The organism is Fimbriimonadaceae bacterium (genome assembly GCA_023957775.1).
In the GTDB taxonomy this organism is placed as follows: domain Bacteria; phylum Armatimonadota; class Fimbriimonadia; order Fimbriimonadales; family Fimbriimonadaceae; genus JAMLGR01.
The window spans coordinates 1-53,798 of sequence record JAMLGR010000017.1 but is presented as its reverse complement, the minus strand read 5'-3'; the positions used below and the strand labels follow the sequence as shown (position 1 = coordinate 53,798).

The window sequence follows — 53,798 nt, the reverse complement described above, 5'->3', positions numbered from 1 at the left end:
CATCGTGGTCTACATGAACAAGGTGGACCTCGTGGACGACCCCGAGCTCCTCGAGCTCGTCGAGATGGAGATCCGCGAGCTTCTGACGAAGTACGGGTTCCCCGGCGACGACACCCCCATCATCCAGGGTTCGGCCGTGAAGGTCATCGAGCAGCTGGAGAAGGGCGAGGTGGACTTCGAGGAGAAGAACGTCAAGTCGATTCTCGACCTGATGGCCGCCATCGACAGCTACATCCCGCAGCCCCAGCGCGAGACCGACAAGCCGTTCCTGATGGCCGTCGAAGACGTGTTCACGATCACGGGCCGCGGCACGGTGGCCACGGGCCGCGTCGAGCGCGGGCAGCTCAAGGCGATGGAGGAAGTCGAGCTCATCGGCCTCCACCCGCAGAGCCGCAAGACGGTCTGCACCGCCATCGAGATGTTCCGCAAGACCCTCGACTACTGCGAGGCGGGCGACAACGTCGGCCTGCTGCTTCGCGGCGTGGAGCGCGACAGCATCGAGCGCGGCATGGTTTGCGCCAAGCCTGGTTCGATCAAGCCGCACACGAAGTTCGAGTCCGAGGTCTACGTCCTGTCCAAGGACGAGGGCGGCCGCCACACGCCGTTCGTCTCGGGTTACCGGCCCCAGTTCTACTTCCGCACCACGGACGTGACGGGGACGCTGAACCTGCCGTCGGGCGTCGAGATGGTCATGCCCGGCGACAACGTGACCATGACGATCGAGCTGATCCAGCCCATCGCCATGGAGCAGGGGTCGAAGTTCGCTATCCGCGAGGGTGGCCGAACCGTCGGCGCCGGCACCATCACGAAGGTGTTCGACTAGGAACGCAACAGACCCCCGAGGACCCGGTCCCCGGGGGTTTTGCTTTGAAGAGAACGAAATATGCGAACGAGCAAAGTTAGAATTCGGCTGCGGGCCTACGACCACCGCGTCATCGACCAGTCGGCCGAGAAGATCTCGGATACCGCGAAGCGCACGGGTGCGCGGATCAGCGGGCCCATCCCGCTGCCCACCAACATCCGGAAGTTCTGCGTGATCCGCGGTCCGCACATCGACAAGGAGTCGATGGAGCACTTCGAGCTTCGCACGCACAACCGTCTCATCGACATCCTCGAGCCGACGAACAAGACGATCGACGCCCTCATGCGCCTCGACCTGCCCAGCGGCGTCGACATCGAAATCAAGCTGTAGGCCTTGGGCCTTGGGCCTTCGTCCTTGGATTTGGTGGCCCTCCGAATGGAGGGCTTTTTCATTTGGGAGCGTGCGATTCCAGGGAGGGTGCAGGGAGGGTGCCACGCCCGCTTGTCGGGCGTGAGTCCCGCGTTCGAGCAGGGAGTCCAAGCACGCCCGTCTGGCGGGCGTGGCACGTAGAGGTGAAGCTAGGCCATGCGGACCATTGACGACCTGCCGCGAACCCGGGTATAACTTCCAAGTTCGCAAGGGGTTCGCCCCTTGTTCAGGGCAACGGCTTCGAGAGTCGGTCCGCCGCCGACCCCCGCGGGGGCAACGGCGCCAACAGGCGGGCATGGACGGTGAAGCTGAGGCGCGGAACACATTATCACGAGGCGCGCTCGCGCGTGCCCCAGGAGCGTTGGATGCTGCCAGGAATTTTAGGCAAGAAGATAGGCATGACCCACCTCTTTACGGAGGAGGGCAAGATGGTGCCCGTGACGGTCATTCAGGCCGGCCCGGTCGTCGTCACGCAGATCAAGACCCAGGACACGGACGGCTATGCCGCGGTGCAAGTCGGGTTCGACCCGATCAGCGACAAGCACCTCACCTTCCCCAAACACGGCCACCTGAAGAAGGCGGGCGTCACGCAGAACGTGCGCACCCTGCGCGAGTTCCGCACGGACGCCACGGACGGCCTCGAGCTGGGGCAGGAGATCGGCGTCGGCATCTTTGAAGAGGGCCAGCCGGTCACCGTGACGAGCACGAGCAAGGGCAAGGGGTTCGCCGGAGGCGTCAAGCGGTACCACTTCAAGGGCCAGCAGATGACCCACGGCTACATGACCCACCGCCGGCCGCTCTCCAACGGAGCCACGGGGCCGCAGCGCGTGTTCAAGGGCTCGCGCCGACCAGGGCGCATGGGTGGCGAGACCGTCACCCAGAAGAGCCTCAAGATCGTGAAGGTGGACACCGAGCGCAACCTCCTCCTCATCGACGGCAGCGTGCCCGGCGCGAACGGCACCCTGGTGACCATCAAGAAGGTTGAGGGCAGGTAAGCAATCATGGCCAAAATCGATGTCAAAGGAAAGGACGGGAAGAAGGTCGGCACGCACGATCTCAGTCCCGCGATTGCCGAAGCCGAAGCGATCTCCGCGGTGATCCACCGCGCGTTCGTCGCCGAAGAGTCCAACAAGCGCCAAGGCACCCAGTCTGCGAAGACGCGATCGGAAGTCCGAGGCGGCGGCCGCAAGCCGTACAAGCAGAAGAAGACCGGCAACGCCCGCCAGGGAACGATCCGCGCCCCGCACTACGCCCATGGCGGAATGGCGCTGGCCGTCAAGCCGCGCGACTACGACAAGAAGGTCAACCGCAAGGAGCGCCGGGCAGCGCTGCTGGGCGCGCTGGCCGCCAAGCTCAACGAAGGCACCGTGACGATCGCGGACAAGATTCTGTTCACCGAGCCGCGGACCAAGCACGGGACCGACATGCTCAAGGCGTTCGACTTGGCGAGCACGCGCCGCGTACTGATCGTGCTTCCCGAGTACGACGAGGTCACCCACAAGTGTTTCCGCAACCTGCCGAACGTGGTGGTGCGGACCGCGCCGTCGGGCAAGGGCGACGAGACGAAGTCGGCCGTGTTCTCCACGCGGGACGTGATGGTGGCGCACCACGTGGTGATCGCCAAAGACGCGCTCGCCAAGATCGAGGAGGTTTGGGCAAAGTGAAGAGCCCTTACGAAATCATTCTGCAGCCGTACATCACCGAGCGGTCGGCCGCCCAGTCCTACGGAGATCCGAGGATTCGGGACGAGGCGGACCTCGTGCGCAAGTACACGTTCCTCGTGAACAAGCACGCGAACAAACTCGAGATCAAGGCGGCCATCGAGGCGATCTACAACGCCGGCAAGAAGAAGAAGGACGAGCTGATCGAGGTCACGAGCGTCCGCACGATCACGATGCACGGCAAGACCAAGCGCGTGCGCTCCCGCGTGAGCGCCACGGGGCGCCGGTCCGACCGCAAGAAGGCGATCGTGACGCTCGCCAAGGGCCAGATGCTCGAGGATTACGGAGTCTAAGATGCCGATCAAACAGCACAAACCGACATCGCCCGGGCGACGCTTCATGGCGTCCTCTACCTACTCGGAGCTGACCAAAGGCAAGCCCGAGAAGAAGCTGGTCGCGCCCAAGCCCAAATCCGGCGGCCGCAACTCCACGGGCCGGACGACCTCGTTCAACCGGGGCGGCGGCAACAAGACGCGCTACCGGATCGTGGATTTCAAGCGGGACAAGGACAACTTCGCGGCGAAGGTCGCCGCGATCGAGTACGACCCGAACCGCACGTGCCGCATCGCGCTGCTCCACTACTTGGACGGCGAGAAGCGGTACATCCTCGCGCCCAAGGGGCTCGAGGTGGGCACGATGGTGCAGAGCGGACCGACGGCGGACATTCTGCCGGGCAACGCTCTTCCGCTCAAGAACATCCCGCTCGGCATGCTGGTCCACAACATCGAGCTGCAGCCCAACAAGGGCGGGCAGCTGGTGCGGGCCGCAGGCGGCTCGGCGCAGGTGATGGCCAAGGAGGGCACGTACGTGACCCTTCGCCTTCCCAGCGGCGAGATGCGCATGGTGCACCACACGTGCCGCGCGACCGTCGGCGAAGTCGGCAACGCCGAGCACGAGAACGAATCGATCGGCAAGGCGGGCAAAAACCGCGGCCTCGGCCGCAAGCCGCACGTTCGCGGCGTCGTGAAGAGCCCGCGCGACCACCCGCACGGTGGCGGCGAAGCGAAGTCCCCCGTGGGACGCAAGAAGGGCCCGGTCGATCGCTGGGGCAACAAGGCGCTCGGCGCCAAGACCCGCAGCAACAAGCGCACGGACAAGTTCATCGTGCGCCGGAGGACGAAGTAACCGCGTAGGGCGGCGAACCGAAACAAGCGTATGGCGAGAAGTCTCAAAAAAGGATTCTTCGTGGACGATCACCTGATGAAGAAGGTGAACGCGCTCAACGAAAAGAACGAGAAGCGGCTGATCAAGACCTGGTCGCGCCGATCGACGGTGGTGCCGGACATGATCGGCCACACGTTCGCGGTGCACGATGGGCGCAAGCACGTTCCGGTGTTCGTCACCGAGAACATGATCGGCCACAAGCTGGGCGAATTCGCCCCGACCCGCACGTACCGCGGGCATGGCGGCTCGATTCCGGACAGGGGGACGCGTATCCGCTGATCCGGGGTGCCGGCAGGTACAATAGAGCGCTTTTCCCCAGGGTTTGGCGCGGCGAAGGGAATGGCTGTGTGCAATGGAAGTTAAAGCAGTAGCGAAATATGTGAGGGTCCAGCCCCGAAAGGTGCGGATCATCGCCGACAAGGTGCGCGGAAAGGACGCGGGCTACACCGCCGCGTTGCTTCGGTACCACCCCAGCAAGGGTGCGAAGGCCCTGCGCAAGGTGCTGATCAGCGCGATGGCCAACGCCCAGGAGAACCACGGGCTCTCGCTCGAAGCGCTCAAGATTTCGACGATCATGGTGGACGAGGGCCCGCGGCTCAAGCGCCTGCAGGCGCGCGCCATGGGTCGCGGCAACCGCATCGTGAAGAAGACCAGCCACATCACCGTGGTGGTTGAAGAAGCGGAACCGCAGGCGAGGGTCAAAGCGCACGGCACGCAAGCCAAGCCGCGGCCGAAGCTCGCCGACGGCAAGCGCCCCAAGAAGCCCGCCTCCGCCTCCGCTAAAGCTACGGCGGATGAATCCCCTCAAGTGGAGGAGATGCCTGTTGAGGCCGTGGCCGAGGCCCCTGTGGAAGCTCCGGTTGAGAAGACTCCCGCTGAGGCGCCGGTGGAAGCCGAGCCTGGCGAAGAGGCGAAGACACACAACGAGGCGGACCCGTCCGCCGAAGCCGAAGCCGAAGCCGAAGCCGAGGCGCAAGCAGAGACCAAGGCGGACCCGTCCGCCGAAGCCGAAGCCGAAGGCGAGGCGAAGGCGGAAGACGACAAGAAGGGAGCAGAGTAGATTTGGGCCAAAAGATTCATCCGGTAGGTTTTCGGGTCGGCGTGATCCGAGGCTGGGACAGCCACTGGTTCTTCGGCAAGAAGGGCTACGGTCCCGCCCTCGTGCTCGACGAGCGCATCCGCAATTTCATCAAGGACCGCGTGGGACTCGGCAACGTGTCCCGCGTCGAGATCGAGCGTGCGGCGAACCGCGTGAAGGTCACGATCTTCACCGCGCGTCCCGGCGCAATCATCGGCCGTGGCGGCAAGGGCATCGACGAACTCACGGAGGTTCTCAACCGCCTCGTGCGCCGCGACGACCCCACGTCGGTGGTCCAGGTGAACGTCACCGAAGTCCGACAGCCCGAACTGGACGCCCAACTCGTTGCGGAGAACATCTGCATCCAGTTGGAGCGCCGCATCTCGCACCGGCGCGCGATGCGCCAGGCCATGACCCGCATGCTCCGCATGAACGGGCGCGGCATGAAGGTGCAGGTTTCGGGTCGCCTCAACGGCTCCGAAATCGCCCGTCGTGAGAGCGACAAGACCGGGAAGATCCCGCTGCACACCCTTCGCGCGGACATCGACTACGGCTTTGCCACCGCCCGGACCATGTACGGCTCGATCGGTGTGAAGGTTTGGATCTACAAGGGCGAAGTGCTCCCCGAGCGGAAGCTCGTGCAGGAGATCGCGATGCCGCGCCGCCGCCAGCCCGTCGGCGTGGAAGTCGAGGACGGCGTGCCCGCGCCCGCCGAGCTCGAGGCGGAACTCGAAACCATGCCCGAAGTCGAGGTCGAAGTCGAAACCAAGGAGGCCGAACCCCATGTTGATGCCTAAGCGAGTCAAGTTTCGGAAGCAGCACCGCGGACGGCGAGCCGGTCGCGCGATGCGCGGCAACGAGATTTCGTTCGGCGATTTCGCGCTGGTCGGCCTCGAGTGCGGCTGGATCAGCAGCCGGCAGATCGAATCCGCCCGTATAGCCATGACGCGCCACATCAAGCGCGGCGGCAAAGTGTGGATTCGGGTCTTCCCGGACAAACCCATCACCAAGAAGCCTTTGGAGACCCGCATGGGCAAAGGAAAGGGCCCCGTCGAGGGGTGGGTGGCCGTGGTCAAGCCGGGCCGCGTGATGTTCGAGATGAACGGAGTCGCCGAGGACGTCGCCAAAGAGGCGATGCGGCTGGCCATGCACAAGATGCCCATCAAGTGCAAGTTCATGACCCGCAGTGATTTTGAGCTCGTCGGGAGCGCCTCGGATTCGGCGCACGGCGGGGAGTAAGGAAAGAGAACCCGAGAATGAAGGACCTAAAACAAGCCGAATTGCGTGAGAAGAGCGTTCCCGAAATGGAGGAGATGCTCAAGGCCGAGCGCGCCGCCCTGTACAAGGCGCGACGCGACCTCGTGTTCCGCCAGATCACGGACACCACGAGCCTGAAAGTGCGGCGCCACAACATCGCGCGCATTCTCACCGCGATCACCGAGAAGAAGAGCGGAGGCAGCCAGTGAGTCCCAAGAAGGCAACCCCGCCTGTCGAGACGCCGGATTCGCGCGGAACGCGCAAGGTCCGACAGGGTCTCGTCGTCAGCAACAAGATGGAGAAGACCGTGGTCGTCGAGATCGAGCGGCGTGTCCAGCACGCGCTCTACGGCAAGACCGTGCGTCGCTCCAACCGATTCAAAGCCCACGACCTTTTGTCGTGCGATGTCGGCGACCGCGTCGAGATCATGGAAACGCGCCCCATCAGCAAGGAAAAGCGCTGGCGGGTCACGCGGATCCTCGAGAAGGTGAAGTAGCCGTTTTCAGGAAGAAGAGATGATTCAACAGTTCAGCAGGCTCAAGGTCGCGGATAACTCCGGCGCGCGCGTGGTGATGTGCATCCGCGTGCTCAAGGGTTCCCAACCGCGCTACGGAGGGGTGGGCGACATCTTCGTCGGCTCCGTCAAGGTCGCGACGCCCAACATGCCCGTCAAGAAAGGCGACGTGATCAAGGCCGTCATCGTCCGCACCCGCGACGCGGTGCGGCGACGCGACGGATCGACCCTCCGCTTCGACGAAAACGCGTGCGTGGTGATCAACCCGCAAACGCTCGAGCCCCGCGGCACCCGCATCTTCGGGCCCGTGGCGCGCGAACTGCGCGACCACAACTTCATGAAGATCGTGTCGCTCGCACCGGAGGTGCTCTAACCATGCCGACCAAAGCCGAACTCAAGAAGGCTGGCCACAAGCGCAAGCTCAAACTGCGCACGGGCGACCGCGTCATGATCATCTCGGGCAAGGACAAGGGTCAGATCGGATTCGTCGCCGCCGTGGCGCCGCGCGAGGACAAAGTCATTGTCCTGCAGGACAACCCGGACAACGCGGATCAGCCGCTGCCGCTCAACGCCGCGATCAAGCATCGCAAGGCGCGCATGCAGGGCGAAAAGTCCGCAAGGCTCAAGATTCCCGTCCCCATCCACGTCAGCAATGTGATGATGCTCGACCCCAAGGACGACAAGCCCACGCGGGTCGGCCGACGCAAAGAGGACGGCAAGATCGTCCGCTACGCGAAGAAGAGCGGCGAGACCGTGAAGGACACGGAGATCAGCACGAAGGATTAGGGCTCGTCGAGCCCGCCACGCCTGGTCGGAAATCAGGCAAAGGAACGCCATGGCAAGAAAAGAGAAAGAGATGCAAGTCGGCTCGCTTCCCGAGCCGCGCCTGGTCAAGACGTACCAGGAGAAGGTCGCGCCCCAACTGCGCGAGCAGTTCGGCTACACCTCCACGATGCAGATCCCGCGTCTGGAGAAGATCGTCATCAACATGGGCACGGGCAGCGCGGAGAAAGACCCCAAGCACCTCGAGAACAGCCTGCGCGACATGACGCTGATCTCCGGCCAGAAGCCGGTCACGACGGTCGCCCGCAAAGCGATCTCGAACTTCAAACTCCGCGAAGGCATGAAGATCGGCTGCAAGGTGACCCTCCGCGGCAAGCGGATGCAGCACTTCTTCGACAAGCTCTCCACGGTCGTGTTGCCCCGTATTCGCGACTTCCAGGGCCTCTCGCCCAAGTCGTTCGACGGCCGAGGCAACTACGCCTTGGGCCTGAAGGAGCAGTTGGTGTTCCCCGAGATCCCGTACGACACGTTCGATCGGATCCGCGGGATGGACATCATCATCTGCACCACGGCAAAGACGGACGAGGAAGCGCGCGTGTTCCTCAAGGCCATGGGCCTGCCCCTCCGCGAGAAGTAGACCGAGCATCTTCATCGGTTGCTGGTGCTGGTGTCTTTCTACTTCGGCACAGAGACTACGAGGGTGATCTCCGTGGCCTCGTCCTTTCGTTGGAGCGTCACGGCGAGCAGGGTGCCGTCCAACCGGGAGCCCGTGAGGATGCGCTGGTCCTCGAGGTGGCTGGTCTCTCGAACACCGAGCCGCTGCGTGTAGAAGGCTGCAACTTCGTCCAGCGAAGCCGGCGTCGTGCGCGTCCACGTGTCGATCACCGCTTTGCTGCCGTTCGTGCGCTGGTACGCGTACGTTCCGACGGGCTCGGAGCCCGGGTAGTGCTCGGGTGCCGTGTCCGCGGCGGGCGAGGAGGGGGCGAGCACCTTCTCGAGCGTCGCGTTCGCCTCCCGGGCTTCCGGGGTGAGGCTCGCTGGGTCCGGGACGGGCTCGGAGGACAGGGATTGCCCGACCGCAGGCTGCGCGGGTTCGGGAGCTGGGACGACCTCCTTCGGTTTGGCGCAGCCGACGAGAAGTAAGAGAGTGGCCAGGAGAACGAGGGGTCCGCGCATCAGGACCCATTATGCGGCAGTCGAACGCGGCGCCAGCTACAATGCACCTATGCGTATCGAAGCCGATCAGGAAGAGAGGCTCGACCAGTTCCTCGCCCGTATCATGCCAGAGCACAGCCGATCGCGGCTCGTGAAGGAGATCCAAGGCGGCAAGGTGAAGGTGGGCGGGAAAAAGCAGAAGCCCGCCTTCCGGCTCGAGCCCGGCATGCAGGTGGACGTGGAGGACTTCAAGGCCTCGCGCCCCGCCCACGATCTTGAGCCGGCCGACATCGACGTCCCGATCGTTTTCGAGGACGCTTCCATGATCGTCGTGGACAAGCCTCGTGGGCTCGCCACGCACCCCGCAGCCTCGCTCAAGGAGCCGACCCTGGTCAATGCGTTGCTTGGACGGAACAAGCAGCTTAGCTCCGGCGGCGAGCAGTATCGCCCGGGCATCGTGCATCGACTCGACAAGGCCACGACCGGGCTCTTGGTGGTGGCGAAAACGGACGCCGCCCACCGCCGATTGGCGCGCCAGATCGAAGCGAAGACCGCCGAACGGCGTTACTTCGCGGTCGTGGCCGGCTTCGTGGAGCAGGAGCGGTTCACCGTGGAGGCGCCCCTTGCCCGAAGCGTGAAGGACCGCAAGAAGATGACGGTGGACTTCATGGGCAAACCCGCGATTACCCACGCCAAGCGTTTGGAACGCTTGGATCACGGGACCCTGTTGGCCATTCGTCTGGAAACGGGCCGCACGCACCAGATTCGCGTCCACCTGCAAGCGGTGGGTTACGCCGTGTTGGGGGACGAGGTGTACGCGCCCGCCGAAATCGCCGCGGGCCCCCTGCAGCTCCATGCCGCCTACCTGGAGTTCGACCATCCCGAGACGGGCGAGCGGGTGTCGTTCTACACGGATCCCCCGGAGGACTTCCTCGGATACGGGCATGTGGAGCGGACCCAGATCGACCCGTTCTAACCCGCAATCGGATGCCACGCCCGCTCGACGGGCGTGCAGCAAGCCACTGCGAATCTCTTACCCGTTGCCGCGAAGCGTAAGGATTGCGACCTCGGGCGGGCAGAAGAGTCGAATCGGTCCCAAGGTGGCGGTGCCCCGGTTCACATAAACGGGGCTGGGCGCATCGGCATAGAAGCCACTGCGATAGGTGCGCGCGCCGCGCGGGGTGTAAAGCGGACGACCCGTGGGCAGACAGACCTCGCCGCCATGGCTGTGGCCGCTGAGAACCAGACCAGCCGTTCCGCCCAGTTCCGCCGCGTAGTCGGGTTCGTGAAGGAGCACAAGCGTGGAGCGGCCCTCGTGCTTGGAGACGAGCCCGAAATCCGGCGAACCTGCCAGGGCGTCGTCCAACCCGATGACCCGCACCCCGTCGACCGTCGATTCCTCGTTGACCAGCAGGCGGAACTTGGTGCTGGCCAAAGCCTCGGCGACCCGTCCCGGCGCGGCGCTTCCATAGTCGTGGTTCCCAAACACGGCCAGACAGGGACACGCGAGGTCGTGGAGGCGTTCAAAGGCCTTGCCGATCCGAAGGTAGCAATCGTCCTGGTCGAAGTTGAGAAAGTCGCCGGTGAAGACCACGAGGTCCGGCTTGGCACGAACCACGAGGTCCACGGCGCGACGAGCCACCGCGAGGAGCCCGTCGTTGTTGAGGTGGACGTCCGAGAGATGGGCGACGCGAAAACCGTCGGCGTCCCAGTTGGGCAGGGTGAGTGTGCGGTCGGTCACGGCGAGGGAACTGGCATAGGCGCCGACCCCAGCGGTGGTCAACGCACCCGCGGCGCCCCACATGAGAAGCGTTCGCCGGGACAGTTTCTTCGGAAGGGCGCGCACGGTACGGTCAACCGCACAAGGGGCCGCGAAGTTCCATGCTGGGCTATTCTCTAGGCATGGGCGGCGAGATGATCTCTTTCACTGGCAACGGGACGACGTACGAGGGGTATCTGGCTCGGGCGGCGGGCGGCGGTCCGGGCGTGATTGTGCTTCAGGAGTGGTGGGGGCTGGTGGGCCACATCAAGTCCGTGGTGGATCGGTTTGCCGAAGAGGGGATCACCGCGCTGGCGCCCGACCTCTACCAGGGCGAGAGCACAAGCGATCCCGACGAGGCTGGCTCGCTGATGATGGCCCTGAACATCGCGGAAACGGAGAAGGCGCTTCGAGGCGCAGTGGACGCGCTCCTCGAGGAGCCCAAGTGCACGAGCCGAAAGGTAGGCGTGGTCGGGTTCTGCATGGGCGGACAGCTCTCGCTCTACGCCGCGGCCACAAACCCGAAGATCGGGGCGTGCGTGGACTTCTACGGCATCCATCCAAACGTGCACCCCCCGCTCGAAAAGCTGGATGCACCGGTGCTGGGCTTCTTCGCCGAGCACGACGCGTACGCGTCTCCCGAGTCGATGGCGGCGCTGTCAAAACAGTTGGACGAGCTGGGCAAGCCGCACGAGTTCCATCTGTACACCGGGGCCCATCACGCGTTCTTCAACGACGACCGGCAGGAGGTCTACAACGAAGAAGCAGCCAAGGACGCCTGGGAGCGCACGCTCCTCTTCTTCGACGAAAACCTCTAGAGTCGTTTGTCGTTGGTCGTTCGATAAACGCTCCCATAATGCGTTATGGTCGCGTTCCTTGCCGCTCTGTTTCTGGCTGCTCCGGGACTCCAGGGAGAGTCTCTTCTGCACCAGGTGGTGCCGCGCCCAACGGGCAAGAACGGGTACGAGGAGTACGTCAAGGCCGCCGAGATTCTCGACGTGGGCGACGCTGGGTTCTACCTGTCCTGGCAGCCCGGCACGAGCAAGCGCCTCGAACAGGAGGCGAAGGCAAGCGTGGAAGACGGGATTCCCGTTCCCGCCGATCCCGAGGCCGCGCGCCTGCTTCCCTTGGCGCGGCGGCTCGAGGCGATGAGCACCCTCGAGATCCGGACGGAGATCGTGCGGAAGTTCGGCGTGGCCCTGGATTGGGTGAAACAAGGCAACCAGAAGCCGGTGTTCAACCCAAGACCCACGATCTCGGCCACGACCTTGTTTCCCGAACTTGCGAAGTTTCGAATGCTCGCCAAGCTGGCCGTCGCCGCCGCCTATGTGCACGATGCCGAGGGCCGCTCGGCCGAAGGGACGGACGCGCTGCTGCAGATCCTCGATATGGGCGACCGCATCGGCGGGTTCACCCTCATCTCCATGCTGGTCGGCGTGTCGGAGCAGTCGATCGCCCTGTCCGCCATGCAGTCACGCCTCGATCGGCTGAGCCAGCCCGAGGCGAGCACCGTCTCCGCTTTGGTTGCCCGCCTGCTGGCCCGCCCGCCCGTCGTTCTCGAGGCGATGCGGGGCGAGGTGCGATTCATCAGCGCTTCGCTGGAAGAGCTTTTGGCCAAGCCGGAGGAGTTCACCGGCGACGAGGATGCGGTCCTCGGCAAGCTGAACACGTTGAGTGCCCAGGACCGCGCGCGCCTTGCCGCCCTCGTCCGCAAACGGCTTGACCAGACGTACGCGCCAATCCTTGATCGACTTGCCGGACCGGAGTCGGGTTGGGTGTTCATGGAGCCGGATCCGCCGGACCCTCCAACGGGCGCCCAGTCCGTCGAAGATCTCGCCGACGTGCTGCTGACGTGGCTTGTTCCCGTGACCGGTCAGATTGGCACCAGCGCGGCGCGGATGCGGACCCAGCTCCGGCTGCTCGGCCTGGGGGCGCGGGTGATCGCGTTCAAGTGGGAGCACGAGCGGCTGCCCACGCGTCTGGAGGACGCCGCGCCCGCCGCAGAGCTCGACGACCCGCTGAGCGGAGACAAGTTCCAGTACACGCCGATGGGCGATCGGTTCCGCGTGTTCAGCAAGGGCGTGCCCGCCACGGGAGAGATCGACATCAAGTACGTGAGGGGGCAGGGGACGGGCGGTCCGCCGCCTCCCGGCCCGACCGCGGCTAAGCAAGTGGCCCGATGATCGGCATTCTTGCCGCGCTCTGTCTTGCCGGGTCACCGGGCATCCAAGAGAAGTCCCTCTTGCACCAGATCGTGCCGCACCCGACCGGGCGGAATGCCTACGAGGAGTACTTGAAGGCGGCGGATCTCGTCCTTGAAGGAGACGCGGCTCTCTACCTGGATTGGCAAGAGGGCGACCTTGAACGGCTCGAGTCCGAAGCCCGAGGCGGGAACGTCGAGGCCTTGCGTCGTTTGCCGCAGGCAAGAAGGCTCGGAACCATGAGCGTGCTCGAGGTCCGGCGCGAGGCCGTTGCCCGATTCGGCGCGGCTCTCGACTGGGTTCGACAGGGGAATGGGAAGCCGGTCCTGGTTCCCGTAGGAGACCGTCAGAAGTTTCCAGAGATGAAACACTTTCGGGAACTGGCGGAGCTGGCCGTCGTCACCGCCTACGTTCGGGACTCGGAGGGGAAGACCGGCCCCGGAACCGATGCTCTTCTGGACGCAATCGACATGGGCGATCGGATCGGCGGATCGGTGGGCGTGGCGTTCCTAAGCGGTGTCCTGATGCAAACCTTCGGCGCCGCCGCGATGGGACAGAGGCTGCATCAACTGAGCCTTGGAGACGCCCTTGCAACGATCGAGTTTGTCGATCGGATTCTTCAAAGGCCACCGTCCGTGCAGCGCTGTCTGGAGGCCCATATTCACGATCAAGACAGACGTTGGCGCGACCTGCTCACCAAGCCGATTTCCTTGCCCGGAGAGGAGCGCGGCGACGCCTTGCTTCGGCTCGTCTCGCAGCTTGGGCCTGAGGAGAGGGCGCGCCTTTCGGCCTACTTGTCGCGACACCACTCGGAGAGCTTTTCCGCAATCGCTAACCGCTTCTCGGGCCCCGAGTCAGGTTGGGTGGCCGCGGATCCCGAAGTCATGGTCTCAGCGCAACCGCGGACAGTCGAGGAGATCGGGGACGCGATTATCGCGACAGTTGAGGTGAGGCCAAGCTTGATGGGCACCAGCGCGGCTCGGATGCGGACCCAGCTCCGGCTGCTCGGCCTGGCGGCGCGGGTGATCGCGTTCAAGTGGGAGCACGAGCGGCTGCCCACGCGTCTGGAGGACGCCGCGCCCGCCGCAGAGCTCGACGACCCGCTGAGCGGAGACAAGTTCCAGTACACGCCGATGGGCGATCGGTTCCGCGTGTTCAGCAAGGGCGTGCCCGCCACCGGTGAGATCGACATCAAGTACGTGCGGGGGCAGGGGACGGGCGGTCCGCCGCCTCCCCAGCAAACCACAAACCGCAGGAATGAGGGGTCCCGCTTGCGAACCCTTATCCCATGGCTTCGGACCGCATGACGGCTAGCCAGTGGCGGGCGTTTGTGGCCGCTTGGTTGGGCTGGTGCTTCGATGGACTCGATGGCTACCTCTACGCCCTGGTGGCCATCTCCTTCGTCACCACCCTCATGCCGGGGGCGGCGGCGGGAGACGTCCAGCAGCACGCGGCGTGGATCCAAGGAGCGTTCCTGGTGGGGTGGGCCCTCGGAGGGGCGTTCTTTGGGCGGATGGGGGACAAGATCGGGCGGACGCGAACCCTCACGCTCACGATTCTCACCTACGCGGTGTTCACCGGGCTTTCGTTCTTCGCGCAGACGTGGTGGCACCTGCTGATCTTCCGATTTGTCGCGGCCCTGGGCATCGGGGGCGAGTGGGCGGCGGGCTCGGCTCTGGTGAGCGAGACGCTGGGCGTCAAGCACCGCTCGTGGGCGAGCGCCACGCTTCAGAGCGGCTACATGGTCGGCATCATCCTCGCCGCCATCACCGTCGGAGCCCTGGGCTCGCTGCCGCCCAAATTCGTCTTCCTCGTGGGTATCGTGCCAGCCCTCATGACCGTTTGGATCCGCAAGGCCGTCCCGGAACCAGAGGAGTGGGAGAGGGAGCGGCACACGCGGACGATGCCCCGGATCGGAGAGCTGTTCGGACCCGAAGTGCGGGCCACAACCCTGAAGACCCTGGCGCTCACCAGCATCGCCCTCACCACGGTGTGGGGATTCATCTTCTTCAGCGTCCAGCTCCTGATCGGGCTTCCCGAAGTGGCGGCCCTCGCCCCGCCCGACAAGGCCGCGCTGGTGCGCAACGTGGTGGTGGTCTACTCCCTGTGGAACATCGTGGGGAACTTCCTCGCTACGTACCTGGCCCGGGCCGTGGGCAACCGAAGAGCCTTCGCAGCCCTGATGCTTGCCTCGGGGGCGATGTTCCTCCTCGGATTCAGGGAAGCGCACGACCTGGAGACCACGAAGTGGATCTTCAATGCCGCCATGTTCTTCAGCGCCGGGTTGTTCGCGATCTTCCCCCTCTACATTCCACCCCTCTTTCCAACGTTGCTTCGCACCACCGGATCAGGCTTCTCGTACAACTTCGGCAGGCTCGCCGCCGCCGCCGGCACGCTCCTGGGCGGCTGGATCACAGCCAAGGCGGGCGGCCCCGGAATGGCCATCTGGTGGCTGGGATTCCTCTACGTGCCGGGCCTCGCCGTCTCGCTGGCGATGCCAGAAGGGCCGCATGAGGTTGTGCCCTCCTGAGCAACTCCGCGCGAAGAAAGAGCGTCTGATTGGATGTGGATTGGAGGCCGACGGGAGTCGGGGTGAGGACGCGCGGGGCCGTCAGATTCTGGTGGATACCAGTCGGCGTCCTTGCACTCTTCATCTTGTTTGAAGACCATCCTCAAGCGGCCATTGAACGAACGCATGAAGGGCCGCCACCCTTGGCGGAGCGCGATGAGAGTCAGGAGATTGCAGCGTTGATAGCCGATCTCGGCGTCCCTGTGGGCGGACTCCATGCCCCTTACTGCATGCCATTTCCGAAATCCTCGGCCGACGACGCGTATCCCCAACTTCGGGCATATGGTCGAAGAGCCGTTCCCCATTTGATCGCTGGCCTCAAGGATGAGAACATCTACCGCCGAGCCCACTGTGCCGACTTGTTGGGTGAGATCGGCGACAAACGAGCCATCGAGCCGTTGTGCGAGGCCGTTCGAACGGAAGTGGGTGCGAAAGGCTGGTTTGTTTCGGCCCTGGGTGAGTTCGACGACCCGCGATCAATCACTGCGCTGGCGAACCTTCTCTCGAAGGGATCGGGAGAGGAGTTTTCCGTGCCTGCGATCATCGAGTCGGTCGGCCAACAGGCGGCTAAGTCCCTCGTCAAGATCGGCGACTCTGCTCTGCCGACGCTGCAGGCTTCGCTGAAATCTAAGGACGCCCGCGTCAGAGCAAATGCTCGATACGCGCTTGATCTCATGCGGGCGCAGTCGGGGACCTCAACCAACCGGACGTGAGTCAGGCACCTTACCTCGCAAACCCAGTTGCCTGAACGAACTCCGCGCATACATTTCAGCGCAAGGGTCAACATCGCCAGGATCTCCCTACCAATGTGTTGGTCCCGGGCAACCGTTCGCAAGAATTCTAAGCCGTCCATGGGCAAAATGGCAATATTTGCAACTAAGCATTCAACAATTCGGTAGTATTGGGCAGTATGAGCAAAGAAAAACACCATGCGATTCCCGCGTGCGATCCCGTTTCGGGCGGACCGCTGGTCATCAGCGAGCTCACCGCGCCGGAAAGCGGCGTGACGATCCGGGGCACGTTCGACATTCCGCGCTATGCGAGGCTCGATGCCGAGCAGGCGCACTTTCTCGAGACGTTCCTGCGGTGCCGAGGCGTGCTGAGCACCATGGAGGGGGAGCTTGGGATGAGCTATCCCACGCTGCGAAGCCGGCTCGACGCCTTGCTTGAAGCGCTCGACCTGGCTCCGGTGAAAGAGACCGCCGCCCGGAAGACCAAAAGCAGCGATCGTCAGAAGATTCTCGACCAGTTGGAACGCGGCGAAATCAGCGCCGCGGAGGCCAAGAGCAAGCTCAAGGGAGGCAACGCGAAGTGAAGGAAGAAGTCCGCAGGATCATGAAGTTGGTCCAAGAAGGGAAGTTGAGCGCAGAAGATGGCGCCGAGTTGATCGACGCTTTCCTAAGCGCCGAGAGCTCGGAGGGTGCCGAGGCCGAGGAGGCCGCGGGCGCCACGCCCCCACCGCCGCCGCCCGAGGCGACGGCAGGCATGAAGGATCCGTTCAAGAACCTCGTCGACGCGATCGACAAGCTCGGCCGCGAAGCCACCGACTCCGTGAACTGGAACGAGGTGTCCAAGCAGGTTCGCAGTTCGGCCAAGAAGGGCCTCGAAGGGCTCCGGATCGGCGTCGAACAGATCAAGAAGGGCCAGTTCGGCTGGCCATGGTTCAGTGCCGTCGAGACCAAGGAGCTCACGATGCCCCTTCAGGTATCGGAGGGCAAGTCGTTGCGCATCGAGAACGCGCGCGGCGACATCAAGGTCGTCGGGGGATTCGACGCGGGCTCGGTCACGGCCAAGGCGCACGTCCGGGGCAACGATCCCGACGAGGCGCGCGTCAAGGCCGAGGAGTACACCCTCATCCTCGAGGAGAGCGACAGCCAGATCCTCATTCGCCAGCCCGACGTGTCCGGCCTGAGCGTGGACCTGGAGGTCCAACTTCCCAACGGAGTGGCACTCTCGGTACACGCCGAAGCCGGTGATGTGAGCATTCTGGACACGAGTGCGGGCTGCCGCGTGATCAACCGGTCGGGCGACATCCATCTGCGAGGGCTGAATGGGACCATCGAGGTGACCTCTCAGAGCGGCGACCTGCTCATCGAGGAGTCCACCACCAGCGGCCTCGTGGTCGAGAACAAGTCGGGCGATCTGAAACTGCGCGGACTGAAAGGCAACCTGAATGCCCGCACCGCGAGCGGCGACGTCCTGCTCGAGAACTGCTCGGGCAAGACGATCTCCGTCGAGACGGTCTCGGGAGACGTGCGCGCCGATATGCCGGAGGCCATCACAGGCAGCCTCAACGTGCGGACGGTGAACGGGTCGGTCGACCTGAGCGTGATGGACGGCTCGGACTGCCGCGTCGCCCTGTCCACCCTGCGCGGAGCGGTGACCTGCGAGCTGGAGCTTGAGGACGAGGCCCGGTCCGAAGGTCGGATCACCGGCCATCTCGGCGAGGGGGGCGGCACGCTCGACGCAAGCGCGGTCAGCGGCGACATTTCGCTGAAGCTGCGCGACTCCGGCCCGAACGGCGTGTAGCTTGGGCACGCCCGTCCAGCGGGCGTGGCACCCGTGTCTGCGTGTAGTTTGGGCACGCCCGTCCAGCGGGCGTGGCACCCGGGTCTGCGTGTAGCTTGGGCACGCTCGTCCAGCGGGCGTGGCACCCGGGTCTGCGTGTAGCTTGGGCACGCCCGTCCAGCGGGCGTGGCACCAGGCTTTGGTGAACGGCGGGGTGGCTTCGGCCACCCGCCGACTCTCCGACGGTATCCTTCCCCCATGGGCTATTGGCTGATGAAGTCCGAGCCGGAGACGTACGGCATCGACGACCTCGAGAAGGAGGGCGTGAACATGTGGGAGGGTTGCCGCAACTACACCGTTCGCAACTACTTCAGGGACGCCATGAAGATCGGAGACAAGGCGTTCTTCTACCACTCGAACTCGAATCCAAGCGGCGTGGTTGGCACCATGGAGATAGTGAGCGAGGCGTACCCCGATCCCACACAGTTCGATGAGTCCAGCCACTACTTCGACCCCAAGAGCCCGAAAGACAACCCCCGTTGGTTGGTGCGGGACGTGAAATTCCTCTCCAAACTCAACCGCGTGGTTTCGCTTGCGGAGCTCCGTGAGACGCCCGGACTCGAGGAGATGCTGGTGATCCGCAAGGGCCAGCGTCTGAGCGTTCTGCCGGTGACCGAGAAGGAGTGGCAGATCGTCCTGAAGCTGGGGGAGAAGTAGGAGCTACCCGTCGAGGTGGCGCGCCTTGCGGAGATCCTCCGCAAATCGTTCGGGCTCGGCGGGCGAAAGCACGAGCGTCCGATCCTCGAACCGCAGGATCACGGTCTTGTGCATGTCGGTGACCCAAGCTCGGAAGGATCCCTGGGACCGACTCCAGAAGTAGCCCGAGATCGAGAAGAGCCCTCCGTTGCCGAACGAGCGGATGCTTCCGCGCATGGCGTTGGGATCGGCGACCACCTCCTTCAGGCCCTGAAGGCCGATTTCCGTCCGCCACAGGAGCCGGTGGATGAACAGCCGACCCGACTCCAAGCTGTAGCCTCGAATGGTGAACAGAAGCGACCCGAAGAGCGTCGCCAGAAGGCATGCGGCAATCACGTACTGCCCGCCATGGAGCGGCGCGACCGAGACGAGCACCGTCCCGCCAAGGAACACCAGCGTGCTGAGCGCCGAGATGACGATCAGCGGCCAACCCCACGGCGCTGCGTAGGTTCTCATGACCCCATTATGAGGTCCTTCAGGCGTCTTGAAGGGCCGCGATGCCCGGAAGGACCTTGCCCTCGAGAAACTCCAGACTCGCGCCGCCTCCGGTGCTCACGTGGCTGACGCGGTCGGCGAATCCGAACTGCTCGATCGCAGCCGCCGAATCTCCGCCTCCCACGATCGTGGTGCCGGAGCACTCCGCCATCGCCTTGGCCACGCCGCGCGTCCCATGGGCAAAGGCCGCCATTTCGAACACTCCCATCGGACCGTTCCACACCACGGTCTGTGCCGAGCGGATGACCTCCGCGAACGCTTCGGTGCTCGCTGGTCCGATGTCGGCGCCCAGTTCGTCGGCCGGGATCGAGTCCGCCGCGACCACGTGGTGGGGCGCATCGGGAGCCAACTCCCCGGTGGCGACGACATCGGTGGGCAGCATCAGCTTGTCGCCATGGGCCTTGAGCGTCGCCGCGGCGTACTCCAGATGCGATTCGTCCAGCAGGGACTTGCCGATTTCGAAGCCCTGGGCTTTGAGGAAGGTGAAGGCCATCCCGCCCCCGATGATCAGTCGATCCACCTTGGGGAGAAGGGCATCGATGACCGCGATCTTGTCCTTGACCTTGGCTCCCCCCAGAACGGCGACGAACGGGTGCCCCGGCGACTCGAGGGCGGTGCCAAGGAAGTCGATCTCCTTCTGGACGAGAAAGCCCGCGGCGCCTGGCAGCAGGTGGGCGACGCCTTCGGTCGATGCATGGGCCCGATGGGCGGTTCCGAACGCGTCGTTCACATACGCCTGGGCCGGCTTGGCAAGTTGGGCCGCGAAGGCGGGGTCGTTCTGTTCCTCCTCGGGATGGAAGCGAAGATTCTCAAGAAGCACGATCTGGCGGGGATGCAGTTCGAGACAAGCCTCTTCCACATCGGGACCGACGCAGTCGGGAAGCAGCGGGACGGGCTGCCCTAACAGCTCGCCGAGGCGTTCGGCGACGGGGGCCAGCGAGAGGGCGGGTGTCACGCCCTTCGGGCGGCCCAGATGACTGCACAGGATCACGGACGCGTCACGCCCCAGCAGATAGCGGATGGTGGGGAGCGCTTCGACGATCCGACGATCGTCGGTAATCGCACCGTCTTGGAGCGGAACGTTGAAATCACACCGCACCAGCACTCGCTTGCCGGTGACATCCATGTCGGAGACGGAGAGTTTGTGGAATGCCATCGCGTGCTGAAGTTACCCGCTTGGACGGCGGGTGCGAAAGCAACAAAAAAGGCGGCGCCCGAAGAGGCGCCGCCTTCCCTCGAAAGCCTATCCCCCGGGGGGAATGGCGTCCGGTGGAGCTCCGCTGAGGATATCCCCGGCGTCGGGATTTGTCGTCTGGGCCTGCTTCGCAGGCTCCTTCGGCAAATCGGTGGGTCCGCGGGTCGCGCCTCTCGGCGCACCCTCCTTTTGGATGTCCAGCGTGCCAATGCTCTCCTCAGCCGGAGGGGCAAACGATCGGTAGATCGAGAACCCCGCGACGAGAACGGCGATCGCGGCGATGATGGTCCAGGTGAGCTTCTTGCTGTCGTCGTTCAATTGAACCTGCCTAGCTCTTCTGGAACCGGTCGCTGAAGTGGATGAGGTTCTTCGCGCCCGCAGCGATGGCGGCGGCATCCCACGGCCACTGCATGATGCTCGTGCGCTTGAGGGACTTCACGTGGCCGTCCGCAAAACCAAAGTTCATCTGGCTTTGGTGGATCCCCATCGTGATCTTCTCGTTGCTCTGTCCACACCAGTTGATGGTGATGTACTGCGGATAGTCGGGCCATGCCGGGTTGGCGATGTCTCGGTTGTTCCAGCGCCAATAGGATTGGTACCGACCGTAGGAGATCGAAGTCCACAGCTCGTACATGATGATCGTCCCCGCAGGGGCGCCCATCTGCGAACCGTTGACCGAATCCTCGGTCTCGTAGTACGCGCACGTGCCGAACGTATCGGTGTCCTCGTAGGTTCCACCCTGGTGGTGCGTAAACGAGTAGCTGATATCGAACCACGTGCCGCCAGGACCCGTGCAGTCGTCGCGGACGACCGGATCGCTCGGGCACTTCCAAATGCCCTGGTTCTTTATGTACGGCATCAGCATGTCTTCGGCGCCGATCACCTGGTCGCACGTGATGTCGTTCGAACAGGCCGAATTAAACGCGCCGTTGCGAATTCGATGGAACTTGTCATCGAAGTCGGTCAGGTACATCTGCGTCGCCAGCAAGATTTGCTTGTGGTTCGAAACGCACGTGATCTTCTTCGCGGCGGCTTTCGCCTGCGCGAACACAGGGAACAGGATCGCAGCGAGGATCGCGATGATCGCGATCACCACCAACAACTCAATGAGCGTGAATGCAACTCTTTTTTTCATCAAAACCCCCTCAAAACAGGATGATTGCGGTTTGACCCGTCGAGGATCCCTTACAGGATAACACGAATCCGGCGCCAACGAACACCTGGCGGAGGTTCGATGGCGCAGCCCAGGCATTTCGACCTGGTGGTAACCTTCGCGCATGCAGCGCTCGACCGTCTCCACCCCCAACGCCCCGGCGGCGATTGGGCCTTACAGCCAGGCGGTCGCCGCCGAAGGCAGGTTCCTGTTTCTCAGCGGCCAGATCCCGTTGCGCGCGGACGGGTCGCTGGTCGAGGGCGAGGTGCGCGACCAGGCGCATCAGGTCGTACAGAACCTCAAGGCCGTGCTCCAGCAGGCCGGCTTGGGACCCCAGAACTTGGTGAAGACGACGATCTATCTCAGCTCCATGGACCACTTCGGCGTCGTGAACGAGGTTTATGGGGCGATGTTCGATGCCGAACCGCCGGCGCGGGCCACCGTTGCCGTTGCCGGCCTTCCCAAGGGTGTGGACGTTGAAATCGACGGCATCGCCGTCTTCTGAGGTGAAGCCGTGAAGCACGTCGTCTCTGTGAGTCTCGGTTCGAGCAAGCGCGACAAAGTCCACGAGGTCGAGGTGTTGGGCCACGCTTTCCGCATCGAACGCCGCGGCACCGACGGCGATCTCGACAAGTTCGCCGCGTTGTTCACCGAACTGGACGGCAAGGTCGACGCGTTGGGAATCGGCGGAGCCGATCTTTACGTCGTCGTGGGAGAGAAGCGCTACACGTTTCGCCAGATCGCGAAGCTGGTGGCGGGGGCCAAGACCACCCCCGTCGTCGATGGATCGGGCCTGAAGCACACGCTGGAGCGCGAAACGATCCGGACGCTCCGACGCGAAGGGACGGTCGCGTTTCAAGGCCTGAAGGTCCTGCTCGTGTCGGCGGTCGACCGATTCGGCATGGCTCAGGCCTTGGTGGAGGCCGGTGCGGACACGGTCTTCGGCGATCTGATGTTCGCGATCGGCGTGCCGATCCGGGTGCGCAGCTACCGCACGGTGAAGTGGATCGGCGCCTTGTCGCTGCCTCTGATCACCCGGTTGCCCTTCAAGTGGTTCTATCCGACGGGCGAGAAGCAGGACTCCCGCACGCCCAAGTTCGAGTGGGCCTTCCGGGAAGCAGAGCTGATTTGCGGGGACTGGCACTTCATCAAGCGGTACGCGCCCGACGACTTGACGGGAAAGACCATCTTGACTCAGACGCTGCGGAAGGCGGACCTCGAGTGGCTGGCCGGGGCGGGAGTGAGCCGGGTGATCACGACGACGCCCGTGATGGGGGGCGAGACGTTCGCCACCAACGTCATGGAAGGGGTGCTCGTCGCCGCGCTTGGAAAGCGCCCGGAAGCGTTGTCGGAGTCGGACTACCTCGAGGCCCTGGAGCTTCTCGGATGGAAGCCGAACGTGCTGGAGTTGGCAAAGCCTGAGGTACAGTCGGGAACCTTTTAGGTTCACCGGAGAGCCCGCGATTTGACCAAATTCGCCTTCATCGTGCACCCGCTGACCCCGCGGTCCGCCGCGCGGAAATACCCGATCTTCCGCTACCTGCCGGAGCGCCTGATCGAGGCGATCCTCAAACGCAAGCATCCCATCGTGGTCAGCGAGATACGGGGCGTTCGGTCCATCACCGGTGCGGAGACGGTCGGCTGGTTCATCGGGTGTCCGCTGACCCCCAAGCAGATGACGACGCTGCCTCTCGAGTTCGTCTACAAGCGCATCGGAGAGTGCTGCAAGTTGGCGGAAGGGCTGGGCGCGCAGATCATCGGCCTCGGCGCCTTCACCAGCGTCGTGGGCGACGGAGGCATCACGATCGCGCAGCGCACGCCCCTCGCCGTCACGACCGGCAACAGCTACACGACGGCCACCGCGATCGAGGGCACGCTCCACGCGTGCGAACTGCTCGGAATCGACCCTGGCGCGAGCGTTCTGGCGGTCGTCGGCGCCACGGGATCGATCGGCAAGACGTGCGCGATCGTCCTCGGGCGGCGGTTTGCCCGCACGATTCTCATCGGCCGCGACTTGGATCGTACCCGCGCCGCCGCCGAGCAGGTGGAGGGTGCCGAGGCGACCACGGACATCGCCCGCATCCGTGAGGCGGACGCCATCATCACCGTGACTTCGAGCGACGCGGCGGTCATTCTTCCGGAGCATCTGAAGCCGGGGTGCATCGTCTGCGACGTGGCCCGCCCCCGAGACGTCTCGGTGCGCGTCGGCAGGGAGCGTCCGGACGTGCTGGTCATCGAAGGCGGCGTGGTAAGCGTGCCGGGGGACGTGGAGTTCGGTTTCGACTTCGGCTTCCCGCCCAAGACGGCTTACGCGTGCATGAGCGAAACGATGATGCTCGCGCTGGACGATCGGCCCGAGAGCTTCACGCTCGGGAAGGACGTATCGGTCGAGCAGGTGGAAGAGACGCTGCGGCTCGCGGCCAAGCACGGATTCGCGCTGGCGGGATTTCGGTCGTTCGAGCGCGCGGTGGACGAAGAGGCGATCCAGCGCGCGCGGAACGCGCGCAAGCAAGCCGCCAACGCCTGTTGACGCCCAGGGTCCCCCTGGGAGTGCGCGCGCTCGCGCGCCGCCCTTCCCAGCCGAGCTTGCTCGGCCGACGGAACTCGCGGCAAGCCGCTCGTGGACAGGGCGACGAGCAAGCTCGCGCACTCCCAGGGGCAGCCCCCGGCGCAAAGCGTGTGGGAGTGCGCGCGCTCGCGCGCCGCCCTTCCCAGCCGAGCTTGCTCGGCAGACGGAACTCGCGGCAAGCCGCTCGTGGACAGGGCGACGAGCAAGCTCGCGCACTCCCAGGGGCAGCCTGACGTCAGGCGGCTTTGCGGCCGGTCTGCTCGGCGGGGAACAGCTCGTACACCTCGGCGCTGGGCGCCGCGGGATGGGTCGCTTCGTCCCAACCCGTTTCGGCTTCGCCGGCCGTGGCCGTCAGCCACTTGTAGAAGACCACGGCGCACAAGGTGTAGAGCACGATCAACAAGGCCATGTCGGAGTTATTCCCGATCGACGGCCGAATCTAGAACTTCACCTGTACCGGTTCTCGCTGCGTCGCGTCCTCGATCTCGAACAGCTCCTTCGGCTTGAATCCTCCCGCGGCGGCGAAGATGCTCGACGGAAACTGCTCGGTCTTGGTGTTGTACGCCGTGACGATGTCGTTGTAGTACTGCCGTGCGAACGAGATCTTATTTTCGGTGCTGCGAAGCTCTTCCTGCAGGGTGAGCATGTTCTGGTTGGCCTTCAGATCGGGGTAGGCCTCCGCCAACGCGAAGACGCCGCCGAGCGCCATGGCCACCTGGTTCTCCGCGGCCGCCTTCTCCTTGACACCGGTCGCGCTGAGCGCCGTGTTGCGGGCCTGGATGACCTTCTCCAGGGTGTCCTGCTCGTGCTTCATGTAGCCTTTCACCGTCTCGACCAGGTTTGGAATCAGGTCGTAGCGGCGTTTGAGCTGCACGTCGATCTGGCCCCAGGCGTTCGAGGTCTGCTGGCGGAGGGAGACGAGGCCGTTGTAGATGCCGATGCTCGCGAAGAGCACGACGGCGAGGATCGCGATCAAGACCCAAATCATAGTGTGCGGTTACTCCTGCCCTGCAAGGGCTGGAATGGGTTACGACTTCGTGTCGGGAGGGGTTGCAGAGAGCCTCTCGAGGCGGATCGGTTCGCGGTCGAAACCGCGCGGATCCGAGTAGAGGAGCGCCCCGTCTTCGAGGGGCGTCAATCGAAGTTCCTCGTTCATCGCCTCTGCCGCGGACCCCTGGTCGGCGATCGGTCGATCGAGGAAGCGGTCGACCTTGAGCAGGGCGATGCCTTCGTGGACGTGGAACGATCCGGACTTGGGGAGTCCCGCCTCGAAGAGGTCGAAGGTGCCGTTGGGGTGAAGCGTCACCTCGACGCGCCCCAAGGTGGCGGCGACCGTCGGGTTGTCCCCCGCGTTGGGAATCGGGCGCTGGCCGCGCCACGTTCCCTCCCACTGGAACGTCGGGCCCGAGCGCGAGCAGGCGAGCAAGACCAGCGCCAACACGCCCCCGAGGAACACGACCCTGCCGGCGGATATAATCGGTCCGATGCCCGCCATCACTCCCGAAGTGTACACGTCGATGGGACTCACGACCGGCGAGTACTCGCTGATCCTCGAACTGCTGGGCCGCGAGCCCTCCTACACCGAATTGGGCATGTTCGCCGTGATGTGGAGCGAACACTGCGGCTACAAGTATTCGCGCCCCGTGCTCGCGGCGTTCGCCAAGTACAAGGAAGCGCTCGAGGGCCAGGGCTTTGAGAACGCCGGGGTCGTGGACATCGGCGACGGCCTGGCCGTCACCATGAAGGTCGAATCCCACAACCATCCGTCGGCGGTCGAACCCTACCAGGGAGCTGCGACCGGGGTCGGCGGGATCATCCGCGACATCCTGACGATGGGAGCCCGCCCGATCGCGTCGCTGAACTCGCTTCGCTTCGGGCCCATCCGCGACGGGGAAGCGCCCCCCGACGTCGTGCGCCGCAACCGGTACCTTTTCGATCACGTCGTCGCTGGCATCGCGGGTTACGGCAACTGCGTGGGCGTTCCCACCGTGGGCGGCGAAGTCGCCTTCCATCGCGATTACAGCGGCAACCCGCTGGTCAACGCGATGTGCGTCGGGCTGCTGCGCCACGAGGAGCTCACCACGTCCGGAGCGGCCGGCGAGGGCAACCCGGTGCTCTATCTCGGGTCTGCGACGGGCCGCGACGGGATCCACGGCGCGACGTTCGCCAGCGATACCTTGGACGAGGAAGGCGAGTCCAAGCGCCCGAACGTCCAGATCGGAGACCCCTTCGCCGAGAAGCAGCTCATCGAGGCCACGCTGGAGGCGCTCGCGACCGGAGCCATCGTCGCTATCCAAGACATGGGCGCCGCGGGGCTGACGTGCTCCACGATCGAGATGTCCGCCAAAGGCGGCGTGGGGATGAAGGTCGATCTGGACCTGGTGCCCATGCGCGAGAGCGACATGAGCGGCTACGAACTCATGCTCTCGGAAAGCCAGGAGCGGATGCTCGCGGTCGCCAGCCGTGGCCGCGAGGGCGAGGTCATCGCGATCTTCGAGAAGTGGGGCGTTCCCGCAGTGGTGATCGGGCACGTGACCGCCGAGCCGCTCACGGTCGTCACCCGCCACGGCCACGTCGAAGCCAGCGTGTCCGCGGAGCTGCTGGCCGATCGATGTCCGACCTACGAGGCCGAGGCGACAGAACCCCAAAGCCACCGCGACGCCCAGCGGTTCGATCCGCGGACGCTCCCCAACCGGGATCCCGCGGAAGCCCTGGTGGAGCTGCTCGCGCATCCGAGCCTTGCGAGCAAGCGATGGGTGTACGAGCAGTACGACCAAGACGTGCAGACGCAAACGGCCGCCGGCCCCGGCTCCGCCGACGCCGCCGTGCTTGCCCCGCGTGGAACGCAGCGCGGGCTGGCACTGACCCTCGACGGGAACGAGCGCGTCGTGCGCCTCGATCCCTTCGTGGGGGGGCAGCTGGTCGTGTGCGAGGCGGCGCGGAACGTCGCGTGCACCGGCGCGCGGCCCAGGGCCGTCACCGACGGCCTCAACTACGGAAATCCGCAGAATCCAGAAGTGTTCTGGCAGTTCCGGGAGTCGGTCCAAGGCATCGCCAAGGCGGCAGAAGCGCTGGGGACGCCCGTGATCAGCGGCAACGTCAGCTTCTACAACCAGAGCGACCGCGGCGAGATTCCGCCGACACCGCTCATAGGGATGTTGGGTGTGATCGAGGACGTCGATCAGGCGCTGCGCCTGGCGCCCCCCGTGGGCCAGGGCGCGCTGGCGCTGCTCTCCGTTCCCGAAGTCGAGGTGCGGCAGGGTGGTCTTGGCGCCAGCGCATTTGCCGCCCTGGTCTGCGGGCAGGAGGATGGACTGCCGGTACCACCCTTCCTGGAAGGGGAGGTGCGTCTCCACCGGTTCCTCGAGGCGCTCGCGACCCGGGGACTCGTCGCGTCGGCGCACGACGTTTCGGAAGGCGGCGCAGCGTTCGCCGCCGCGGAAATCGCGATGGCCGGACACTACGTGGAGGCGAACCTGGAAGGGCCCGCCTTCGCCTACGCCGAATCGGCCACCGAGGCCTTTTTTGGAGAAATCCCGGGGCGGGCGCTGGTGGCGCTCGATCCGGCGCGTCTGAAGGAGGTGGAGGAGCTCTGCGCCGGGCACGGGCTCTCCATGCAACTCCTCGGCACCTACGCTCCGGGAGATGGGCTTGCCCTCGCCGCACGGGGCCAATCGATCGCGATCGATGGCGTTCGAATGCGCGCCGCGTACCAGGGAGCGATCCCCTCGCTCATGGCGTCGGGGCCGGTCGTCGAATCCGGGGGCTATGTAAAATGAGTCATGCTGGTTGGAAATTGGTCATGAAGAACTTCCTGCTTTCCCTCGTCGTCGGCGCGCTGGCGCTTGCCGGTTCGCCGGCCTCTGCGCAGGAGGACGCGCGCCAGATCCAGCTCCAGGTAGTGGACGCGGTCAACCTCTACAAAAGCAACAACGTGCAGGCGGCCACGGAAGCGTTCGAGCAGCTCTACGCCAAGCACCCCGACCACAAAGACGTGCTCGCCTGGCTCGGATTCCTCTACCTCCGCGGCGATCGCGCGAAGGAGTCCGTCCCCCTCCTCGAAAAGGCGGCCGCCATGCGCCCCGACGACCTCGAGGTCATCAACAATCTTGGGAACGCCTACCTCGCCACGGACCAGCTCGACAAGGCGCTCGGCCGGTACACCCAGATCACGGAGATGAAGCCGTCGATGTTCGAGCCTTGGTACAACATCGGCAACATCCACCTTCGGCGAAAGAGCTGGGACGAGGCGATCCGCGCCTACACGAGGGCCACCCAACTCAGCCCGAACGACCCCTACGTGCACAACAACCTCGGGGTGGCCTACGAAGGCAAGCAGATGGCCGATCAATCGGCACTCGAGTTCGCCAAGGCGTCGAACCTGGTGAAGGACAACGCGACGTTCGCCCGCAACGCGGGGTTCGCATACCTGCGCGTTCGCAATACCGCCACGGCGCTCCCCTATCTCGAGCGTGCGCACGACCTGAACAAGAAGGACGCCGCGCTCACCATGGCGCTGGCCAACGCCTATACCGCCTCGAACCGAAAGCTCGAGGCGCTCGCCTTGTACGAGACCCTGGGCGAGCCCATGCAGAACGACGCGTCGTTTTGGTACAACCTCGGCGTCCTCAGGTCCGAGGCGGGCGATCCGCGCGGCGCGTACGAGGCCTACCACAAGGCCCTCGAACTGAACCCCACCGATCTGGACACCCTGAACAACCTCGGGCTTCTGGTCTATCAAAACGAAGATTACGAGCAGGCCGTGACCCACTTCGAGAAACTCGCCGGGCTGGCACCGGATCAGATCAACTACAAGATCAGCCTCGCCGCCGCGCGCGCCAAGGCCGGCCAAATCGATCGCGCGGTGGACGAGTGGAAGGAGATCCTTCACGTGGTTCCTTCCCACACGCGGGTTCGGTTGAATCTCGCCAACGCGCTTTGGCAGCGGCAGGACTACGACGGGGCCCGCTACCACTACAGCCAGGTGCTGATGATGGAGAAGTACGACAAGTCCGCGCAGGCCGAAGCGCACAACGGATTGGGCCTCTACCAACTGCGGGCGTTGAAGCTCGACGAGGCCGAGGGGGAGTTCCGCTCCAGCATCCAGCTCGACTCGAAGTTCGGTCCCGCGTACAACAACCTAGCGCTCGTTTTGGAGAAGGCGAACAAGCGCCCCGAAGCGATCAAGGTTCTCGAGCAGGGGGCGAAAGTCGATCCTGAGAACGAAGAGATTCGGAAGAACCTGGCGCGCATGAAGGCGGGCTGAGAGCAGCAGATTGCAAATCCACCTGCTCGTCAACAATCAGCGGTCGGACGCGCTGGACGCGGCGCGTGAAACCGTCGCGATGCTCATCTCGCGCGGCGTCGGCGTCGGGGCCGACCACGAGTCGGCCTCCCTTCTGGGGGTCGATGCCGTGGCTTTGGAGGCGTTTTCCGAAGCCGACCTCGTGATCACCTTCGGGGGCGACGGGACCCTGATTCGGGCCGCGAACGCATGCTCGGAGCGCGGCACCCCGATTCTGGGCGTCTACTACGGCCGCTTCGGGTTTGTGACCCAGTGTTCCGGATCGGAGATCGGCGCCTGCCTGAGCGACTTCTTCGATGGGCGGGCGCTGCTGGAGGAGCGCATGATGCTCCACACCGAACTCCTGCGCGCGGGTTCGGTCATCGCCAGCCTCCATTCCCTCAACGAGATCAGTTTGCAACGAGACGTGACGGCCCGCATGATGACGTTCCGGGTCACGGTCGACGGACGCAACATCTCGCACTATCCGGCGGACGGGGTCATGGTCTCGACGCCGACGGGGTCGACCGGATACAGCCTGTCGGCGGGCGGCCCCATCGTCGATCCGGTCGTGCGCGCCATCCTCGTGACGGCGATCGCGCCCCACACCCTGAGCGTTCGCCCCTTGGTTTTGGGTCCGGACTCCGTCGTCGAACTGGCGATCGAAACCGAGGGCGATGCGATTTTGTCCGGAGATGGGCAGACGCGGCTGCACCTGCTGAGCGGGGACCTCGTGAAGGTCCGTCGCTCGACCCGGGTCACCCGATTGATCCGGCTGGAAAAGGACGACTTCCTCATCAAGCTGCGAGAGCGCCTCTTGTGGGGAAGGCGCCTTCCGGACGGTTGGGGGGGCGAGGCTTGAGCGCACCTCTCGTCGAGGTCGAGGATGCGGTCGTCGAGTTCACCGCCCCCGGCGGGGTGATTCGGGCCCTCGACGGCGTCTCGCTCCGAGTGGACCGAGGCGAGACCCTTGCGGTGGTCGGCGAATCGGGCTGTGGGAAGACGACGCTTGCCCGCGTGATCCTCGGGTTGCAGCCGCTGACGGCGGGCTGGCTCGAAATGGACGGGAAGCGCATCCTCGGTACGCCGCGCCGCATCGCCGAAAAGGTGGGAATCGTGTGGCAGGATCCCTACGCAAGCCTCGATCCGCGCTGGAGCGTGGGCCGCTCCGTGCTCGAACCGCTTTCCGTGATGGGCAAATCGGGCTCTGCCGAGGAGATCTTCCAAGAGGTGGGCCTCGATCCCGCCTACGTCGGGCGGTATCCCCACCAGTTGAGCGGCGGACAGCGCCAGCGCGTCGCGATCGGCCGTGCGCTCGCCCTCAAACCGCCTCTGGTGATCTGCGACGAGCCCACGGCTGCTCTCGACCTCAGCATTCGCGCGCAGATACTCAATCTCCTGCGGGACGTCCAGGCGAGTCGCGGATGCTCGTTTCTCTACATTTCGCACGACTTGCTGACGGTGCGGTTTCTCGCCACGCGCGTCGCGGTGATGTACTTGGGCAAGGTGGTGGAGGAGGGGCCGACCGAGGCGATCTTCACCAGTCCCCGGCACCCGTACACCAAGGCGCTCCTCGAGTCCGCGCCGACCCTGGACAAGCTTCGCACGCTCCCCGACCCGTTGCCGGGCGAGTTGCCGGATCCCCGCACGCGTTTCCCCGGTTGCCGATTCGCGGGCCGCTGTCCGCGCGCGGCCGCCGACTGTCTCGAAATCGATCCCCAGCCAACCGTGATCGAGGATCGACGATTCCGTTGCCACCACCCCGAAACGAATCCAGAGGCCGTCGGCAACCGTCCTTAGCAGTGCGCTGAATCACGATGGACACCTCCCCCCACGCCCGACACGTGCTTGAAGAAGAACTTCAGGCCTTGGAACGGTCGCTGCTCGAAATGGGCAGTTTGGCCGACACCATGGTCGTGCGGGCCGTGGATGCCCTTTGCGCGTTGGACGTCGAGGCCGCGAACGAGGTCGTTCGCTCCGATGACGTCGTCGATCGGTTGGACATCGAAATCGAGGGGCGGTGTTTGCGTCTGCTGGCGCTGCAGCAGCCCATGGCGGGCGATCTGCGGGTCATCGGGACCTCGATGAAGATGATCACGGACCTTGAGCGCATCGGCGATCTCGCCGTCGACATCGCCAAGACTGCGCGCAAAGTCGAGGGCGATTTGGGGACGACCGACTTCATCGACCTGCGCAAGATGGCCGACGTCGCCCTCCACATGCTTCGCCTGTCTCTGGACGCGTTCGTCCGGCGGGACTTGGAGATCGTCGCCCAGGTTTGCCGGATGGACGACGAGGTGGACGACCTCTACCGCACGCTGCGGGGCCAGATCCACAACCGCATGCGGGAGCATCCCGACGAAGACGTGGCGGCGTCGTGGCTGCTGCTTTCGATCCACCATCTCGAACGCGTCGCCGACCACGCCGTCAACATCGCCGAGCGCGTGTCCTTCATGGTCACCGGCAAGCTCGAGCAACTCGCCAGTTCGCACAAGAGCGAGTAGAGGTATGGTCGCCGGGTGGCGACGACGAAGCGAATGATGCCCAGGGTGACGATCTTCTCGATCGACGGACTGCGGCCCGATGCGCTGCAACGGGCCGATACGCCTACGCTCGACCGGCTCACCGCCGAGGGGGCGTCGACGATGACGGGGCGATCGGTGCTCCCCTCTGTGACGTTGCCGTGCCATACGTCGATCTTTCGGGGCGTCGATGTGCCCCGGCACGGAATCACGGACAACGTGTGGCACCCGCTGGCTCGCCCCGTCCCCAGCGTGATCGACGTCGCCCACGCGGCAGGGCTGCGCACCGGCATGTTCTACAACTGGGGCGAGCTGCGCGACTTGTGCGACCCGTCCAGCCTTGACGTGGCGTACCTGCACGCACGCTCCGATGTGCCGGAGGGCGATTGGGTCGTGGCCGAAGCCGCGGCGCGACACGCCAGGGAAGGCGCCTTCGATCTGATGTTCGTGTACCTCGGACACACCGACCAGTGCGGGCACGACAACGGGTGGATGTCCGAGCCCTACCTGAAGGCGATCGCGCACGCGGACCGTTGCGTCCGTCATGTTCTCGACGCGTGCCAAGCCGCCGGCCCCCACGTCGCCATCGTCTTGAGCGACCACGGCGGGCACGAACGCACACACGGGACCGACAGCGACGAGGATATGACCGTTCCCTGGATCGCCAACGGCGAGGGCGTCCGCAAGGGGTGGATCATCGAGCGGCAGGTGCGGCTGTTCGACACGGCGCCGACCGTGGCCTCGCTCTTGGGAATCGAACTTCACGGCCAATGGGAGGGCCGCGCGATCGATGAGATTTGGGACCGGGGCTGATGCACCCATCCGGGCCCCCGGATCGTCTTGATGAATCGATGCTCCCGCTCTTAGTTGCCGTCGCCCTCGGGTTGCCCCAAGCGCCTCAGGCGCCGCGTGTGAACCTGGGAGACCGGGTCACGATCCACTTCACCGCGTCCCTGACGGACGGGCGAAACCTCGCGGACAGCGAGCGGCGGGGCCTGCCGTACACGTTCGTGGTGGGAACCGAGCCGCTGGTGCGGCCGTTCGACCTTCTCGTGCGTGGGATGGCCGTGGGCGAGGAGAAAGTGTCCGACGTGGCGGAGGAGGAGGCCTTTGGCGCGGGGGGCGTGCCTCCGATCGTGCCTCCCCATGCGGCTCTGAAGGTACGGATCAAACTGCTGCGACTCGTGAGGCCTGCCCCTCCAGGGGTAGAATCCCGCGATGCTGAGTGAACTCAAGGAACTGTGGCGGTTCCGCGAGCTGCTCACCAGCATGGTCGAGCGCGAGCTCAAAATCCGCTACAAGAACAGCTTCCTCGGGTTCTTCTGGTCGCTGGTCAATCCGCTCGTGACCGTGCTGGTCATGACCGTGGTGTTCAAGTACATCATGGCGAACCCGACGCCGAACTTCTCGGCGTACATCCTGGCGGCCTATCTGCCGTTCATGTTCTTTCAGCTCGCGGTGCTGGATGCGGCGCAGTCGGTGATCACGGCCCTTCCCCTGGTCCGGAAGATCTACTTCCCGCGCGAGGTGCTGCCCCTGGCGATGATCGCGAGCAACTTCGTGCACCTGGTGCTGGCCCTGGTCGTGTTCTTCGCGTACCTTCTGGTGATCTGGATTCGCCACCCGGGACAGCCCCCGTTCCAGGCGACGATTCTCTGGCTGCCTGTGCTGCTGGTGATCAACCTCGCGCTGGCGACGGGGCTTGGGCTGCTGACCTCGGCGCTGAACACGTTCTACGAGGACGTGAAGTACATCGTCAGCGTCGTGCTGTACCTGATGTTCTTCCTGTGCCCGATCATGTACTTCAGCGAGAACGTATGGCACTCCACGCGCGACAAGGGACCCTGGGGCGACGTGTTCTACACGCTGTACCACCTCAACCCCGTCGCCATGCTCTCCACGGCTTACCGCAAAGTGCTCGTGGCGCCCCAACCCGTCAAGATCGGCGAGGTTTGGGTGGACCCGTTGCCCTTGGATTGGGGGCTGCTCGGCATCACGGCGCTCACGTCGTTTGGGCTGCTGATCTTCGGCTACTGGGTCTTCAACCGCCTGAAATGGAGGTTCGTGGAGCGGCCATGAACCAGCCTGTGGTGCGCGTCCGGAACCTGCGGAAGGAGTTTCTGCTCAGCCACTCCGGCATCGGCTCGCTCAAGACCATGCTCCTTTGGTGGCAGCGACGTCGCATGGAGCGGCTCGAGGTCCTCAAGGGCATCTCGTTCGACGTGGGTCGGGGCGAGTGTGTGGCGGTCGTGGGCCGGAACGGGGCGGGGAAGAGCACGCTGCTCTCGCTGATGGCGCGCGTCTACAAGCCCACTTCGGGAACGGTCGAGATCGATGGTCGGGTGGCCCCCCTGCTGGAACTGGGCGCCGGATTCCATCCGGACCTGACCGGTGAGGAGAACGTGTTCTTCAACGGGGTCGTCCTGGGACTGACGCGGAAACAGGTCGCCCAGCGCATGCCGGAGATCGTGGCGTTCGCCGAGTTGGGCGACCACATCGACGCCCCGGTGCGGACCTACTCGAGCGGGATGCTGGCGCGGTTGGGGTTCGCGGTGGCCGTGCACGTCGACGCCGACGTGCTGTTGGTGGACGAGGTGCTGGCCGTCGGCGACTTCGAGTTCGAGCAGAAGTGCTACGCCCGCATCGAGGAGTTCCGCGCCGCAGGCGGCACGATCCTCTTCGTGTCGCACCAGTTGGACGCCGTGCAACGCATCGCCGACCGCGCCCTATGGCTCAAGGATGGCCTCATCGGGGCCGAAGGCGAGCCGGAGGCCGTGCTCGCCGCGTACCAGGGCCGATGATCGTTTGTCGTCTATCGTTTGTCGTTTGTCGTTTGTCCTTTGCGATCGTCGCGTTCCTTGCGTGACACCCCTCGCGCCCCCTGGCCCGGCCCGAACACCGGCGCGAGCAGGACGCGCGCGAAGAGCCCCACCCGTCGTCTGGCGGGGCTCCAGAGGGCGAGCGTGAGGACGGTGGCCACACTCCACACCGCAAGGCGCAACAGCGCGCCGAGGCGGTTCAGGAGCCAGCAGATGCCTGCGTCCACCGGACCGCGGTGGATCGCGAAGTACAGCTCCTTGCCCCGGTTGTAACGCGCGACGGACGTCCAGCGCGTATCGGCGGAACTCGCTCCCAGCACATGCGTGAACTGGGCGCTCGGCACGAACACGATGCGGCCGTGCTGTTCCAACCTCCGGCACAACTCGGTGTCCTCACAGTAGAGGAAGAAACGCTCGTCGAACCGCTCCAGCGGCCGCATCATGAGACAGGCGCCGGTCACCTGGGCAACGGGAACTTCGAAACGGAGGGATTGGCTGGCCCAGGCGGTGGCGACGCTGGTTTGCCAGTATCCGAGCCCCACTCGGCGCAGGAGCGGCTCCAGATAGGTTTGCTCTCCCAGCACGGCAAGGAGCGTCAGGTGACGCGTCACGCTCTCCTGGAGCGAACCATCGGGGTTGCGCAGCGTTCCCCCTGCGGCGACCACGGCCGGGTCCTCGAACGCCTTCGCCAAGGTGGCGATCGCGCCTGGATCGGCGAAGCAGTCGCTGTTGAGCAGCAGGATCAGCTCGCCCGACGCGGCGTCCAATCCCTGGTTAATGGCCGCGCCAAACCCGCGATTGTCCGCGTTGGCGATCAGCCGCACGTGCGGAAACTCCGTGCGTACCATCTCGGCGGACCCGTCGGCCGACGCGTTGTCCACCACGATCACCTCGTGCTCGGGCTCGATGCGCCCAAGGCACGTCCGCAGGTGCTCGCGGGTGTTGAAGCTCACGACGACGACGCTCACGCGAACCGGGGCCGACACGCCCGCCATGCTACACTATTGGCTCCATGAGCACCGACTACATGCTCACGCCGGAAGCCCACGCCAAGCTCAAGAGCGAGCTTGAGAACCTCAAGGGCAAGGAACGCCAGCGGATCGCCGAAGCGATTCGCGAGGCCAAGGCGCATGGGGACCTGAAGGAGAACGCGGCGTATCACGAGGCCAAACTCAACCAGTCCCGCCTCGAAAGCCGCATCGCCGACCTCGAGAAGAGTCTGCAGCTCGCCAAGATCGTCGAGCACGACCACGAGGCGGAGCACGCGAGGTTGGGGGTGAAGGTGCTGCTTGAGGACCTCGAGTTTGGAGACGAGCTCCACATCAAGCTGGTCAGCTCGTACGAGGCGGATCCGGCGAACGACCTCATTTCGATCAGCTCCCCGATGGGGGCGGCTCTCGTCGGCAAGGGACCGGGCGACGAGGTCGAGGTCGAGACACCGGGCGGAGTGCAGCGCTACCGCGTGACCCGGGTCGACTGACCGGTACACTCGCCCCATGCTTCGTTGGATCGTGGCTCTCGCCGTGGCGGTCGCGCTCGCAGGATGCGACGCGACTCCCGAAATGGCCGCCCCGGTGGTGAAGGAGACTCCACCCGCGATGGTCGCGCCCGACTTCGGAACGTCCACCCGGATCGGGTTGCTGCGCAAGCGAGGCAAGCTCAAGGTCGGGGACTCGCTCGAGCGGGCGCTCGACCTGTTTCAGCCGCCCAAACGCGCCCGCGAGTTCTCCGAACTGCCGTCGCGGCTCACCAAACCCTACCGGGCCGATGGGTGGGAAGCCAACGCCGAAGGGTTCGGCGTGATCACCTTCGAGGACCGGGTGGCCGCCGCGGTCCACACGTTGAACCAAGCCACGGAGGATCAGGTCACCGAACTGGTGAACGCGTACCAGGACGAGCTGCGGGCCGTGCCGGAACTCGTCGCCGGCGAGGTGAGCCGTTACTGGTTTTGGGAGTTGCCGCGCATGCGTCCGGGTTCGGCGCCGGGTTCCTCCGCGGCGGACGTGCACCAACGGTTGATGATCGTCGCGGTGCGAAACCCCTCCGGCACGTTCGTGCTCACCGAAGCGATGGGCGACGTGTTTGCGATGAACGCGATTCGAGCGAACATCTACGCGGCGAAGAACGACGTTCCCATCGCCGACGCGGCCGCGACCGCCAAAGCCGGACAGGCGGGTCATTAAGATGCGGTGCGCCATCGTGATACCGGCGCGAATGGGGAGCACCCGTTTTCCGGGCAAGCCGTTGTGCGACCTCATGGGCAAGCCCATGGTGCAATGGGTCGTCGAGGCGGCGAGGGAAGCCGACATCGCCGAGGCGGTGATCGTCGCCACCCCCGACCCCGAAATCGTCGACGCCTGTGCCGAATTCGGCGCGCAAGCGATGTTGACCGATGCGAACCACCCCTCGGGAACGGATCGCCTGGCGGAGGTCGCCGAGAGCGTGGACGCCGCCATCTACGTGAACGTCCAGGGGGACGAGCCCTTGATTCGACCGGAGACGATTCGCGCGTGCGTCCAGCCCATGTTCGAGGACCCCTCGATCCCGATGGCGAGCGTCTACTGCACCTGTCCAGAAGCCGAGTACGCGGACCCCTCGGTCGTGAAGGTTGTGACCGACGCGTTCGGCGACGCGCTCTACTTCAGCCGGTACGCCGTGCCGTTTGCGAGGAATCCGCGCACGATCCCCGTGAAGAAACACATCGGCCTCTACGCGTACAGGAAAGAGCCGCTGCGCGAGTTCGAGACGTGGCGCATGAGCCCGCTCGAGCGCGCGGAGTCCCTCGAGCAGCTTCGTTTTCTCCACCACGGCGTGCGGATCCGGATGTCCGAAGCCGCAAGCGCCGAATTGGCCGTGGACACCCCCGAACAAGCCGAACGAGTAAGAGAAATCCTCAAGAGTCGCAAGTAACCCCGATTCCCGACTCCCGATTCCCGACTCCCGATTCCCGATTCCCGTCCCCAGAGATATACTAAGTCAGGCCCTCGACCGCGCGGCGTGGTCGGGCAGCGTGGCCCGGGCTCATAGGTGAATCATGGCGGCACCGTTCGAGATCCGGGACGACTGGACCGAACCCGACGGGCTTTTGGACCTTATCGGGGATGTGCGCCTACGCCATCCCGACGTCGACGTCTCCCGCATCCGGTACGCGTACTACTTCGCCGAGCAGGCCCACAAGGGGCAGAAGCGGTCGACGGGCGAACCCTACGTCACCCATCCGCTCGCCGTCGCCCGGATTCTCGCCGATCTCAATATGGACGAGGCGAGCATCGTCGCGGCGTTGCTCCACGACGTGTTGGAGGATTGCCCGGAGGAGCTGGGCGAGTCGCTTCGTTCGACCTTCGGGGAAGAGGTCACGGGTCTCGTGGATGGCGTGACCAAGCTCAAGCTGAACCCGATCGCCAACGCAACGTCCCGCCAACGCGCGGCCGCCGAGACCAACCGCGCCGGCGAGACGATGCGCAAAATGCTCCTGGCCATGGCCAAGGACTTCCGAGTCATGGTCATCAAGCTTGCGGATCGCTTGCACAACATGCAGACCCTGGACGCTCTGCCTCCCGAGAAGCGCACGCGCATCGCCAACGAGACCCTCGCCGTCTACGCCCCCCTCGCCGCGCGCCTGGGTATTTGGCAACTGAAGTGGCAACTCGAAGACCTGGCGTTCAAGCACCTCCACCCCAAGGAGTTTCAAGAGGTCTCCGAGCTCGTCGCCAAGACGCGCAACGAGCGGGAAGAAGAGCTGACGGCGGCGATACGGACGCTCAAGGAGCGCTTCGAAAGGCGCGGCATGCGCCACGTCGAAGTCCAAGGCCGTCCCAAGCACCTGTTCAGCATCTTCACGAAGATGGCGCAGCAAGGGCTCTCGTTCGAAGAGATCTACGACCTGCTGGCCATCCGGGTGATCGTCGACTCGGTATCGGATTGCTACCTCGCGCTGGGCGTGATCCACGAACTCTGGATGCCGATCCCGGGGCTCTTCTACGACTACATCGCCAAGCCCAAACCCAACGGCTACCAGAGCCTCCACACCAAGGTCGTCGGGCCACAGGGCGAACCCCTCGAGGTTCAAATCCGCACCCAGCAGATGCACGAGGTGTCCGAACACGGCGTGGCCGCGCACTGGACGTACAAGGAGGATGGGTCGTCGCAGGACGAGCGCAACCGGTTCGCCAGATTGCGCAGGCAGCTCTTCGACTGGTCGAGCGACGCGACGATGAGCAGCGATTTCCTGCGCTCCATCTCGACCGATCTCTTTGCCGAACAGGTGTTCGTCTTCACCCCGAAGGGCGACGTGCTCGACCTGCCCAAGGACTCGACGCCCGTGGATTTCGCGTTCCGCGTCCACACCCAACTGGGATTGACCGTGGTCGGGGCCCGTATCAACGGCGTGATGGTCCCGCTCAGCACGAAGCTGCAGAACGGAGACGTGTGCGAACTGATCACCCGCTCGAACGCGACCCCCAGCCTCGATTGGCTGGAGTTCGTGAAGTCCGCGCACGCCCGAAACCGAATCCGAGCGCACTTCCGCAAGGTGCATCGGGACACCGACGCGGCGCGCGGTCGGGACCAGTTGGAGAAGGAGCTGCGGGCGGCGGGGCTCGATACGCGCGAACACCTGGGCGAGGACAAGCTCGACCAGCTTGCGTCGCAGGTCGAGGGGTGCGAGAACGGTCAGGATGTGCTGGCGAAGATCGGCGCCGGATTGCTCACCGCGCACAGCCTGGTGCAGAAGATCCGCGGCGAGGTCGCCGAATCGAGCAAGCCGGACGTCATCCAGACCTCCCGCACCCGCGAGGGCCAACTTGCGCTGGTGACGGGCGGTGTCGACAACGTCATGCTGCGCCGCGCGAAGTGCTGCGATCCCGTTCCCGGCGACGATGTGATCGGCTACGTCACGCGGGGACGGGGGATCATGATCCACCGCACCGTGTGTCCCAACGCCCAGCGGTACGTGACCCACGAGCCGGAGCGGCTGATGAAGCTGGATTGGCCGCCGGACGGCGGGCAGTACGCGGTGATGCTCAAGATCATCACGGTGAACCGGCAGGGTCTGCTGATGGACATCAGCACGATCTTCGGGGAATCGAAGACAAACGTGTCCGCGGCCAAGATCCGCACCTTGCCGAACCATACCGCCGAGATCGACGTGTCGATCGACGTGGCGGACACGGCCCACCTCGCCTCGGTCATGGCGAAGATCGGCAACTATTCGGATGTGATCAGCGTGTTGCGGATGTTCGGGCGGACGGCTGGCAAGTGAGGGCCGTCGTGCAGCGGGTCGCACGTGCCGAAGTGCGCGTCGGGGGGCGCGTCGTGGGCTCGTGCGGCGTGGGCCTGGTCGCGTTGGTGGCGGCCGAGCGGTCGGACGCGCAGGCGAACGCCGCGAAGATGGCGGACCGCATCGCCGGGCTGCGGATCTTCTCGGACTGCGAAGGGAAGATGAACCTCGCGCTCGCCGACGCGCCGGGCGGTCCGGGCGCCGTGCTCGCGATTTCGAACTTCACGGTCGCCGGCGACACCGCCAAGAGCCGTCGTCCCTCGTTCGTCGGCGCGGCGGGTTACGAGGAAGGCCGCGCGCTCTTCGAGACGATGGTGGCGGAACTCCGCGCACGCGGGGTGCACGTCGAGACCGGCGAGTTCGGCGCGGACATGCAGGTCGAGATGGTCAACGACGGCCCCGTGACCGTCACCCTGCAAACGTAACCACAAACCCCAAACCCCAAACCCCAAACCCCAAACCGCAAACCCCAAACCGCAAACCGCAAACCCCAAACCAAGAAAGCCCCCCAGGCTCTCACCTGGGGGGCTTTTCGAGCCGCCGGTCCTACCAGCGACCGCCGCCGCCGCCGCCGCGACCGCCGCCGCCGCCGCGACCGCCGCCGTAGCCGCCACCGCCGCCGCCGCTGCGACCGCCGCCGTAACCGCCGCCGCCGCCGCCGCGACCACCGCCGCCGCCGCCACCCTCGCCACGAGGTCGGGCCTCGTTGACGGTCAGGGTGCGTCCGTCGAGTTCCTTGCCGTGCTTGTCGGCGATCGCCGCCTCAAGCTGATCCGCGTTGATATCGACGAACGCGAAACCGCGTCCCTCGATGATGCGAACGTTGGTCGCGCCGTACGCCGAAAAGGCGTCGGTGAGCGTCTGCTCGTTCGATGAGTAGGAGATGTTTCCTACGTAGAGTGTCTTATTTGCCAATCTTGGCCTCCATTCCGGGCTTGCGCCCGCGAGTTTCGTAACGTGCTTGCGGAATCTGTTTCAGTCCAAAACTCGCCGTGGCTTGAATGGTGCTGAGAAGTCGATCGACAAGGCCGTTGCATCGCGATTATAGCAGGTGGCGGGGACTTTTCGACGTTTTGCACATTGCGTGGGCCTTTGGAGTCACCCACCGATTTGGCTCATCGCACGGTTGCGCACCTTTTGCCCCTCGGCCAAGTAATGGCGCGCGGGCTTGTTGGCCACGACGTGCTCGAACAATCCCGCGAGAAACGCATCGTCACACCCCTCGCGAAGGGGTGTGCGCAGGTCGAGCTCGCCATCTTCCATCAGACACGGGCGCAGGAAGCCGTCCGAGGTCAACCGGAGCCGGTTGCAGCGGACGCAGAGGTCGTCGGAAATCTGGCTGATGAACCCCACCGTCCCGGGCGCGCCGGGAATCCGAAAAGCCCGTGCAGGGCCGTTCGTCGGGATCTGGGCCTCGTCGAGGGCGCCGTGGGCCGCCTCGATCCGCGACCGCGTCTCGGCCCACGGCACGAAAAGCCTCCGCATCTGGAGGTCCGACAGCATCCCGCCCTCCGCTTGGTGCACATTCAAGCTGCCGGCGGGGATGTGGGACTCGACGGGTGCAGGCGTGTCGTCCAAGTTCCACCGGATCGGCATGAGTTCGATAAAACGCACGTGGACGGGCTCGCGAGTGGTCCACTCGGCGAACGCTTCTGCCTCGTGGTCGTTGAGTCCCCTCATTACGACGCAGTTGAGTTTGAGGGGCGCAAGCCCGGCTTCCAGGGCCGCCTGGATCCCGGCAAGGACCCGGTCCAGCGAGCCGCGCCGCGCGATCTCCTTGAAACGACCGGGATCGAGGGTGTCCAGGCTGACGTTCACCCGGTGCAGCCCGGAGGCCGCCAGGGCCTGGGCGTCGCGGGCAAGCAAGTAGCCGTTGGTCGTGGCGCTCAGATCCTCGATACCGGGAAGAGATGCGATTCGGGCGACGAGCGCGGGCAGGTCGCGCCGCATCAGAGGTTCGCCTCCGGTGAGGCGGACCTTTCGAACGCCCTTCGCGGCCGCCACGCGCACGATGCGAACGAGCTCGTCGTCCGTGAGGGTCTGCTCTTTGGGAAGGAAGGGAAGGCCCTCTTCCGGCATGCAGTAGACACACCGAAGGTTGCACTGGTCGGTGAGCGACACGCGCAAATAGTCGATGGTGCGGCCGTAGGGATCGATCATGGGGCTGGGTCTCTCCTGCTATCCTATCACCTGCAAGGGCGGATTCGCCGAAACCGTGAGCCGGATGCCCCGTCATAGCCAGTGACGACGGAGTCGATCACCGATGGAATTCACGATCACGGCAACGGGTAGATCCCTGGCGCAAGGAATGGACCGGGACAGCGACGAGGCGCTCGTTGGTAGAGCGCGGGATGGCGACTACTCGGCGTTCGAGAAGCTCTACGAGCGACATCGCACGCTGGTGTACCGATTCGCCTACCAGATGGTCCCACGGCGCGACGATGCCGAAGATATTGTGCAGGAGGCCTTCGTGCGCGCCTATCAGAACCTCGGCCGATACCGCGATGAAGCCAAGTTCACGACGTGGCTCCTTCGAATCGTGACGAACCTTTGCACCGATCAGGCCCGCATGCACCAGCGCCGAGGCGCCCTCGAGCAGCAGGAGGCGGCCGGCTCCCTCACGTGGATGACCACGATCGAGAACGAGGATCCCGTCCACAACCTCGAAATCGACGATATGCGCGACGCCATCCGACGTGCGCTCGGGGCGCTCCCGGCGCATCATCGCTCCGTGATCGTCCTGCGCGACATCGAGGAGCGCGAGTATCCCGAGATTGCCCAAATCCTCGGATGCACCGTGGGCGGCGCCAAGCTCCGCGTGCTCCGCGCCCGACGCGCTTTGAAAGACCGCATTGCCCCGCTTCTGGCGGAGGACCCCCGATGAACAAACGACTCGATGACCAGATTGCCCAGGTCGCCTTTGGCGACGTCGATGCCGAGCTTGCCACCCGGATCGAACGGCTTGCCCAGACCGATCCCGAGGTGCGCGCCTCGTTGGAGACGTACCGGGCCATGCGTGCGGGGCTTCGCGAAATGAGCCCGGCGATGGACCACCAGCTCTCCTCCGATCGCCTGCGCGAAGAGATCCTTCGCCGGGGTCTGGAGAAGAGGTCGGGCCGGTTCGATTGGCGTTGGCTCTTCGTGCCCGCGGCCGCGCTCGGGGCCTATGCGTTCATGGCCTTGGCCCTGCGTTCCGCTCCCCCGGCCGCTCCCGTCCTCGTCGCGTCTACCTCCGGTGCGTCGAAATCGACACCCGAGATCGACCTTCCTCGTTGGACGGCTCCCGCGCCGAACCCCGAGGGCATGCATGTGGAGTCGGCGCCCGAGCCCAAGAAGACGTCCTCTCCCACGCTGGTCGCCGAGAAGAAGTCCGCTCCCCGCCCCGTCAGGGAGTCGGTGGTGCGCGCAGATCGTACAGCCGAGAAGATCGCGATGAAGGACGAGGGGCCGCGCGTCCTCGCGGCGAGCACGATGGCTCCTGCACCCGCAGGCGGCGGCGGATTCGGCGGCGGCGCGGACAAGCCCTCGCCGTTCGACACGGGGACGGCGTTGTCCGAGGCCGCAGCACCAGCAGCCATAGAGTCCTCCCGACCCGAGGAAGGCATTGTCGTCATCCAACCCGTACGCGACGCCGCGACGGGCGCCTACCGCGCGACGGAGGTCGCCTCACCCAGCAATGTTCTCATCGGCAGTTAGTCTCGCCGTGGTGGTCCTGTCGGGCCTCTCCACGCAGCTCTCCCCCACGGAGGCGTCGGCCTGGAGCCGCATCGCTCCTTCGATCGTCGTCTTGCTCGATGGCGATCAGGAGCGGGGCGCCGCCGCGCTGATCGACTCCGGCGGACTGTTCGTGGCGCACAAGGAGTCCGTCGCGGGCACCCAGGTTCGAGGTCGCGCGTCGACGGGAGCCGTGATCGTGCTCAAAGTGCTCTCCAGCGACGACCCCTCGCAGCTCGTGCTGCTCGGAGCCGAGGGCTGGAAGTCTGGCGCCAACCCGGTGAGCGCCTCAAGGCGCGATGCCCGTCCGGGCGAGCGCTTGTTGGCCGCCTTGGGCAGCGGCCCGATCCGCGCCGAGTTCGTCTCCGCCGATCGGGTGGGTGTGGTCAATCCCTCGCGCCGGGTCGTGCAGCTCAACGAAATCCGTTTCGAGGCGCCTGCGGACAGCGTGGGCGGCGCCTTGATCTTCACGCTGAACGGCGAACTGCTGGGCACGCTGAACGCGACGCTCGAGCAGATCGACGAGTCGCCTCAGCAAGCTGGGTTTGGGGGCCTCTCGCGCGATCTTCTGCCCAAGACGCGCCAACAGGAGAACCGCTTCGGTCCGGGGGCAATGACCGTCGCCTACACCGTCGGGCCCGTCGCGCTTCGCCGCGTCCTCGACGGCTTCCGCTCGCCCTCGCACGAGGTGATCCACCCCTCGCTCGGCGTGTTCTGCCGCGATGCGCCCGGGGCCGGTGCGGTCGTGGAGATGGTCCAAGCGGGAAGCAGCGCGAACATGGCCGGCCTGCGCCCCGGCGACATCATCTTCCAACTCAACGGTTCGCCCGTCAAGAACCAAATCGACTTCGCGAAGCTCGTTTTCGAGCAGGAAGTCGGCTCGATCATCCCCATGCGCGTCCGCCGCGGCGCCAGCACGGTCCTGATGATGGTCCGCGTCGGCCGCCTTGAGGAAGAGTAGCGCCCGGTCATCCCGAGCTCCCCGGTCATCCCGAGCGAAGTCGAGGGAACTGCCCCCGCTCGCCCTGCGCTAGGCGAAGCCCGGTAGGTACTCGGCTTCGGCTTCGAACAGGCGCCGGGTCATCTCGCGGATCTCGACCGGGCTGCACACCGCGGCCGTGAGGGGATCCAGCAGCAACGCGTGGAACGCCGCTTCCTTCGAGCGGTGGATGCACGCCTCGGCCGCCACGTCGAACATGCGCATGTTCGAATCGCAGATTCCCGCCATCGGCTTGGGAAGCGCCCCGTAGCGCGTGGGCTGCACGCCGTTTCTGTCCACCAGGCACGCGACCTCGACGCACCCGTCGGAAGGCAGGTTCGTGATGGACCCTTCGTTGGGCACGTTGCCGTGGATCACGACGGGCGAGTCCTTCTCGATCGCTTCGATGATCCACGCTCCGTACTCCAGGCTGCGCTTCACGTCGAGCGGTTCGGCACCTTCGATCTGGGCCGCGCGCTTGGTGTCCTGGCCCTCGCGCCAAGTCGGCCAGTTCGCGGCGTAGAAGCCTTCCTCGCCCCCGTAGCACGGCGTGGCATAGGTCTCGAGGATCTCCTTGCGCTTGCGGTAGTAGGGAAGGTACTCGCTGAGGTGGCCGCTGCTTTCCGTGATGAACGCGCCGAACGCACGCATCATGTCGATGCGGACCTTCTCCTTCTGCGCGAACTCGGACTCGGGATCGTCCGCAACGCGGAGGAGCATGGGGTAGAGGTCGCCCTCGGGCCCGTCGAAGCTCGTGAACCACGCAAGGTGGTTGATGCCCGCGCACTCCCACCGCACCTGTTCATAGGGAACCCCCGCGAAGCCGGCCAGCATTCTCGACGTGCCTTGGACCGAGTGGCACAGCCCCACGACCCGCATCGAACTCGCCCGTGCCGCGGCGAGGCAAAGGATGTTCATCGGGTTCGTGTAGTTCAGCACCTGGGCGTTCGGGCACAGTCGCTCCGCATCCCGGAGGATGTCCAACCAGACCGGGACCGTACGCAGGGCTTTGAACAGGCCGCCCGGCCCGATCGTGTCGCCGATGCACTGGCTCACACCGAACTCGAGGGGAATGTCGTTGTCGTGCCGGACACACTCGAGGCCGCTCACCTCGATGCTGTTCACGATGTAATCCGTTCCCGGAAGAAGCTCCTTGCGGTCGGTCGAGGAGCGGACGGTCCATCGGTCGGCCACTCCGAGGGTTTCCGCGAGCTTCACGATCCACTTGTGGGTGAGTCCGAGGCGGTCGGAATCGACATCGACCAGGCGCAGTTCGCCGCCCGGGATTCCGGGGATCAGCATCACGTCCCGAAGGATGGAGCCGGTGAAGAAGCTGCCCGCTCCCATCATGGCGACGTTGAGTCGGCGAGACATCGTGCCGGGAAGACCGTCGGGGGAATCGCTCATGGTCGCAGTGTGTCCGCAAGGTGAAGCAATCCGCAAGGTGCCGGCGGGAATATAATGGGAGCGTCGCCACGCGGGTTGCCATGGAGAACAAAGTCGTACTGTTGATCGAGGACAATCCGGACGACGAGCGTCTCACTCTTCGCGCCCTCAGGCGAAACAACATCATGAACGAGGTCGTGGTGGCGACCGACGGCGAGGAGGCGGTGAAGTTCTTGTTCGGGGAACAACCGCCCGACCCGGTGCCCGCGCTCATCATCCTCGATCTTCGGCTTCCCGGCTTGACGGGTTTGGATCTGCTCCGCCGCCTGCGGGAGGAGCCCTTGACTGCCTTGGTCCCCGTGGTCGTGTTGACCGCGAACGCGGATCGCGATTCGCGGGTCCGCGCGTACGAGCTCGGTGCCAATTCGTTCCTGATCAAGCCAACCGATCCGGGGGAGTACGCCGAGGCGGTGCTTCAGATCGGGATGTACTGGCTTCTTCTGAACGAACTGCCGTACGAATAGCCGTTGCATCCCAACCGGGCGGGGTGTCATAATCCGGCTTCGCGCGCGGGTGTAGCTCAGCGGTTTAGAGCGCCGGCCTGTCACGCCGGAGGCCGCGGGTTCAAATCCCGTCATCCGCGCCATAAGACCCTACGTGCCGCGGTAGCTCAGTTGGTAGAGCAATAGACTGAAAATCTATGGGTCGCCGGTTCAAATCCGGCCTGCGGCACCACTCTCGCTTGGTTTGTGGTTTGTGGTTTGTGGTTTGTGGGGGACGTTTGTCGTCTCGGGCGTGACCTACTCATCCTTCGTTAGGCCCGCCGCAATCTCGGCCGCTCGCACCAACTCTTCTCCCGAGTTCAACACGTCGGGGCCAAACCGAACGGCGCGGCCCCGCGAGTCGGTGTTGACGCCCCGCGCTTTCAACGCGCGGCAGAATCCGCGCGCGTCTTCTTGCAGCACGATCGCAAACGCGCCGAACCCCGTCGGGTCGTTCGGCTCGAAACACGGGACCCCCGCCCTGCGGAATGCTTCGCGCAAGGTCGCCTGCTGGTCCAGGTTGTAGGTCCGCAGCCGCGCGATCCCGATCGGGAGCGTCAGCTCCAACCCGGACCGCGCCTGGTAGAAGGGAAGCACCGGCGGTGTGGACTCCAGCCACGAGTCCAGAAACTCGGGCACCTCGGTCCGGTGGTAGGCGAAGGGCTCCTTCTTGGCGAACCACCCCGTGTCCAGCGTCCGCAGCTCGCGGTGGCGCTCGTGGATCGCCAGCCAGCACGCTCCCGGGCCCCCACGCGTGTACTTGTAGGAGCCGCCGATCATGAAGTCCGCGCCCAGCGCGTCGAACTCCACGGGAATCACCCCCGCCGCGTGGTAGGCGTCCACCAGCAGCTTTGCACCGCACTCCCTGCACCGCGCGACCAGTTCCTCGATCCCGCCGAGGATCTGCCCGGTGTTGAAGCACACGTGCGACACGATCACCAGCTCGACGCCCGGGACGACCTCGGCAAGGACGTCCCTCGAATCAAACAACTCCAAACCTTCGGGAGAGGGGCGGGGCTCCACCCAATCCACCTCGACGAATCCCCGCTGCCGGTAGACCTTCAGAATGAAGTCGATGCTGTCGAACTCGCCGCGCGTCGCCACGACCCGGATCGGGCGCGAGCCGATCAAGGCGTTGAGCACCGCCCGCAGCCCTTGGCCCGCCGAGGTCTTCGGCACGATCCGCTTCGGATCGGAAACCCCCGCCAGCCGTGCGACCGACGACCGGAAGCGCTCGATCTCAGCGAGCCACGGCTCCCACGCGTCGTCCATCTGCGCGTACCACGCGTCGGTTGCCTCCCGCACATCCTCGGTCATCCGGTCGAGCGGTCGGCCCAGGGAGTGGTTGGCGAGGTAGATCTCGTCCCGCGCCATCACCCGCGAGAACAGCGGCCAGATGTGCTCGCGAAGCCCCGCTTCGGTCAGTGGCCCGGCCCCAAGTTTGGCGACCTGGGATTCCACCGTCATCGCCCGATTTCCGTGCGAACGTCCCAGAGTTCGGGGAAGAGCCGGACGCTCAGGCCGCGCTGGAGAAACGGCACGCCCGAGCTGCCGCCCGTGCCCTTCTTGAATCCGATGATGCGCTCGACGGTCTTGACGTGCCGGAACCGCCAGAGCGCGAACTGCTCCTCGACGTCCACCAGCTTCTCGCACATCTCGTAGGCGTCCCAGTACTGCTCGGGGTCCTCGTAGATCTTCTTGAAGACCTGGATGACCTCGGGGCTCTCCTCGTAGGGCTTGGACCAGTCGCGGTCGACGCTCGTCGCGGGGATGGCGAAGCGGCGACGCGCCAGGTGCCGCAGAAACTCGTCGTACAGACTCGGCGAATTCAGGGCCTGCTGCAGCTCGCCGTACACGGCCGGCGCGTGCTTGAAGACCTCGATCACCTTGGAGTCCTTGTTGCCGAGCAGGAACTCGATCATCCGGTTTTGGAAACTCTGCAGCCCGCTCGCCTGGCCGAGAACGCCTCGGAACTCCGCATATTCGCTGGGAGTGAGGGTCTCCAGAACCGCCCACTGCTCGAACAGCATCCTCTGGATCTGCTTGACCCGGGCCAGGATCTTGAAGCAGGGGGCGAGTTCGTCCTGCTTGACGTGTTCGACGGCGGCACGCAGCTCGTGGACCGCAAGCTTCATCCACAGCTCCGAGGTCTGGTGCTGGATGATGAAGAGCAGCTCGTCGTGGTGCGGCGGGTCCGAGAGCGGCTCTTGGCGTTGAGGACAAGGTCGAGCCGCAAGTAGCCCTTGTAATCCAGCCGCGAGCTGAAATCGGTCTGGATCGACTCCTCAAATCGGGTGTCCGCCATGGTGGCTAGACGATACCTAGACTCGAAGATCGTTGGAGCCGCCCCCGAATCATGGTCCCCATGCCCTTCGACTGCACCCTACGAGAATTCGAACCTGACTCCTTCGAAGAACCGAAAATGGTCCCTTGGCACTTCGCATAGGCGCACCACCATCGTGGTGATCGCCTCGGCGGAGGTGCCTGTCCACACGTCGAGAACGTCGACTTGGTGTCCCTCGACTAGAAGGCGTGCGAACAGATCGTACGCGGCCTGCGTGGACTCGATATCGTCGTCATCCTCAGGGCACCAATCTTCGGGAGGGCCGAAGTCGAAGTCGCTTCCCGAGCAGAGATGCCGGTAACCGCAACTGCACCCGCCGTATCGTGAAACAAGACACCACTTGTTGGGGTAGTTGAGGCGGTCAAGGACTGAGTCATCCTCGTCGGTCAGGGGCTCGGGAACCCAACCCTTGATCGTCTCAAGCTGGATCAGTTCAGACTCGGGCTTCGCGAGATCCTCGGTGCTGGTGGTGGAGAGGTAGATGGAAAAGCACATCGCCAACAGTCTCCTACTTTGGTCTGGTGAGCGCGAACTTGATCGAGATCGTCGTGAGCGGGGACGAGGTAAGGGCTTGGTTTAGCGCGGAAACAAACTCCGCGAAAGCGCGCTCATCCATCGCTGCCACGGATCACCTTTAGCATGAACATGCTCACCTTTGAAACAAACTCAACCGCTGAACAGCGGGCAGCATGCCCCGAGCCTTGGCCTCGGCGTCCACTTGTGTTCCGATCTTCTCGTCAACGGACTGGCCGAGGCTCAGCAATGCGGCGGTCGAGAGGACCCGCACCTCGAGGTCCGCATCCGCAAGCGCTAGTCGCAAGGCCCTGATCGCTTCGGGACCGCCAAGCCTGCCCAAGGTTCCCGCGGCGTATGCGCGGATCGTCGGATCGCTGTCCGAAGTGAGCGCATTGGCGATCAGCGACTCGTTGCCGCGAAGTCGCAACCACCCGACATCCAAGATGGCCGCCGAGCGAACGTGCGGGTCTATGTCTAGGATCAGCGCGGGTATCAGGGCCGGGTACGACACAATCGACCGCTCCAACTCCCGCCTGGCGGCAGAAGCCCTCTCCCGACCATTTCCGCATCCTGGGCGCATCCAGTTCTGGCCGTATTGGCGCGACTTGATCGCTAAGAGCCTCACCTCCCCTGGGTCGCTCGTTGGACCGAAGGCGAGCAACATCCACCCGTAGATCGCAGCAAAGGCGGCCAAACAGACAATCGCGGCGCGCGTCGACACAGCCTATTGTAGGCCGACTCATGGGCACTCCTTCCTGCGGTCATGGTGCCTTTGCCCGGGCCATCCTCCGCGACATGTGGCGACCTCGTTTGAGGAGGGGGGTACGGGTCGCCGATGATGGCACCTCAGGTTATTTTCAACCGTGCTTGGCATCGCGATCTGGCTCTTCGCCTATCCGGACCTTTGAACCCGGGGTCTTCCTGCGCTCGACCCCGGGCAACTGTATTCGACCTCTGCGAGGTCGTTCTTCAGTTCCTGCTAACGGCTGCGTTTTCGAAACGCGGCCGCGAGCGACGCCCCGCCAAGAAGCAGCGTCATGGGCTCCGGCACGGGGTTAGGAGTCCCAATTCCATACTGCAGGTGGTCGACTTCGATGCCTCCCGGACCGCTCCAGATCGTGATCGACTTGATCCCCCCTGAGTAGGCCACGCCGTAGAATCGGTCCTCGTCCGTCTCACCGAAGATGGAGTTGTCCGCGTGGCTGTTGTTAAGGCTCGACGCGATCACGTTCCCACCCAGGTCGCGTGCCTCGAAACTGATCGAATTGTTGCCGTCCGTCCAGACGATCCCGGCGACGGTTGGCAGCGAGCCAAGGGTCGCATCACTGAAAGTGAACGTGATTCCCGAGTCGCCGAATGCCGCGAAGAGCGAGTAACCCGCCCGCCCGAGGCCGTCGATCGTGCCGTCGTCTCCGTCAACCGAGTCGGTTACCGAGGTCGGCCCAATGACCGCGGGAGGAACCAGGCCCGTGGCCACGACGTCCGGGACGTTCAGCACGCCATCTTCGAAATCCTCAAGGTAGAAGGAGGAGTAGCTGCCTCCGGCGAACGGACTGTCGCTGAACTGGTAGTAGTGTGACGGGCCGTACAGGGTTTGGGCCGTCGCGATGCAGGGAAGCATCAGAAGGATGAGGGGTGCCTTTCGTGTCATTTCAATTCCGCTCCGTATACGGGTGGTCGCCCATTAGCGCCACCGTTCGTTGCATTCTCCGCAAGGCACCATTAGTCCACCATTAGTCCTGAAGATCCAGTTCTGCCGCGGGACGGCTCGAGCATGTCGAAGCGGGGCTGGAACATCACGTCGACGCGGGCGCCGGCCTGCACTTCGGCCAGGGTAGTCGACCTCGGTTGTGCGGCGGCTACCGCTGGAATTCGGGAGGCCAAGGCTCGCCCGGGAAGCGCTGGGTTCGGATCGTCCCCTTGAATCCGGAGGGCTCGGCGCCCAAGACGTACCAGTTGGTTCCGTCGGAAACGTAGGTGTCGACGCCCTTGGCGTTCACCCTCGACGCCGAGGTGTCGTTGCGCAGAAACACGAAAGTCCCCTCGTAATGGCCGTCGGAACCCAGAACAGGATCGTCGTAATCGCCGTAGGGAGCATGCACGACCTCATGCGTGAGATGGTACATGCACCAGACGCTCATCGAAGAGGGGGCGGTTCCGAGTGGAATGCGATACGCGGGGTGGGCGACATCCGGTACGAAGGCCCGGTAGATGTAGCCGGCGCGCTCGTAGACTCGTCGCGGATCCTCGGGGCATTGGAACGGTTCGCGAGACTTCACATAGGGTTCGAGCGAGATCCATGCCTGCCGCTCGATCGGCCTGCCGTTCATGTCGATGCTATCGACCGGCTTCCGATCGTCCCAGTCCGAGCGGTACGACTCAAGGGCCAGCCCGAGTTGGTGCAGATTGGACAGGCACGTCGTCCGCTTGGCGCTTTCCATGGCGTACCCGAACACGCTGAAAAGCAAGGCTGCAAGCACCGCGACGATCGTCGTTGCGACGAGGACCTCGAGCAGCGTAAACGCACGCCTGCTTCGTCGGTAGGGTGTCTTAGGGCGCTGACGAGCCACGATCGTACTTTACTGCAGGATGCTTCTTTCATGCGGAACCACTTGAAGTCGGTCGAGATCAGTAATCTTTCTTTCACCATGAACCGCTAGTTCGAAACGAGACGGCGTATGACCTGGCGAGTTGCCTGGGCTTTCCTGGGCTTGATCGCCGTCATGGTTGCGATGGACCGTCTCGGCTTTGGCGGCCCGGCTGTTGCGGTTGCGCTCGTGGGGTGATGGGAGCTTGGCGCTTCGAGTGGCAGGGAAGAGTGCGGCCGATGATGCCCCTTCGCTGTAGTATCTGACTGTGCTTGCGATCGCGATCTGGCTCTTCGCCTTTCCGGATCTGGGCGGCACGCTGCTCCGAGGACCGGTCGCGGGCGTCTTGTCCGCCGGTGATCTTCTTTCGTGGGCGAGGATGCCCTCCCGAGACCTGCTCGTCGATATCGAGTGGTCCCGCAATGGTCGGCGGCTCGCGCGGGTCGAACTCGACAACCTTTACGTGGATACCGAAGATCCCGCACGGATCGTGAGGCACCACGGCCGGGCGTTCCTGACCTTCTGGTCTTGCTGGGGCACCGGATACGCACGGCGCTTCGCGCTCATCGAAAGCGACCCGCCGCGGCTCGTGATGGTGGGGAAGTTCGAGAACGGCACCCTGGAAGGGTTCGAAAGAACGGGAACGGTCCGAGCGTTTCCGCGCCACGAAGGCATCGATGAGTCGATTCGCACCGGGCACGACGCTTGGGTCGAGCGAACCTATCACTGGAACGACCAGAACCGGTCGTTCGACTTGGTGAAGCGGGCGATCGTCACCGAGATGCCAAAGGAATCGGCCTGGTGGTTCCGCCACTAGGCGAAAAGCTCGTAATCCCTCAAGATCCACTTGAGCCGCGTCACGCCCCGGAACTCGTCGAGTTCGGGCTGGAACATCACGTCCACGCGGGCGCCGGCCTGCACTTCGGCCAAGCGGGTGCCCATGCCGAAGCCCATGCCTTGGATCACGGGCCCGTCCTGGCGCCGCAGCGTGACCTGCACGTGCTCGGGTTTGCGCGTCGGGGTGATCTGGGCGAAGGACATGTCCCTGGCGACGAACACGGGTTCGGGATTCGAGTCGCCGAACGGCTCCAGCGCGTTGAGCGCGGCGACGAACGCCGGGGTGATCTCCTCGGGGTCCACCGCGGCGTCGACGCGCCGCGTGATCGCAAAATCCTCCTCCGTGAGGATCCCGCGGGCGTAGGCATCGAGCGCGTCCGCGATCTCGGCGATGCGGCCCGACTCCGCGGAAAAGCCCGCCGCCATCGCGTGGCCGCCGCCGTCCATCAGGTGTGTGTGCGCCTGCAAGGCGTGGTAGAGGTGGAACGACGGAATCGTGCGCGCGGAGCCCTTCACCTTGCCCGTCTCCGGGTCGATCGAACCCACGAACGCGGGGCGCCGGAACTGCTCCACCAGCCGACCCGCGACGATGCCGATCACGCCCGCGTGCCAGCCCTCGCTTGCGACCACGATCACAAAGCGCTCGTTGGCCCCGGTCTCGAGCACCATCTGCGAGGCCTCGTCGAGGATCCGCATCTGTTCGGCCCGGCGCTGCTCGTTGATCTGCTCGATCTGGCGCGCAAGCTGGGTGGCCTCCGTCTCGTCGTTGGAAAGGAGCAGTTTCAGCGAGATCGCCGCGTCGTCGATCCGTCCCGCCGCGTTGAGGCGCGGGCCCAGCACGTAGCCGATGTGGTAGGCGCGCAGCCCCTTGCTCGCCTTCA

General features: G+C 64.9%; 65 protein-coding genes, 2 tRNA genes and 2 pseudogenes (1 of these 69 running past the window's edge). 49 read left to right on the top strand and 20 right to left on the bottom strand.

The window, feature by feature from the left end; all coding sequences use genetic code 11:
* From tuf to rplE, 15 genes are all read left to right on the top strand, one after another.
* A protein-coding gene (tuf, locus tag M9921_13755; protein ID MCO5297909.1) for an elongation factor Tu crosses the window boundary here: on the top strand, positions 1-823 show its 3' portion. Its footprint begins 389 nt before the window's first position; 823 of the gene's 1,212 nt are visible here — the last part of the coding sequence; the start codon falls outside the window, past its left edge; it ends in the stop codon at positions 821-823.
* A gap of 60 nt (positions 824-883) precedes the next feature.
* On the top strand, positions 884-1,192 hold the full coding sequence (gene rpsJ, locus M9921_13750) for a 30S ribosomal protein S10 (protein MCO5297908.1): 309 nt from the start codon (positions 884-886) through the stop codon (positions 1,190-1,192).
* A gap of 437 nt (positions 1,193-1,629) precedes the next feature.
* A complete protein-coding gene (gene rplC / locus M9921_13745; GenBank protein ID MCO5297907.1) occupies positions 1,630-2,226 on the top strand; it encodes a 50S ribosomal protein L3 in 597 nt (198 codons plus the stop codon).
* Positions 2,227-2,232: 6 nt separating this feature from the next.
* Positions 2,233-2,895, top strand: a complete 663-nt coding sequence (gene rplD, locus M9921_13740; protein MCO5297906.1) for a 50S ribosomal protein L4 — start codon at positions 2,233-2,235, stop codon at positions 2,893-2,895.
* Entirely contained in the window at positions 2,892-3,245 is a 354-nt protein-coding gene (gene rplW / locus M9921_13735) for a 50S ribosomal protein L23 (protein ID MCO5297905.1), read from the top strand. Before rplD ends, rplW begins: the two co-directional genes overlap by 4 nt.
* Position 3,246: 1 nt before the next feature.
* Complete coding sequence (rplB, locus tag M9921_13730) at positions 3,247-4,077, top strand: 50S ribosomal protein L2 (protein MCO5297904.1); 831 nt, start codon at positions 3,247-3,249, stop codon at positions 4,075-4,077.
* 30 nt (positions 4,078-4,107) lie between these two features.
* Positions 4,108-4,395, top strand: coding sequence for a 30S ribosomal protein S19 (gene rpsS, locus M9921_13725; protein ID MCO5297903.1), 288 nt, complete (start codon positions 4,108-4,110; stop codon positions 4,393-4,395).
* A gap of 73 nt (positions 4,396-4,468) precedes the next feature.
* On the top strand, positions 4,469-5,176 hold the full coding sequence (rplV, locus tag M9921_13720; protein ID MCO5297902.1) for a 50S ribosomal protein L22: 708 nt from the start codon (positions 4,469-4,471) through the stop codon (positions 5,174-5,176).
* Positions 5,177-5,217: 41 nt separating this feature from the next.
* Positions 5,218-5,991: a 30S ribosomal protein S3 gene (gene rpsC, locus M9921_13715; protein MCO5297901.1), complete on the top strand. Its 774-nt coding sequence runs from the start codon at positions 5,218-5,220 to the stop codon at positions 5,989-5,991.
* Entirely contained in the window at positions 5,978-6,433 is a 456-nt protein-coding gene (rplP, locus tag M9921_13710; protein MCO5297900.1) for a 50S ribosomal protein L16, read from the top strand. The genes rpsC and rplP overlap by 14 nt, the downstream gene beginning before the upstream one ends.
* 17 nt (positions 6,434-6,450) lie before the next feature.
* The gene (gene rpmC, locus M9921_13705) at positions 6,451-6,660 is read left to right on the top strand and encodes a 50S ribosomal protein L29 (GenBank protein MCO5297899.1); all 210 of its coding nucleotides are present in this window, start codon (positions 6,451-6,453) and stop codon (positions 6,658-6,660) included.
* 86 nt (positions 6,661-6,746) lie between these two features.
* Positions 6,747-6,947 (top strand): 30S ribosomal protein S17, encoded by a 201-nt coding sequence (gene rpsQ, locus M9921_13700; GenBank protein ID MCO5297898.1) that lies wholly within the window; start codon positions 6,747-6,749, stop codon positions 6,945-6,947.
* A gap of 19 nt (positions 6,948-6,966) precedes the next feature.
* Positions 6,967-7,338: a 50S ribosomal protein L14 gene (rplN, locus tag M9921_13695; GenBank protein ID MCO5297897.1), complete on the top strand. Its 372-nt coding sequence runs from the start codon at positions 6,967-6,969 to the stop codon at positions 7,336-7,338.
* A 2-nt stretch (positions 7,339-7,340) separates the two neighbouring features.
* Positions 7,341-7,751, top strand: a complete 411-nt coding sequence (gene rplX, locus M9921_13690) for a 50S ribosomal protein L24 (protein MCO5297896.1) — start codon at positions 7,341-7,343, stop codon at positions 7,749-7,751.
* A 70-nt stretch (positions 7,752-7,821) separates the two neighbouring features.
* Positions 7,822-8,385, top strand: a complete 564-nt coding sequence (rplE, locus tag M9921_13685; protein MCO5297895.1) for a 50S ribosomal protein L5 — start codon at positions 7,822-7,824, stop codon at positions 8,383-8,385.
* A 38-nt stretch (positions 8,386-8,423) separates the two neighbouring features.
* On the opposite strand, the gene M9921_13680 is transcribed toward rplE, so the two are convergent.
* The gene (locus tag M9921_13680) at positions 8,424-8,924 is read right to left on the bottom strand and encodes a hypothetical protein (GenBank protein ID MCO5297894.1); all 501 of its coding nucleotides are present in this window, start codon (positions 8,922-8,924) and stop codon (positions 8,424-8,426) included.
* Positions 8,925-8,973: 49 nt separating this feature from the next.
* Between M9921_13680 and M9921_13675 the strand changes: the two genes are divergently transcribed.
* Positions 8,974-9,879, top strand: coding sequence for an RluA family pseudouridine synthase (locus M9921_13675; GenBank protein ID MCO5297893.1), 906 nt, complete (start codon positions 8,974-8,976; stop codon positions 9,877-9,879).
* 57 nt (positions 9,880-9,936) lie between these two features.
* Here the strand turns inward: M9921_13675 and M9921_13670 are convergent, their stop codons facing one another.
* Positions 9,937-10,749, bottom strand: coding sequence for a metallophosphoesterase (locus M9921_13670; protein MCO5297892.1), 813 nt, complete (start codon positions 10,747-10,749; stop codon positions 9,937-9,939).
* Positions 10,750-10,805: 56 nt separating this feature from the next.
* Between M9921_13670 and M9921_13665 the strand changes: the two genes are divergently transcribed.
* The 8 genes from M9921_13665 to M9921_13630 all read left to right on the top strand — a co-directional run bounded on the left by M9921_13665 (position 10,806) and on the right by M9921_13630 (position 18,657).
* Positions 10,806-11,480 (top strand): dienelactone hydrolase family protein, encoded by a 675-nt coding sequence (locus tag M9921_13665; GenBank protein ID MCO5297891.1) that lies wholly within the window; start codon positions 10,806-10,808, stop codon positions 11,478-11,480.
* 45 nt (positions 11,481-11,525) lie between these two features.
* A complete protein-coding gene (locus M9921_13660; protein MCO5297890.1) occupies positions 11,526-12,845 on the top strand; it encodes a hypothetical protein in 1,320 nt (439 codons plus the stop codon).
* The gene (locus M9921_13655; protein ID MCO5297889.1) at positions 12,842-14,170 is read left to right on the top strand and encodes a hypothetical protein; all 1,329 of its coding nucleotides are present in this window, start codon (positions 12,842-12,844) and stop codon (positions 14,168-14,170) included. The genes M9921_13660 and M9921_13655 overlap by 4 nt, the downstream gene beginning before the upstream one ends.
* Positions 14,152-15,393 (top strand): MFS transporter, encoded by a 1,242-nt coding sequence (locus M9921_13650; protein MCO5297888.1) that lies wholly within the window; start codon positions 14,152-14,154, stop codon positions 15,391-15,393. Before M9921_13655 ends, M9921_13650 begins: the two co-directional genes overlap by 19 nt.
* A 125-nt stretch (positions 15,394-15,518) precedes the next feature.
* Positions 15,519-16,145: a HEAT repeat domain-containing protein gene (locus tag M9921_13645; protein ID MCO5297887.1), complete on the top strand. Its 627-nt coding sequence runs from the start codon at positions 15,519-15,521 to the stop codon at positions 16,143-16,145.
* A gap of 197 nt (positions 16,146-16,342) precedes the next feature.
* Positions 16,343-16,747, top strand: a complete 405-nt coding sequence (locus tag M9921_13640; protein ID MCO5297886.1) for a DUF2089 domain-containing protein — start codon at positions 16,343-16,345, stop codon at positions 16,745-16,747.
* Positions 16,748-16,767: 20 nt separating this feature from the next.
* Positions 16,768-17,961, top strand: a complete 1,194-nt coding sequence (locus tag M9921_13635) for a DUF4097 domain-containing protein (GenBank protein MCO5297885.1) — start codon at positions 16,768-16,770, stop codon at positions 17,959-17,961.
* Positions 17,962-18,198: 237 nt separating this feature from the next.
* On the top strand, positions 18,199-18,657 hold the full coding sequence (locus M9921_13630) for an EVE domain-containing protein (GenBank protein MCO5297884.1): 459 nt from the start codon (positions 18,199-18,201) through the stop codon (positions 18,655-18,657).
* Positions 18,658-18,660: 3 nt separating this feature from the next.
* Here M9921_13630 and M9921_13625 read toward each other — a convergent pair whose 3' ends face one another.
* The 4 genes from M9921_13625 to M9921_13610 form a co-directional block, all read right to left on the bottom strand.
* Complete coding sequence (locus M9921_13625; GenBank protein MCO5297883.1) at positions 18,661-19,152, bottom strand: PH domain-containing protein; 492 nt, start codon at positions 19,150-19,152, stop codon at positions 18,661-18,663.
* A 19-nt stretch (positions 19,153-19,171) separates the two neighbouring features.
* Positions 19,172-20,347: a phosphoglycerate kinase gene (locus tag M9921_13620; GenBank protein MCO5297882.1), complete on the bottom strand. Its 1,176-nt coding sequence runs from the start codon at positions 20,345-20,347 to the stop codon at positions 19,172-19,174.
* Between the two features lie 87 nt (positions 20,348-20,434).
* The gene (locus M9921_13615; GenBank protein MCO5297881.1) at positions 20,435-20,704 is read right to left on the bottom strand and encodes a photosystem II reaction center protein PsbN; all 270 of its coding nucleotides are present in this window, start codon (positions 20,702-20,704) and stop codon (positions 20,435-20,437) included.
* Positions 20,705-20,714: 10 nt separating this feature from the next.
* The gene (locus tag M9921_13610; protein ID MCO5297880.1) at positions 20,715-21,521 is read right to left on the bottom strand and encodes a prepilin-type N-terminal cleavage/methylation domain-containing protein; all 807 of its coding nucleotides are present in this window, start codon (positions 21,519-21,521) and stop codon (positions 20,715-20,717) included.
* A gap of 142 nt (positions 21,522-21,663) precedes the next feature.
* Between M9921_13610 and M9921_13605 the strand changes: the two genes are divergently transcribed.
* The 3 genes from M9921_13605 to M9921_13595 are packed head-to-tail and all read left to right on the top strand — an operon-like array spanning position 21,664 to position 24,069.
* Positions 21,664-22,044, top strand: a complete 381-nt coding sequence (locus M9921_13605) for a Rid family detoxifying hydrolase (GenBank protein ID MCO5297879.1) — start codon at positions 21,664-21,666, stop codon at positions 22,042-22,044.
* Positions 22,045-22,053: 9 nt separating this feature from the next.
* Positions 22,054-22,983 carry a hypothetical protein gene (locus M9921_13600; GenBank protein ID MCO5297878.1) on the top strand — a complete coding sequence of 310 codons (930 nt, stop codon included), beginning with the start codon at positions 22,054-22,056 and terminating at the stop codon, positions 22,981-22,983.
* Positions 22,984-23,004: 21 nt separating this feature from the next.
* Positions 23,005-24,069 carry a hypothetical protein gene (locus tag M9921_13595; protein MCO5297877.1) on the top strand — a complete coding sequence of 355 codons (1,065 nt, stop codon included), beginning with the start codon at positions 23,005-23,007 and terminating at the stop codon, positions 24,067-24,069.
* A 274-nt stretch (positions 24,070-24,343) separates the two neighbouring features.
* On the opposite strand, the gene M9921_13590 is transcribed toward M9921_13595, so the two are convergent.
* From M9921_13590 to M9921_13580, 3 genes are read right to left on the bottom strand one after another with little or no spacing between them, the layout of a single operon-like run.
* Entirely contained in the window at positions 24,344-24,517 is a 174-nt protein-coding gene (locus tag M9921_13590; GenBank protein ID MCO5297876.1) for a hypothetical protein, read from the bottom strand.
* Between the two features lie 30 nt (positions 24,518-24,547).
* Positions 24,548-25,096: a LemA family protein gene (locus M9921_13585; protein ID MCO5297875.1), complete on the bottom strand. Its 549-nt coding sequence runs from the start codon at positions 25,094-25,096 to the stop codon at positions 24,548-24,550.
* A gap of 39 nt (positions 25,097-25,135) precedes the next feature.
* The gene (locus tag M9921_13580; protein MCO5297874.1) at positions 25,136-25,603 is read right to left on the bottom strand and encodes a hypothetical protein; all 468 of its coding nucleotides are present in this window, start codon (positions 25,601-25,603) and stop codon (positions 25,136-25,138) included.
* Between M9921_13580 and purL the strand changes: the two genes are divergently transcribed.
* The 9 genes from purL to M9921_13535 are packed head-to-tail and all read left to right on the top strand — an operon-like array spanning position 25,593 to position 34,715.
* Complete coding sequence (purL, locus tag M9921_13575; protein MCO5297873.1) at positions 25,593-27,887, top strand: phosphoribosylformylglycinamidine synthase subunit PurL; 2,295 nt, start codon at positions 25,593-25,595, stop codon at positions 27,885-27,887. The genes M9921_13580 and purL overlap by 11 nt on opposite strands.
* 23 nt (positions 27,888-27,910) lie before the next feature.
* The gene (locus M9921_13570) at positions 27,911-29,374 is read left to right on the top strand and encodes a tetratricopeptide repeat protein (GenBank protein ID MCO5297872.1); all 1,464 of its coding nucleotides are present in this window, start codon (positions 27,911-27,913) and stop codon (positions 29,372-29,374) included.
* A 10-nt stretch (positions 29,375-29,384) separates the two neighbouring features.
* Complete coding sequence (locus M9921_13565) at positions 29,385-30,254, top strand: NAD(+)/NADH kinase (GenBank protein ID MCO5297871.1); 870 nt, start codon at positions 29,385-29,387, stop codon at positions 30,252-30,254.
* Positions 30,251-31,192, top strand: coding sequence for an ABC transporter ATP-binding protein (locus tag M9921_13560; protein MCO5297870.1), 942 nt, complete (start codon positions 30,251-30,253; stop codon positions 31,190-31,192). Before M9921_13565 ends, M9921_13560 begins: the two co-directional genes overlap by 4 nt.
* Positions 31,193-31,236: 44 nt before the next feature.
* A complete protein-coding gene (phoU, locus tag M9921_13555; GenBank protein MCO5297869.1) occupies positions 31,237-31,896 on the top strand; it encodes a phosphate signaling complex protein PhoU in 660 nt (219 codons plus the stop codon).
* Positions 31,897-31,911: 15 nt separating this feature from the next.
* Positions 31,912-32,727 (top strand): alkaline phosphatase family protein, encoded by an 816-nt coding sequence (locus M9921_13550; GenBank protein MCO5297868.1) that lies wholly within the window; start codon positions 31,912-31,914, stop codon positions 32,725-32,727.
* 38 nt (positions 32,728-32,765) lie between these two features.
* On the top strand, positions 32,766-33,143 hold the full coding sequence (locus M9921_13545; GenBank protein MCO5297867.1) for an FKBP-type peptidyl-prolyl cis-trans isomerase: 378 nt from the start codon (positions 32,766-32,768) through the stop codon (positions 33,141-33,143).
* Positions 33,133-33,993 carry an ABC transporter permease gene (locus tag M9921_13540; GenBank protein ID MCO5297866.1) on the top strand — a complete coding sequence of 287 codons (861 nt, stop codon included), beginning with the start codon at positions 33,133-33,135 and terminating at the stop codon, positions 33,991-33,993. Before M9921_13545 ends, M9921_13540 begins: the two co-directional genes overlap by 11 nt.
* Positions 33,990-34,715, top strand: coding sequence for an ABC transporter ATP-binding protein (locus M9921_13535; GenBank protein ID MCO5297865.1), 726 nt, complete (start codon positions 33,990-33,992; stop codon positions 34,713-34,715). Before M9921_13540 ends, M9921_13535 begins: the two co-directional genes overlap by 4 nt.
* A gap of 11 nt (positions 34,716-34,726) precedes the next feature.
* On the opposite strand, the gene M9921_13530 is transcribed toward M9921_13535, so the two are convergent.
* Positions 34,727-35,728, bottom strand: a complete 1,002-nt coding sequence (locus M9921_13530) for a glycosyltransferase family 2 protein (protein MCO5297864.1) — start codon at positions 35,726-35,728, stop codon at positions 34,727-34,729.
* Positions 35,729-35,745: 17 nt separating this feature from the next.
* Here M9921_13530 and greA point away from each other — a divergent pair, with 17 nt between their 5' ends.
* The 6 genes and pseudogenes from greA to M9921_13500 all read left to right on the top strand — a co-directional run bounded on the left by greA (position 35,746) and on the right by M9921_13500 (position 40,651).
* The gene (greA, locus tag M9921_13525) at positions 35,746-36,213 is read left to right on the top strand and encodes a transcription elongation factor GreA (protein ID MCO5297863.1); all 468 of its coding nucleotides are present in this window, start codon (positions 35,746-35,748) and stop codon (positions 36,211-36,213) included.
* Positions 36,214-36,229: 16 nt separating this feature from the next.
* Positions 36,230-36,916: a hypothetical protein gene (locus tag M9921_13520; protein ID MCO5297862.1), complete on the top strand. Its 687-nt coding sequence runs from the start codon at positions 36,230-36,232 to the stop codon at positions 36,914-36,916.
* 31 nt (positions 36,917-36,947) lie between these two features.
* Positions 36,948-37,643, top strand: a complete 696-nt coding sequence (gene kdsB, locus M9921_13515) for a 3-deoxy-manno-octulosonate cytidylyltransferase (GenBank protein ID MCO5297861.1) — start codon at positions 36,948-36,950, stop codon at positions 37,641-37,643.
* 124 nt (positions 37,644-37,767) lie between these two features.
* Positions 37,768-39,993, top strand: coding sequence for a bifunctional (p)ppGpp synthetase/guanosine-3',5'-bis(diphosphate) 3'-pyrophosphohydrolase (locus M9921_13510; protein ID MCO5297860.1), 2,226 nt, complete (start codon positions 37,768-37,770; stop codon positions 39,991-39,993).
* Positions 39,994-40,001: 8 nt separating this feature from the next.
* Positions 40,002-40,436 carry a D-aminoacyl-tRNA deacylase gene (dtd, locus tag M9921_13505; protein ID MCO5297859.1) on the top strand — a complete coding sequence of 145 codons (435 nt, stop codon included), beginning with the start codon at positions 40,002-40,004 and terminating at the stop codon, positions 40,434-40,436.
* Between the two features lie 131 nt (positions 40,437-40,567).
* Positions 40,568-40,651 (top strand): annotated as a pseudogene (locus M9921_13500) (polymer-forming cytoskeletal protein).
* A 134-nt stretch (positions 40,652-40,785) separates the two neighbouring features.
* On the opposite strand, the pseudogene M9921_13495 reads toward M9921_13500, so the two are convergent.
* Together M9921_13495 and M9921_13490 are read right to left on the bottom strand one after the other, a co-directional pair.
* Positions 40,786-40,926, bottom strand: a pseudogene (locus M9921_13495) (RNA-binding protein).
* A gap of 183 nt (positions 40,927-41,109) precedes the next feature.
* Positions 41,110-42,171 (bottom strand): GTP 3',8-cyclase MoaA, encoded by a 1,062-nt coding sequence (locus M9921_13490; GenBank protein ID MCO5297858.1) that lies wholly within the window; start codon positions 42,169-42,171, stop codon positions 41,110-41,112.
* Positions 42,172-42,274: 103 nt separating this feature from the next.
* On the opposite strand from M9921_13490, the gene M9921_13485 reads away from it, so the two are divergent.
* Genes M9921_13485 through M9921_13475 form a run of 3 tightly spaced genes read left to right on the top strand, consistent with a single transcriptional unit; the run spans position 42,275 to position 44,686 of the window.
* A complete protein-coding gene (locus M9921_13485) occupies positions 42,275-42,895 on the top strand; it encodes a sigma-70 family RNA polymerase sigma factor (GenBank protein ID MCO5297857.1) in 621 nt (206 codons plus the stop codon).
* Positions 42,892-43,707 carry a hypothetical protein gene (locus M9921_13480; GenBank protein MCO5297856.1) on the top strand — a complete coding sequence of 272 codons (816 nt, stop codon included), beginning with the start codon at positions 42,892-42,894 and terminating at the stop codon, positions 43,705-43,707. Before M9921_13485 ends, M9921_13480 begins: the two co-directional genes overlap by 4 nt.
* A 10-nt stretch (positions 43,708-43,717) precedes the next feature.
* On the top strand, positions 43,718-44,686 hold the full coding sequence (locus M9921_13475; protein ID MCO5297855.1) for a PDZ domain-containing protein: 969 nt from the start codon (positions 43,718-43,720) through the stop codon (positions 44,684-44,686).
* A gap of 69 nt (positions 44,687-44,755) precedes the next feature.
* On the opposite strand, the gene M9921_13470 is transcribed toward M9921_13475, so the two are convergent.
* Positions 44,756-46,111: a hypothetical protein gene (locus tag M9921_13470; protein MCO5297854.1), complete on the bottom strand. Its 1,356-nt coding sequence runs from the start codon at positions 46,109-46,111 to the stop codon at positions 44,756-44,758.
* Positions 46,112-46,191: 80 nt separating this feature from the next.
* On the opposite strand from M9921_13470, the gene M9921_13465 reads away from it, so the two are divergent.
* From M9921_13465 to M9921_13455, 3 genes are all read left to right on the top strand, one after another.
* Positions 46,192-46,614, top strand: coding sequence for a response regulator (locus tag M9921_13465; GenBank protein ID MCO5297853.1), 423 nt, complete (start codon positions 46,192-46,194; stop codon positions 46,612-46,614).
* A 45-nt stretch (positions 46,615-46,659) separates the two neighbouring features.
* Positions 46,660-46,736, top strand: a tRNA-Asp gene (locus M9921_13460).
* Positions 46,737-46,749: 13 nt separating this feature from the next.
* Positions 46,750-46,825, top strand: a tRNA-Phe gene (locus tag M9921_13455).
* A gap of 65 nt (positions 46,826-46,890) precedes the next feature.
* On the opposite strand, the gene M9921_13450 is transcribed toward M9921_13455, so the two are convergent.
* The 6 genes from M9921_13450 to M9921_13425 all read right to left on the bottom strand — a co-directional run bounded on the left by M9921_13450 (position 46,891) and on the right by M9921_13425 (position 52,062).
* The gene (locus M9921_13450) at positions 46,891-48,099 is read right to left on the bottom strand and encodes an aminotransferase class V-fold PLP-dependent enzyme (GenBank protein MCO5297852.1); all 1,209 of its coding nucleotides are present in this window, start codon (positions 48,097-48,099) and stop codon (positions 46,891-46,893) included.
* Complete coding sequence (locus tag M9921_13445) at positions 48,096-48,794, bottom strand: tryptophan 2,3-dioxygenase family protein (protein ID MCO5297851.1); 699 nt, start codon at positions 48,792-48,794, stop codon at positions 48,096-48,098. The genes M9921_13450 and M9921_13445 overlap by 4 nt, the downstream gene beginning before the upstream one ends.
* Positions 48,795-49,015: 221 nt before the next feature.
* Positions 49,016-49,471, bottom strand: a complete 456-nt coding sequence (locus M9921_13440) for a hypothetical protein (GenBank protein ID MCO5297850.1) — start codon at positions 49,469-49,471, stop codon at positions 49,016-49,018.
* Between the two features lie 154 nt (positions 49,472-49,625).
* Positions 49,626-49,919, bottom strand: a complete 294-nt coding sequence (locus M9921_13435) for a HEAT repeat domain-containing protein (GenBank protein ID MCO5297849.1) — start codon at positions 49,917-49,919, stop codon at positions 49,626-49,628.
* Between the two features lie 552 nt (positions 49,920-50,471).
* Positions 50,472-51,143, bottom strand: a complete 672-nt coding sequence (locus M9921_13430; GenBank protein ID MCO5297848.1) for a hypothetical protein — start codon at positions 51,141-51,143, stop codon at positions 50,472-50,474.
* Between the two features lie 208 nt (positions 51,144-51,351).
* Complete coding sequence (locus M9921_13425) at positions 51,352-52,062, bottom strand: type II secretion system GspH family protein (protein MCO5297847.1); 711 nt, start codon at positions 52,060-52,062, stop codon at positions 51,352-51,354.
* A 286-nt stretch (positions 52,063-52,348) separates the two neighbouring features.
* Here M9921_13425 and M9921_13420 point away from each other — a divergent pair, with 286 nt between their 5' ends.
* Positions 52,349-52,897: a hypothetical protein gene (locus M9921_13420; GenBank protein MCO5297846.1), complete on the top strand. Its 549-nt coding sequence runs from the start codon at positions 52,349-52,351 to the stop codon at positions 52,895-52,897.
* On the opposite strand, the gene M9921_13415 is transcribed toward M9921_13420, so the two are convergent.
* Positions 52,894-53,798: DHHA1 domain-containing protein (locus M9921_13415; GenBank protein ID MCO5297845.1), on the bottom strand; the 905-nt coding region annotated here is incomplete at its 5' end. The two genes, M9921_13420 and M9921_13415, sit on opposite strands and share 4 nt — an antisense overlap.

What these genes read in the sequence shown, in the direction of transcription:
- rpsJ (MCO5297908.1), top strand. Translation starts at nt 884, where the DNA reads ATGCGAACGAGCAAAGTTAGAATTCGGCTGCGGGCCTACGACCACCGC.
- rplC (MCO5297907.1), top strand. Translation starts at nt 1,630, where the DNA reads ATGACCCACCTCTTTACGGAGGAGGGCAAGATGGTGCCCGTGACGGTC.
- rplD (MCO5297906.1), top strand. Translation starts at nt 2,233, where the DNA reads ATGGCCAAAATCGATGTCAAAGGAAAGGACGGGAAGAAGGTCGGCACG.
- rplB (MCO5297904.1), top strand. Translation starts at nt 3,247, where the DNA reads ATGCCGATCAAACAGCACAAACCGACATCGCCCGGGCGACGCTTCATG.
- rpsS (MCO5297903.1), top strand. Translation starts at nt 4,108, where the DNA reads ATGGCGAGAAGTCTCAAAAAAGGATTCTTCGTGGACGATCACCTGATG.
- rplV (MCO5297902.1), top strand. Translation starts at nt 4,469, where the DNA reads ATGGAAGTTAAAGCAGTAGCGAAATATGTGAGGGTCCAGCCCCGAAAG.
- rplP (MCO5297900.1), top strand. Translation starts at nt 5,978, where the DNA reads ATGTTGATGCCTAAGCGAGTCAAGTTTCGGAAGCAGCACCGCGGACGG.
- rpmC (MCO5297899.1), top strand. Translation starts at nt 6,451, where the DNA reads ATGAAGGACCTAAAACAAGCCGAATTGCGTGAGAAGAGCGTTCCCGAA.
- rpsQ (MCO5297898.1), top strand. Translation starts at nt 6,747, where the DNA reads ATGGAGAAGACCGTGGTCGTCGAGATCGAGCGGCGTGTCCAGCACGCG.
- rplN (MCO5297897.1), top strand. Translation starts at nt 6,967, where the DNA reads ATGATTCAACAGTTCAGCAGGCTCAAGGTCGCGGATAACTCCGGCGCG.
- rplX (MCO5297896.1), top strand. Translation starts at nt 7,341, where the DNA reads ATGCCGACCAAAGCCGAACTCAAGAAGGCTGGCCACAAGCGCAAGCTC.
- rplE (MCO5297895.1), top strand. Translation starts at nt 7,822, where the DNA reads ATGCAAGTCGGCTCGCTTCCCGAGCCGCGCCTGGTCAAGACGTACCAG.
- M9921_13680 (MCO5297894.1), bottom strand. Translation starts at nt 8,924, where the DNA reads ATGCGCGGACCCCTCGTTCTCCTGGCCACTCTCTTACTTCTCGTCGGC.
- M9921_13675 (MCO5297893.1), top strand. Translation starts at nt 8,974, where the DNA reads ATGCGTATCGAAGCCGATCAGGAAGAGAGGCTCGACCAGTTCCTCGCC.
- M9921_13665 (MCO5297891.1), top strand. Translation starts at nt 10,806, where the DNA reads ATGGGCGGCGAGATGATCTCTTTCACTGGCAACGGGACGACGTACGAG.
- M9921_13660 (MCO5297890.1), top strand. Translation starts at nt 11,526, where the DNA reads ATGGTCGCGTTCCTTGCCGCTCTGTTTCTGGCTGCTCCGGGACTCCAG.
- M9921_13655 (MCO5297889.1), top strand. Translation starts at nt 12,842, where the DNA reads ATGATCGGCATTCTTGCCGCGCTCTGTCTTGCCGGGTCACCGGGCATC.
- M9921_13650 (MCO5297888.1), top strand. Translation starts at nt 14,152, where the DNA reads ATGGCTTCGGACCGCATGACGGCTAGCCAGTGGCGGGCGTTTGTGGCC.
- M9921_13640 (MCO5297886.1), top strand. Translation starts at nt 16,343, where the DNA reads ATGAGCAAAGAAAAACACCATGCGATTCCCGCGTGCGATCCCGTTTCG.
- M9921_13635 (MCO5297885.1), top strand. Translation starts at nt 16,768, where the DNA reads ATGAAGTTGGTCCAAGAAGGGAAGTTGAGCGCAGAAGATGGCGCCGAG.
- M9921_13630 (MCO5297884.1), top strand. Translation starts at nt 18,199, where the DNA reads ATGGGCTATTGGCTGATGAAGTCCGAGCCGGAGACGTACGGCATCGAC.
- M9921_13625 (MCO5297883.1), bottom strand. Translation starts at nt 19,152, where the DNA reads ATGAGAACCTACGCAGCGCCGTGGGGTTGGCCGCTGATCGTCATCTCG.
- M9921_13620 (MCO5297882.1), bottom strand. Translation starts at nt 20,347, where the DNA reads ATGGCATTCCACAAACTCTCCGTCTCCGACATGGATGTCACCGGCAAG.
- M9921_13610 (MCO5297880.1), bottom strand. Translation starts at nt 21,521, where the DNA reads ATGAAAAAAAGAGTTGCATTCACGCTCATTGAGTTGTTGGTGGTGATC.
- M9921_13605 (MCO5297879.1), top strand. Translation starts at nt 21,664, where the DNA reads ATGCAGCGCTCGACCGTCTCCACCCCCAACGCCCCGGCGGCGATTGGG.
- M9921_13590 (MCO5297876.1), bottom strand. Translation starts at nt 24,517, where the DNA reads ATGGCCTTGTTGATCGTGCTCTACACCTTGTGCGCCGTGGTCTTCTAC.
- M9921_13585 (MCO5297875.1), bottom strand. Translation starts at nt 25,096, where the DNA reads ATGATTTGGGTCTTGATCGCGATCCTCGCCGTCGTGCTCTTCGCGAGC.
- purL (MCO5297873.1), top strand. Translation starts at nt 25,593, where the DNA reads ATGCCCGCCATCACTCCCGAAGTGTACACGTCGATGGGACTCACGACC.
- M9921_13580 (MCO5297874.1), bottom strand. Translation starts at nt 25,603, where the DNA reads ATGGCGGGCATCGGACCGATTATATCCGCCGGCAGGGTCGTGTTCCTC.
- M9921_13570 (MCO5297872.1), top strand. Translation starts at nt 27,911, where the DNA reads ATGAAGAACTTCCTGCTTTCCCTCGTCGTCGGCGCGCTGGCGCTTGCC.
- M9921_13545 (MCO5297867.1), top strand. Translation starts at nt 32,766, where the DNA reads ATGCTCCCGCTCTTAGTTGCCGTCGCCCTCGGGTTGCCCCAAGCGCCT.
- M9921_13540 (MCO5297866.1), top strand. Translation starts at nt 33,133, where the DNA reads ATGCTGAGTGAACTCAAGGAACTGTGGCGGTTCCGCGAGCTGCTCACC.
- M9921_13535 (MCO5297865.1), top strand. Translation starts at nt 33,990, where the DNA reads ATGAACCAGCCTGTGGTGCGCGTCCGGAACCTGCGGAAGGAGTTTCTG.
- M9921_13530 (MCO5297864.1), bottom strand. Translation starts at nt 35,728, where the DNA reads ATGGCGGGCGTGTCGGCCCCGGTTCGCGTGAGCGTCGTCGTCGTGAGC.
- greA (MCO5297863.1), top strand. Translation starts at nt 35,746, where the DNA reads ATGAGCACCGACTACATGCTCACGCCGGAAGCCCACGCCAAGCTCAAG.
- M9921_13520 (MCO5297862.1), top strand. Translation starts at nt 36,230, where the DNA reads ATGCTTCGTTGGATCGTGGCTCTCGCCGTGGCGGTCGCGCTCGCAGGA.
- kdsB (MCO5297861.1), top strand. Translation starts at nt 36,948, where the DNA reads ATGGGGAGCACCCGTTTTCCGGGCAAGCCGTTGTGCGACCTCATGGGC.
- M9921_13510 (MCO5297860.1), top strand. Translation starts at nt 37,768, where the DNA reads ATGGCGGCACCGTTCGAGATCCGGGACGACTGGACCGAACCCGACGGG.
- M9921_13490 (MCO5297858.1), bottom strand. Translation starts at nt 42,171, where the DNA reads ATGATCGATCCCTACGGCCGCACCATCGACTATTTGCGCGTGTCGCTC.
- M9921_13485 (MCO5297857.1), top strand. Translation starts at nt 42,275, where the DNA reads ATGGAATTCACGATCACGGCAACGGGTAGATCCCTGGCGCAAGGAATG.
- M9921_13480 (MCO5297856.1), top strand. Translation starts at nt 42,892, where the DNA reads ATGAACAAACGACTCGATGACCAGATTGCCCAGGTCGCCTTTGGCGAC.
- M9921_13470 (MCO5297854.1), bottom strand. Translation starts at nt 46,111, where the DNA reads ATGAGCGATTCCCCCGACGGTCTTCCCGGCACGATGTCTCGCCGACTC.
- M9921_13465 (MCO5297853.1), top strand. Translation starts at nt 46,192, where the DNA reads ATGGAGAACAAAGTCGTACTGTTGATCGAGGACAATCCGGACGACGAG.
- M9921_13450 (MCO5297852.1), bottom strand. Translation starts at nt 48,099, where the DNA reads ATGACGGTGGAATCCCAGGTCGCCAAACTTGGGGCCGGGCCACTGACC.
- M9921_13440 (MCO5297850.1), bottom strand. Translation starts at nt 49,471, where the DNA reads ATGTGCTTTTCCATCTACCTCTCCACCACCAGCACCGAGGATCTCGCG.
- M9921_13430 (MCO5297848.1), bottom strand. Translation starts at nt 51,143, where the DNA reads ATGACACGAAAGGCACCCCTCATCCTTCTGATGCTTCCCTGCATCGCG.